At 70.9% G+C, this 57,671-nt stretch carries 46 protein-coding genes and 2 pseudogenes (1 of these 48 only partly in view); 37 read left to right on the forward strand and 11 right to left on the reverse strand.

Features of this window, described 5'->3' with window-relative positions:
- A protein-coding gene (locus ABD369_RS23845) for an ATP-dependent DNA helicase (protein ID WP_344638556.1) crosses the window boundary here: on the forward strand, positions 1–1,391 show its 3' portion. The gene continues 709 nt to the left of window position 1, outside the view; only the last 1,391 of its 2,100 coding nucleotides appear in the window; its start codon lies beyond the left edge, outside the window; its stop codon occupies positions 1,389–1,391.
- A 111-nt stretch (positions 1,392–1,502) separates the two neighbouring features.
- On the opposite strand, the gene lexA is transcribed toward ABD369_RS23845, so the two are convergent.
- Positions 1,503–2,303, reverse strand: a complete 801-nt coding sequence (gene lexA, locus ABD369_RS23850) for a transcriptional repressor LexA (protein WP_449806476.1) — start codon at positions 2,301–2,303, stop codon at positions 1,503–1,505.
- A 413-nt stretch (positions 2,304–2,716) separates the two neighbouring features.
- On the opposite strand from lexA, the gene nrdR reads away from it, so the two are divergent.
- From nrdR to ABD369_RS23905, 12 genes and pseudogenes are all read left to right on the forward strand, one after another.
- Positions 2,717–3,214, forward strand: coding sequence for a transcriptional regulator NrdR (nrdR, locus tag ABD369_RS23855; RefSeq protein ID WP_344638558.1), 498 nt, complete (start codon positions 2,717–2,719; stop codon positions 3,212–3,214).
- A gap of 181 nt (positions 3,215–3,395) precedes the next feature.
- On the forward strand, positions 3,396–6,266 hold the full coding sequence (locus ABD369_RS23860; RefSeq protein ID WP_344638559.1) for a vitamin B12-dependent ribonucleotide reductase: 2,871 nt from the start codon (positions 3,396–3,398) through the stop codon (positions 6,264–6,266).
- A gap of 141 nt (positions 6,267–6,407) precedes the next feature.
- Complete coding sequence (locus ABD369_RS41220; RefSeq protein WP_425557749.1) at positions 6,408–6,707, forward strand: Clp protease N-terminal domain-containing protein; 300 nt, start codon at positions 6,408–6,410, stop codon at positions 6,705–6,707.
- Between the two features lie 136 nt (positions 6,708–6,843).
- Entirely contained in the window at positions 6,844–8,667 is a 1,824-nt protein-coding gene (locus ABD369_RS23865; RefSeq protein WP_344638560.1) for an ATP-binding protein, read from the forward strand.
- A complete protein-coding gene (locus ABD369_RS23870; protein ID WP_344638561.1) occupies positions 8,664–9,089 on the forward strand; it encodes a roadblock/LC7 domain-containing protein in 426 nt (141 codons plus the stop codon). The genes ABD369_RS23865 and ABD369_RS23870 overlap by 4 nt, the downstream gene beginning before the upstream one ends.
- Positions 9,086–9,463 carry a DUF742 domain-containing protein gene (locus ABD369_RS23875; protein ID WP_344638562.1) on the forward strand — a complete coding sequence of 126 codons (378 nt, stop codon included), beginning with the start codon at positions 9,086–9,088 and terminating at the stop codon, positions 9,461–9,463. The genes ABD369_RS23870 and ABD369_RS23875 overlap by 4 nt, the downstream gene beginning before the upstream one ends.
- A pseudogene (locus ABD369_RS23880) lies at positions 9,444–10,118 on the forward strand (GTP-binding protein); the annotation flags it as partial. The gene ABD369_RS23875 and the pseudogene ABD369_RS23880, both read left to right, overlap by 20 nt.
- 143 nt (positions 10,119–10,261) lie before the next feature.
- Positions 10,262–11,509: a cytochrome P450 gene (locus ABD369_RS23885; protein WP_344638563.1), complete on the forward strand. Its 1,248-nt coding sequence runs from the start codon at positions 10,262–10,264 to the stop codon at positions 11,507–11,509.
- Between the two features lie 266 nt (positions 11,510–11,775).
- The gene (locus tag ABD369_RS23890; RefSeq protein WP_344638564.1) at positions 11,776–12,987 is read left to right on the forward strand and encodes a cytochrome P450 family protein; all 1,212 of its coding nucleotides are present in this window, start codon (positions 11,776–11,778) and stop codon (positions 12,985–12,987) included.
- A gap of 389 nt (positions 12,988–13,376) precedes the next feature.
- Complete coding sequence (locus tag ABD369_RS23895) at positions 13,377–14,756, forward strand: ABC transporter substrate-binding protein (RefSeq protein ID WP_344638565.1); 1,380 nt, start codon at positions 13,377–13,379, stop codon at positions 14,754–14,756.
- 362 nt (positions 14,757–15,118) lie between these two features.
- A complete protein-coding gene (locus ABD369_RS23900) occupies positions 15,119–16,120 on the forward strand; it encodes a carbohydrate ABC transporter permease (RefSeq protein ID WP_344638566.1) in 1,002 nt (333 codons plus the stop codon).
- A 167-nt stretch (positions 16,121–16,287) separates the two neighbouring features.
- A complete protein-coding gene (locus tag ABD369_RS23905) occupies positions 16,288–17,178 on the forward strand; it encodes a carbohydrate ABC transporter permease (protein WP_344638567.1) in 891 nt (296 codons plus the stop codon).
- A 111-nt stretch (positions 17,179–17,289) separates the two neighbouring features.
- Here the strand turns inward: ABD369_RS23905 and ABD369_RS23910 are convergent.
- A pseudogene (locus ABD369_RS23910) lies at positions 17,290–18,313 on the reverse strand (MFS transporter); the annotation flags it as partial.
- Positions 18,314–18,395: 82 nt separating this feature from the next.
- On the opposite strand from ABD369_RS23910, the gene ABD369_RS23915 reads away from it, so the two are divergent.
- From ABD369_RS23915 to ABD369_RS23925, 3 genes are all read left to right on the forward strand, one after another.
- A complete protein-coding gene (locus ABD369_RS23915; RefSeq protein ID WP_344638568.1) occupies positions 18,396–18,722 on the forward strand; it encodes a TetR-like C-terminal domain-containing protein in 327 nt (108 codons plus the stop codon).
- 131 nt (positions 18,723–18,853) lie between these two features.
- Positions 18,854–19,537, forward strand: coding sequence for a ribonuclease HII (locus ABD369_RS23920; protein WP_344638569.1), 684 nt, complete (start codon positions 18,854–18,856; stop codon positions 19,535–19,537).
- A 390-nt stretch (positions 19,538–19,927) separates the two neighbouring features.
- Positions 19,928–20,299, forward strand: coding sequence for a hypothetical protein (locus ABD369_RS23925; RefSeq protein WP_344638570.1), 372 nt, complete (start codon positions 19,928–19,930; stop codon positions 20,297–20,299).
- Between the two features lie 366 nt (positions 20,300–20,665).
- On the opposite strand, the gene ABD369_RS23930 is transcribed toward ABD369_RS23925, so the two are convergent.
- Both ABD369_RS23930 and ABD369_RS23935 read right to left on the reverse strand, forming a co-directional pair.
- On the reverse strand, positions 20,666–21,286 hold the full coding sequence (locus ABD369_RS23930) for a hypothetical protein (RefSeq protein WP_425557753.1): 621 nt from the start codon (positions 21,284–21,286) through the stop codon (positions 20,666–20,668).
- A 277-nt stretch (positions 21,287–21,563) separates the two neighbouring features.
- Positions 21,564–23,834, reverse strand: coding sequence for a RecQ family ATP-dependent DNA helicase (locus ABD369_RS23935; protein WP_344638571.1), 2,271 nt, complete (start codon positions 23,832–23,834; stop codon positions 21,564–21,566).
- Positions 23,835–24,054: 220 nt separating this feature from the next.
- Here ABD369_RS23935 and ABD369_RS23940 point away from each other — a divergent pair, with 220 nt between their 5' ends.
- Positions 24,055–25,788 (forward strand): DUF4192 domain-containing protein, encoded by a 1,734-nt coding sequence (locus ABD369_RS23940; RefSeq protein ID WP_344638572.1) that lies wholly within the window; start codon positions 24,055–24,057, stop codon positions 25,786–25,788.
- A 140-nt stretch (positions 25,789–25,928) separates the two neighbouring features.
- Here ABD369_RS23940 and ABD369_RS23945 read toward each other — a convergent pair whose 3' ends face one another.
- A complete protein-coding gene (locus tag ABD369_RS23945; RefSeq protein ID WP_344638573.1) occupies positions 25,929–27,242 on the reverse strand; it encodes an alpha/beta fold hydrolase in 1,314 nt (437 codons plus the stop codon).
- 1,169 nt (positions 27,243–28,411) lie between these two features.
- Here ABD369_RS23945 and ABD369_RS23950 point away from each other — a divergent pair.
- From ABD369_RS23950 to ABD369_RS23975, 6 genes are all read left to right on the forward strand, one after another.
- Entirely contained in the window at positions 28,412–30,499 is a 2,088-nt protein-coding gene (locus ABD369_RS23950) for an amylo-alpha-1,6-glucosidase (RefSeq protein WP_344638574.1), read from the forward strand.
- A gap of 296 nt (positions 30,500–30,795) precedes the next feature.
- Complete coding sequence (locus ABD369_RS23955; protein WP_344638575.1) at positions 30,796–31,539, forward strand: NUDIX hydrolase; 744 nt, start codon at positions 30,796–30,798, stop codon at positions 31,537–31,539.
- Between the two features lie 217 nt (positions 31,540–31,756).
- Positions 31,757–32,431 (forward strand): hypothetical protein, encoded by a 675-nt coding sequence (locus ABD369_RS23960; RefSeq protein WP_344638576.1) that lies wholly within the window; start codon positions 31,757–31,759, stop codon positions 32,429–32,431.
- A gap of 268 nt (positions 32,432–32,699) precedes the next feature.
- Positions 32,700–33,626 (forward strand): FadR/GntR family transcriptional regulator, encoded by a 927-nt coding sequence (locus tag ABD369_RS23965; protein WP_344638577.1) that lies wholly within the window; start codon positions 32,700–32,702, stop codon positions 33,624–33,626.
- A gap of 505 nt (positions 33,627–34,131) precedes the next feature.
- On the forward strand, positions 34,132–35,748 hold the full coding sequence (locus ABD369_RS23970) for an RNA polymerase sigma factor (protein WP_344638578.1): 1,617 nt from the start codon (positions 34,132–34,134) through the stop codon (positions 35,746–35,748).
- A 207-nt stretch (positions 35,749–35,955) separates the two neighbouring features.
- Positions 35,956–36,825, forward strand: coding sequence for a S1 family peptidase (locus tag ABD369_RS23975; RefSeq protein ID WP_425557754.1), 870 nt, complete (start codon positions 35,956–35,958; stop codon positions 36,823–36,825).
- 184 nt (positions 36,826–37,009) lie between these two features.
- Here the strand turns inward: ABD369_RS23975 and ABD369_RS23980 are convergent, their stop codons facing one another.
- A complete protein-coding gene (locus tag ABD369_RS23980) occupies positions 37,010–37,240 on the reverse strand; it encodes a DUF7455 domain-containing protein (protein ID WP_344638580.1) in 231 nt (76 codons plus the stop codon).
- Positions 37,241–37,759: 519 nt separating this feature from the next.
- Here ABD369_RS23980 and ABD369_RS23985 point away from each other — a divergent pair.
- From ABD369_RS23985 to ABD369_RS24010, 6 genes are all read left to right on the forward strand, one after another.
- Positions 37,760–39,871, forward strand: coding sequence for a DNA gyrase/topoisomerase IV subunit B (locus ABD369_RS23985; protein WP_344638581.1), 2,112 nt, complete (start codon positions 37,760–37,762; stop codon positions 39,869–39,871).
- 145 nt (positions 39,872–40,016) lie between these two features.
- Positions 40,017–40,496 carry a DUF1453 domain-containing protein gene (locus ABD369_RS23990; RefSeq protein WP_344638582.1) on the forward strand — a complete coding sequence of 160 codons (480 nt, stop codon included), beginning with the start codon at positions 40,017–40,019 and terminating at the stop codon, positions 40,494–40,496.
- Between the two features lie 91 nt (positions 40,497–40,587).
- The gene (locus tag ABD369_RS23995) at positions 40,588–41,685 is read left to right on the forward strand and encodes a sensor histidine kinase (RefSeq protein WP_344638619.1); all 1,098 of its coding nucleotides are present in this window, start codon (positions 40,588–40,590) and stop codon (positions 41,683–41,685) included.
- 12 nt (positions 41,686–41,697) lie between these two features.
- Positions 41,698–42,405: a response regulator gene (locus tag ABD369_RS24000; RefSeq protein ID WP_344638583.1), complete on the forward strand. Its 708-nt coding sequence runs from the start codon at positions 41,698–41,700 to the stop codon at positions 42,403–42,405.
- Positions 42,406–42,577: 172 nt separating this feature from the next.
- Positions 42,578–43,066 (forward strand): DUF485 domain-containing protein, encoded by a 489-nt coding sequence (locus ABD369_RS24005; RefSeq protein ID WP_344638584.1) that lies wholly within the window; start codon positions 42,578–42,580, stop codon positions 43,064–43,066.
- 134 nt (positions 43,067–43,200) lie between these two features.
- Positions 43,201–44,808: a solute symporter family protein gene (locus tag ABD369_RS24010; RefSeq protein WP_344638620.1), complete on the forward strand. Its 1,608-nt coding sequence runs from the start codon at positions 43,201–43,203 to the stop codon at positions 44,806–44,808.
- 61 nt (positions 44,809–44,869) lie between these two features.
- On the opposite strand, the gene ABD369_RS24015 is transcribed toward ABD369_RS24010, so the two are convergent.
- Together ABD369_RS24015 and ABD369_RS24020 are read right to left on the reverse strand one after the other, a co-directional pair.
- On the reverse strand, positions 44,870–45,277 hold the full coding sequence (locus ABD369_RS24015; RefSeq protein ID WP_344638585.1) for a hypothetical protein: 408 nt from the start codon (positions 45,275–45,277) through the stop codon (positions 44,870–44,872).
- A 228-nt stretch (positions 45,278–45,505) separates the two neighbouring features.
- Complete coding sequence (locus tag ABD369_RS24020; RefSeq protein ID WP_344638586.1) at positions 45,506–45,691, reverse strand: helix-turn-helix domain-containing protein; 186 nt, start codon at positions 45,689–45,691, stop codon at positions 45,506–45,508.
- A 118-nt stretch (positions 45,692–45,809) separates the two neighbouring features.
- Between ABD369_RS24020 and ABD369_RS24025 the strand changes: the two genes are divergently transcribed.
- Complete coding sequence (locus ABD369_RS24025) at positions 45,810–45,959, forward strand: hypothetical protein (RefSeq protein WP_344638587.1); 150 nt, start codon at positions 45,810–45,812, stop codon at positions 45,957–45,959.
- Positions 45,960–46,010: 51 nt separating this feature from the next.
- On the opposite strand, the gene ABD369_RS24030 is transcribed toward ABD369_RS24025, so the two are convergent.
- A complete protein-coding gene (locus tag ABD369_RS24030; RefSeq protein WP_344638588.1) occupies positions 46,011–46,910 on the reverse strand; it encodes a ferredoxin family protein in 900 nt (299 codons plus the stop codon).
- 152 nt (positions 46,911–47,062) lie between these two features.
- On the opposite strand from ABD369_RS24030, the gene ABD369_RS24035 reads away from it, so the two are divergent.
- The 4 genes from ABD369_RS24035 to ABD369_RS24050 are packed head-to-tail and all read left to right on the forward strand — an operon-like array spanning position 47,063 to position 49,990.
- Complete coding sequence (locus ABD369_RS24035; protein WP_344638589.1) at positions 47,063–47,359, forward strand: hypothetical protein; 297 nt, start codon at positions 47,063–47,065, stop codon at positions 47,357–47,359.
- The gene (locus ABD369_RS24040; protein ID WP_344638590.1) at positions 47,356–48,786 is read left to right on the forward strand and encodes a putative T7SS-secreted protein; all 1,431 of its coding nucleotides are present in this window, start codon (positions 47,356–47,358) and stop codon (positions 48,784–48,786) included. Before ABD369_RS24035 ends, ABD369_RS24040 begins: the two co-directional genes overlap by 4 nt.
- On the forward strand, positions 48,787–49,296 hold the full coding sequence (locus ABD369_RS24045) for a hypothetical protein (protein WP_344638591.1): 510 nt from the start codon (positions 48,787–48,789) through the stop codon (positions 49,294–49,296). It abuts the gene before it with no gap.
- Between the two features lie 10 nt (positions 49,297–49,306).
- Positions 49,307–49,990 carry a hypothetical protein gene (locus ABD369_RS24050; protein ID WP_344638592.1) on the forward strand — a complete coding sequence of 228 codons (684 nt, stop codon included), beginning with the start codon at positions 49,307–49,309 and terminating at the stop codon, positions 49,988–49,990.
- A gap of 81 nt (positions 49,991–50,071) precedes the next feature.
- Here the strand turns inward: ABD369_RS24050 and ABD369_RS24055 are convergent, their stop codons facing one another.
- A complete protein-coding gene (locus tag ABD369_RS24055) occupies positions 50,072–52,534 on the reverse strand; it encodes a DNA gyrase/topoisomerase IV subunit A (protein WP_344638593.1) in 2,463 nt (820 codons plus the stop codon).
- Between the two features lie 284 nt (positions 52,535–52,818).
- Between ABD369_RS24055 and ABD369_RS24060 the strand changes: the two genes are divergently transcribed.
- The 3 genes from ABD369_RS24060 to ABD369_RS24070 all read left to right on the forward strand — a co-directional run bounded on the left by ABD369_RS24060 (position 52,819) and on the right by ABD369_RS24070 (position 57,042).
- Positions 52,819–54,147 (forward strand): M16 family metallopeptidase, encoded by a 1,329-nt coding sequence (locus ABD369_RS24060; protein WP_344638594.1) that lies wholly within the window; start codon positions 52,819–52,821, stop codon positions 54,145–54,147.
- On the forward strand, positions 54,144–55,532 hold the full coding sequence (locus ABD369_RS24065) for a M16 family metallopeptidase (RefSeq protein WP_344638595.1): 1,389 nt from the start codon (positions 54,144–54,146) through the stop codon (positions 55,530–55,532). The genes ABD369_RS24060 and ABD369_RS24065 overlap by 4 nt, the downstream gene beginning before the upstream one ends.
- 316 nt (positions 55,533–55,848) lie before the next feature.
- On the forward strand, positions 55,849–57,042 hold the full coding sequence (locus tag ABD369_RS24070; RefSeq protein ID WP_344638596.1) for an RtcB family protein: 1,194 nt from the start codon (positions 55,849–55,851) through the stop codon (positions 57,040–57,042).
- 63 nt (positions 57,043–57,105) lie between these two features.
- Here ABD369_RS24070 and ABD369_RS24075 read toward each other — a convergent pair whose 3' ends face one another.
- Positions 57,106–57,651 (reverse strand): FHA domain-containing protein, encoded by a 546-nt coding sequence (locus ABD369_RS24075; protein ID WP_344638597.1) that lies wholly within the window; start codon positions 57,649–57,651, stop codon positions 57,106–57,108.
- Positions 57,652–57,671 lie beyond the last annotated feature (20 nt).

The raw sequence follows: 57,671 nt of genomic DNA on the forward strand, positions 1-57,671 counted from the left end.
TGGCGATCGACGCGATCGAGGGCGCGCCGGTGCTGCCCGAACACGCGATGCTGATCGTCGACGAGGCGCACGAGCTGGTGAACCGGGTGACCGGCGCGGCCACCGCCGAGCTGACGGTCGGCGCGGTCAACCGGGCGGTCAAGCGGGCAGCCAAGCTGGCCAACGAGAAGGCGGTGGACCAGCTCCAGGCCGCCGCCGAGAACTACCACGGCCTGATGGAGACCGCGCAGGCCGGCCGGGTCGAGGAACTGCCCGAGTACCTGGTCTACGCGGTCGCGGGGATCCGGGACGCCTGCCGCCAGATCATCACCTCGCTCGGCGAGACCAGGGACAAGGGGCTCACCGACGAGGACGCGGTCCGCAAGCAGGCGATGGCCTCGGCCGAGACGCTGCACGAGACGACCGAACGGCTGCTCGAGGGGTCCTCGTTCGACGTGGTCTGGATCGAGCGTAGCGACCGCTACGGCCTCGGGCCCGCCTCGCTGCGGGTGGCCCCGCTGAGTGTCTCCGGCCTGCTGCGGGAGAACCTCTACAAGGAGCGCTCGGTCGTGCTGACCTCCGCCACCCTCAAGCTGGGCGGCGACTTCAACGGCGTCGCCGCCTCCGTCGGCCTGCCGGCGGAGGGGCGGCTGCCGGACGCCCGCGGCGCGGACGAGCCCGAGCCGGAGCTCGGTGAGGACGCCCCGCCGTACTGGCGCGGCATCGACGTCGGCTCGCCGTTCTCGTACCGCAAGCAGGGCATCCTGTACGTCGCCAAGCACCTGCCGCAGCCCGGACGGGAGCCGGACCGGCCGGAGATGCTCGACGAGCTGGCCGAGCTGATCGGCGCGGCCGGCGGCCGGACGCTCGGCCTGTTCTCCTCGATGCGGGCCGCGCAGGCGGCCGCCGAGGCGCTGCGCGGCCGGCTCGACAACCGGATCCTGCTGCAGGGCGAGGACACCCTGGGCGAGCTGATCCGGGAGTTCGCGTCCGACCCGGAGACCTGCCTGTTCGGCACGCTCTCGCTCTGGCAGGGCGTCGACGTGCCGGGCTCCGCCTGCCAGCTGGTGGTGATGGACCGCATCCCGTTCCCGCGCCCGGACGACCCGCTGATGAGCGCCCGTCAGAAGGCGGTCGAGCAGGCCGGCGGCAACGGCTTCATGGCGGTGGCGGCCACCCACGCCGCGCTGCTGATGGCACAGGGCGCCGGGCGGCTGGTCCGGGCGGCCGACGACCGGGGTGTGGTTGCGGTGCTCGACTCACGGCTGGCCACGGCCCGCTACGGCGGCTTCTTCCGATCCTCGATGCCGGACTTCTGGTACACCACGGACCGCAACCAGGTCCGCCGCTCCCTGGCCGCCATCGACGCCTCGGCGTCGCCGATCCGGCCGGTCGCCAAGCGCGGCGCCTAGGACCTGTCCTGGCGACGGCACGTTTCAGCAGGGGCGGGGAGAGCCCGGTGCCTCCGGTGGCTCTTCCCGCCCCTGCTGAAAGGGCTTGCGCCGTGGTGCCGGCGGCGCCGTTCAGAGCCGGCGGAGGACTGCGACGACCTTGCCGAGGATGGTGGCGTTGTCCCCGGGGATGGGCTCGTACGCCGGGTTGTGCGGCATCAGCCAGATCCTGCCGTCCTCGCGCTTGAGCCGTTTGACCGTGGCCTCGCCGTCGATCATCGCGGCCACGATGTCCCCGTTCTCGGCGACCGGCTGGCGGCGTACCGTGACCCAGTCGCCGTCGCAGATGGCGGCCTCGATCATCGAGTCACCGCGCACGGTCAGCGCGAACAGCTCGCCGTCGCCGACGAGTTGACGGGGCAGCGGGAAGACGTCCTCGACCGTCTGCTCGGCCAGGATGGGCCCGCCGGCGGCGATCCGGCCGACCAGCGGGACGTACGAGGTGGAGGGCCGGCCGGCGGCCTCGGCGGTGTTGGGCCGGGCGACCTCGACGCCGCGGACCTCGTACGCCCGGGGGCGGTGCGGGTCGCGGCGGAGGAAGCCCTTGCGCTCCAGGGCCATCAGCTGGTGGGCGACGGAGGAGGTGCTGGAGAGGCCGACCGCCTGGCCGATCTCCCGCATGCTCGGCGGGTAGCCGCGCCGTTGGACGGAGTCCCGGATCACCTCGATGACCCGGCGCTGGCGCTCCGTCAGCCCGGCTTCGTCGGTGCGGATGCCGGGGGGACGGCCGGGGAGCGAGCGGGTGGGGGTCGCGACTCCGAGCGGGGAGTCCGGGGCGACGGCGTGTTCGATCGACTGGTCCGGGAGGCGGCCCGATCCGGTCGGACCGGCCAGCGTGGCACCGGCCAGGCGCTGGTCTTCGCTACGGCTCATGCTGACGTCCACGCTCTGCTGGTCCATGGTGCGCTCGGAACGCTCCTGCACCGGGATGGAGTTGCTCTTGGTATCGACGGTGTTCATGGCGGCCCCTCTTCTCGACAGGCGTTCTCCCTCTTGTCCAACTCAACTGGTGCACCTATCGAAAGGTTGCGCCAAACACACGTTCGAGTGAATTATTTCGAAGTGGGCTGACTCGATCAAGGCTTTGGGTGTACATCGATTAAATGTTCGATGGCGACAGTCTATTTCACTCCCTGTGAAGATCTCGACCCGCAGCGGCGTGGCGAGCGTCCAGACCTAGATCTTGTGGCTAGTGTCCTCGCCTGGGCCCACAAGTTGTGGTTCAGCCTCCTCTATCGCGTACAGTGGTCCAGGTCTGCTGTCACGCCTGGTTGGGAGTCCTCGGGATGCATTGCCCCTTCTGCCGGCACCCGGACAGCCGTGTTGTGGACAGCCGCGCCAGTGACGACGGGAGCTCGATCCGCCGTCGTCGCCAGTGCCCGGACTGCAGTCGCCGCTTCACCACGGTGGAGACGGCCACCCTGATGGTCATCAAGCGCAGCGGTGTCACCGAACCGTTCTCCCGGGAGAAGGTCATCTCCGGCGTCCGCAAGGCGTGCCAGGGCCGACCGGTCACCGAGGACGCGCTGGCCCAGCTCGGCCAGCGGGTCGAGGAGTGCGTCCGGGCCAGTGGCAGTGCCGAGCTCTCGACCCACGACGTGGGTCTGGCCATACTCGGCCCGCTCAAGGAACTGGACGTGGTCGCGTACCTGAGGTTCGCCTCGGTCTACCGCGCCTTCGACGATCTCGAAGACTTCGAGGCCGCCATCGCGGAGCTCCGCGCCGAGCGGCCCTTCACCGCGGACGGCGCCGAAGCCGTGCCGTCCCCCGCTGCCGCGCCCTAGTAGGGCCGGTCGGCACCAGTTGGCCCGTCGTGGCCGACGCGCGCCCGAAAACGGTGCGCAGAACAACACAAACCGTGCACAGGCTGCCGGCACCTCCGGCTGCCCGCACACCAGGAAAAGCGAGCCAGCGATGCCCGGAAGCATCGGGGCATCCGGGGCGTTTGCCCAGGAGGAGGAGAAAGTGACAGACACGACGAGCGGTTCCGCACGCGGGTCGAAGTCCGAGAAGGCGACCAAGGCGGCCGGCAAGGCCCCCAAGGGCGGCCTCCGGATCGAGCGCATCTACACCACCCCTGGCGTTCACCCCTACGACGAGGTCACCTGGGAGCGGCGTGACGTCGTCATGACCAACTGGCGTGACGGCTCGATCAACTTCGAGCAGCGGGGCGTCGAGTTCCCCGACTTCTGGTCGCTCAATGCCGTGAACATCGTCACGTCCAAGTACTTCCGCGGTGCCGTCGGCAGCCCGCAGCGCGAGTGGAGCCTCAAGCAGATCATCGACCGCGTGGTGCTCACCTACCGCGCCGCCGGTGAGAAGCACGGCTACTTCTCCACCTCCGAAGACGCCGAGATCTTCGAGCACGAGCTGACCCACGCCCTCCTCCACCAGGTGTTCAGCTTCAACTCGCCGGTCTGGTTCAACGTCGGCACCAAGCAGCCGCAGCAGGTCAGCGCCTGCTTCATCCTGTCCGTCGACGACTCCATGGAGTCGATCCTCGACTGGTACAAGGAAGAGGGCATGATCTTCAAGGGCGGCTCCGGCGCCGGCCTGAACCTCTCCCGCATCCGCTCCTCCAAGGAGCTGCTCTCCTCCGGCGGCAACGCCTCCGGTCCGGTCTCCTTCATGCGCGGCGCCGACGCCTCGGCCGGCACCATCAAGTCCGGTGGCGCCACCCGTCGGGCGGCCAAGATGGTCGTGCTCGACGTCGACCACCCGGACGTCGAGGCCTTCATCGAGACCAAGGTGAAGGAGGAGGAGAAGATCCGTGCCCTGCGCGACGCCGGTTTCGACATGGACCTCGGCGGCGACGACATCACCTCCGTGCAGTACCAGAACGCCAACAACTCCGTCCGTGTCTCGGACGAGTTCATGACGGCGGTCGAGAACGGCGACTCCTTCGGCCTGCGCGGCCGGCTGACCGGCGAGGTCATCGAGACCGTCGACGCCAAGAAGCTGTTCCGCAAGATGGCCGAGGCCGCCTGGGCCTGCGCCGACCCGGGCATCCAGTACGACTCGACCATCAACCACTGGCACACCTGCCCGGAGTCCGGCCGCATCAACGCGTCCAACCCCTGCTCCGAGTACATGCACCTGGACAACTCCAGCTGCAACCTGGCCTCGCTGAACCTGATGAAGTTCCTGCGCGAGGACGACTCCTTCGACGCCGCCACCTTCGCCAAGGTCGTCGAGCTGGTCATCACCGCGATGGACATCTCCATCTGCTTCGCCGACTTCCCGACCGAGAAGATCGGCGAGACCACCCGCGCCTTCCGCCAGCTCGGCATCGGCTACGCCAACCTCGGCGCCCTGCTGATGGCCACCGGCCACGCCTACGACTCCGAGGGCGGCCGCGCGCTGGCCGGTGCCATCACCTCGCTGATGACCGGTACCGCCTACCGCCGCGGTGCCGAACTCGCCGGTGTGGTGGGCCCGTACGACGGCTACGCCCGCAACGCCGCCCCGCACCAGCGGGTCATGCAGCAGCACGCGGACGCCAACTCCGCCGCCCGCGCCCACGACGACCTGGATGCCCCGGTCTGGGCCGCGGCCAGCGAGACCTGGCAGGACGTGCTGCGCCTCGGTGCGCAGAACGGTTTCCGCAACGCGCAGGCCTCGGTGCTCGCCCCGACGGGCACCATCGGCCTGATGATGGACTGCGACACCACCGGCGTCGAGCCCGACCTGGCCCTGGTCAAGTTCAAGAAGCTGGTCGGTGGCGGCTCGATGCAGATCGTCAACGGCACCGTCCCGCGCGCCCTGAAGCGCCTGGGCTACCAGGACGAGCAGGTCGAGGCGATCGTCGCCCACATCGCCGAGCACGGCAACGTGGTGGACGCCCCCGGCCTGAGGGCCGAGCACTACGAGGTGTTCGACTGCGCGATGGGCGAGCGCTCCATCTCGCCGATGGGCCACGTGCGGATGATGTCGGCGATCCAGCCGTGGATCTCCGGCGCCATCTCCAAGACGGTCAACATGCCGTCCACTGCGACCGTCGAGGACGTCGAGGAGATCTACTTCGAGGCGTGGAAGCTGGGCGTCAAGGCGCTCGCGATCTACCGCGAGAACTCGAAGGTCGGCCAGCCGCTCTCGGCCAAGAAGGCCAAGGAGGAGGAGAAGGCCGCAGAGCCCGCGGTCGAGAAGGTGGTCGAGTACCGCCCGGTGCGCAAGCGCCTCCCGAAGGGCCGCCCCGGCATCACCACCTCCTTCACGGTGGGCGGCGCCGAGGGCTACATGACCGCCAACTCCTACCCGGACGACGGCCTGGGCGAGGTCTTCCTGAAGATGTCCAAGCAGGGTTCGACCCTCGCGGGCATGATGGACGCCTTCTCCATCGCGGTCTCGGTCGGCATGCAGTACGGCGTCCCGCTGGAGACGTACGTCTCGAAGTTCACCAACATGCGCTTCGAGCCGGCCGGTCTGACCGACGACCCGGACGTGCGGATGGCGCAGTCCATCGTGGACTACATCTTCCGCCGCCTGGCGCTGGACTTCCTGCCCTTCGAGACCCGCTCCGCGCTCGGCATCCACTCCGTCGAGGAGCGCCAGCGTCACCTGGAGACCGGTTCCTACGAGCCGATCGATCCCGAGGACGTCGACGTGGAGGGCCTGGCCCAGTCCGCGCCGGTCGCGGCCAAGCCCGTCGTCCAGCAGCCGGTGGCCGAACATCCGAAGGCCCCCAAGGTCCAGGCTCACAACTCCACCGAGCTGCTGGAGATCCAGCAGGGCCTCAACGCGGATGCACCGCTCTGCTTCTCCTGCGGCACCAAGATGCGCCGGGCCGGAAGCTGCTACCTCTGCGAGGGCTGCGGCTCGACCAGCGGCTGCAGCTGATCACTTCCGGATCCGCTGAGCTGAACCCGTCCTGAGGGGCGGTTCCGAAGGCGGGGCGAGGACTTTCGAGTCCTCGCCCCGCCTTTTCGCATTCATCGGCAGGAGGTTCGTCGAGCAGGTCGGCGATGCGCGGGGGCTGGGGTGGTCCTGGCAGGAGATCGCGGCCTGCTATTGCTCGCGCTCCAGGGGGCCGGCCGGGCTGGCGGTGGCCGGAGCGAGGCCGGGCACATCCTGTTGGGGCTGCTGCGTGAGGGCGGTGGCGTCGCGGTTCTGGCGATCAGGGAGCGCGGACTGGATCCGGCCGCCGTGGAGCAGGGGGTCAACCGGGCGCTCTCGGCTCAGGCGGCCCCTGACACCCCGTCCCCCGGAGGCCAGTTGGGGCCAGCCGGTTTCCGATACGGAGCGCGAACGAGTGAGACGGTCTGTCAACTGGACAGTTGAGCAAATAGGGTGAATGGATATGATCTGTTGACTGCGTGTATTTGTCGACTGTTCGGAGCCTTCCCCCCGTCGGGCCCCGGACAGTGGCGCGCTGTCGTTCGGTCCGCACTGACGCCCGCCCCCGAGGATCAGGTTGATGAGAGCTCGCACGCGCCTCTACCGCGTGGCGCACCCGCACCCGAACGGCAGGACCGCGCTCTGGGCGGCGGCCGGGATCCTGGTGGGAGCGGCCACCGGGGCCGTCGCCATCGCGGTCGTCTCGGACGCCGAGCGGACCGCAGTCGCCGCGACCGTGGCGGGCGGCATGGTCCTGTGGTCGGCACTGGTCGTGGTGGCGTGCCGACAGGCCGAGCGCTTCCGCCGGATCCGCGAGGAACTCGCCACCGCCCGCTACGAGCTGACGGACATCCGCTCCCGGTCCACGGCGCTGCAGTCGGAGCTGGCCACCACCCGGGCCACCGTGACCGCACTGCGCACCAACCTCACCGCAGCGCAGAACGACGCCGAGTCCGTCCGGGCCGAACTCGCCGCAGCCGGCACCGCGCTCGCGGACGCCGAGGCGGCGACGGTGGAACTGCGCGAACGGAGCGAGGCCGAACTCGCGGCGCTGCGCGAGCGGATGGACGAGACGGCGGCCGAGCTGCGCGAGCGCACCGAAGCCGCTGAGCACGAGCGCGCCGAACTAGCCCGGCTCACCGACGAGGTGCTGCCCGAGGTGGTCGCCCGGCTGCGCTCCGGCAGCTCGGTGGACTCCGCACTGGCGCCGCACACCGCCGTCACCCACGCCGGGCTGCTGCGTACGGTGGCCGAGGAGGTCGGTCGCGGCGAACGCCAGCGGGCGGCGGCCCTCGCGGTGTGCGCCACGGCCGCCGGCCGGGTGCAGGCGCTGGCCACCAGCATGCACGCCGAGCTGCGCGAGATGCAGCACCAGCACGGCGAGGACGTCCTCGGCGACCTGCTCAGCCTGGACCACTCCACCGCCCAGGTCGGCCGGATGGCGGACAGCATCGCGGTGCTGACCGGCGCCCGCTCCGGGCGACGCTGGACCAAGCCGATCGGCGTCGAATCGATTCTGCGCGGTGCGCTCGGCCGGATCGGCGCCTACCAGCGGGTGCGGCTGCACTCCGCCAGCACCGCCGCGGTGGCCGGTTTCGCGGCCGAGGGCGTGATGCACGCGCTGGCCGAGCTGCTCGACAACGCCGCCAACTTCTCGGCTCCGCCGGCCGAGGTGCACGTCTACGTGGAGGAGGTCCACTCCGGCCTGGTGATCACCGTCGAGGACGGCGGTCTCGGGCTGAGCGAGAGCTGGCTGCGCCGCGCCGAGCAGGCCGTGTCGGCTGCTCCGCTGGACCTCACGCAGCTCTCCGCCGGTACTCGGCTCGGCCTCGCGGTGGTCGGTTCGCTGGCGCGCAAGCACGGCCTGTCGATCTCCTTCCGGCCGTCGGCCCGGGGCGGGACCGGCGTGGTCATGCTGATCCCCGAGCGACTGGTCACGCACCCGGGCCCCGCCGCAAGCCGGGCTCTGGCGGCCGCCCGTACCGGTGCGGAAGACGGGCCGCAGGGCCGGGCCGAGCACGGCCGCACCGAACGGCCGCGGGCCGAGCAGGTCCGGCCGGAGCGGATGCGCCCCGCGCTCGAACCGAGCCGTTCGCCCTCCGCCCTCATGTCGGGCACCCGCTCCGAGCAGGGGCGGTCCGAGGCGGCGGCCGGTACCGCGGCCACCGGCGACTCGGGGACGAGTGACGGCCGGCCCGCCACGGCCGGCAGCCTTCCGCAGCGCCGCCGGGGCCAGACCCTGGCGGCGGCCCAGCCGTCGGCCAAGCCGTCCGCGCCCGCGCTGTCGGCGCAGCCCGTACCAGCCGACTCGGCCGTCTCCGCGGCCCGGTTCGGCGCCTTCCGCAGGGCCCTCCAGCAGGGGCCCGACACCACCGACGCCCTCCCGAAGGATGACTCCCGATGAGCAGCAGCACCGACCGCGACCTCGACTGGCTGTTGGAGAACCTGCTGTCCGGTACGCCCGGCGCCCGGCACGCGCTGGTGCTCTCGGCCGACGGTCTCAAGCTCTGCCACACCTCGGGTCTCGGCATCGACCAGGCCGACCAGCTGGCGGCGATCGCCTCCGGGATGCAGAGCCTGGCCCACGGGGCGTCGATCGAGTTCGGTGACGGCACCGGCGGGGTCCGGCAGTCGATGACGGAGTTCCACGGCGGGATCCTGTGCATCGTGGCGGCCGGTGAGGGCGCGCACCTGGCCGTGGTCACGGACGACGACGCGGACGTCGGCGTGGTCGGCCACAACATGCACGGTCTGATCGAGCAGATCGGCACGCTGCTGAGCGCGCCGCCGCGGACGGACGTGACCGGGAACGAGGCCGCGGTGTGACCGGGCGGCCTGGACTTCCGGGCCTGCCGGGCCGTGACGAGGACCCGGACCGGCTCTACACCGTCACCCGGGGACGCAGCCGCCCGCCGGAGCACGCCTTCGACCTGGTCACGCTGATCGTCAGCGAGCAGGCGCCGGTTCCGGGCATGCAGTCCGAGCACGTCCGGATCCTGGAACTGTGCCGGACTCCCACGGCCGTGGTGGAGATCGCGGCCGAGCTCGCCCTGCCGGTGAGCATCGTCAAGATCCTGCTGGGGGATCTGTTGGAGACCCACCGGATCACCGCGCGGCACCCCCGGTTCGCGCCGACCAAGGCCCGGCTGCCCGACCTCGACACGCTGAAGCAGGTGCTGCATGGACTCCAACGGCTCTGACACCCACGGCAGGGAGCCGCGCGGTATCGCCCCGCTGCGCAGTACGGCGGAGAACGGTCTGAAGATCGTCGTGGTTGGTGGTTTCGGTGTCGGCAAGACCACCCTGGTCGGTTCGGTGAGCGAGATCCGTCCGCTCAACACCGAGGAGACGATGACCAAGGCGGGTGAGGGCATCGACGACCTGTCGGGGATCCAGAGCAAGCGCTCGACCACGGTCGCCTTCGACTTCGGCCGGATCACGCTGAACGACCGGAACGTGCTGTACCTGTTCGGGGCCCCGGGCCAGGAGCGCTTCTGGTTCCTCTGGGACCGCCTGTTCACCGGCGCCCTCGGCGCCGTGGTGCTGGTGGACACCCGGCGGATGGAGGACTCCTGGTACGCGATCGACCGGCTTGAGCACCACGGCACGCCGTTCATCGTGGCCCGCAACAACTTCACCGGGCCCGAGCACACGCTGCAGGAGGTCCGGGCGGCGCTCGACCTCCCCGACGAGGTGCCGCTGGTGGACTGCGACGCCCGGGACCGGGAGTCCAGCAAGCAGGTGCTGATCGAGCTCGTCCGCCATCTGTACCGCCTGGCGGGTGCCGAGGCCGAGCTGTCCGCTTCGTTCGCGCTGTCTGCTTCGTCCGAGCTATCCGCTTCGCCTGCGCTGTCCGCTTCGTCCGTGCTTTCGGCTGAGTCCGCGTTGCCGGCCGAGCCTGAGCCGGTGTCCGATCGGCCGGTGGGGCCGTTCGCCGGGACGCCTGCGGAGTTCCCCGCTGATCTGCCCGCCGAGTTCCGCCTAGAGGAGTGCACCCCGTGACCGAGCCCGCGATCACCCCGCCGCCGGGATGCCCGGCGCACGCGAACGCGGCCCCGCTGTACGGTCCCCGATTCCAGACCGACCCCGGGCAGCTCTACCAGGAGCTGCGCGAGACCCACGGCCCGGTCGCGCCGGTCGAGCTGGCGGGCGGCGTGCCGGCCTGGCTGGTGATCGGGTACCGCGAGCTGCAGCTGGTGACCAGCCAGCCCAAGGTCTTCGGACGGGACTCCACCCGCTGGAACATGTGGTCCAGGATCCCGGCGGACTGGCCTCTGAAGCCGATGATGGAGCCGGCGCCCTCGCTCCTCTACGTCGAGGGCGAGGAACACCAGCGCCGGAAGGCCGCGGTGACGGACGCGCTCGCGGGCGTGGACCCGTACGAGCTGAAGAAGCACTGCGAGGAGATCGCCGACGGGCTGATCGACGAGTTCGCGGGCCGGGGCGAGGCGGACCTGGTCGCGGAGTACGCGCACCGGCTGCCGCTGCTGGTGCTCTGCCGTCTCTTCGGGCTGGGTGAGGACGAGGCGCCGAGGCTGATCAGCAGCCTGCTCGCGATGCTGGACGGCGGTGCCGACGCGCTCGCGGCGGCGCAGCAGCTGCTGGACATCATGCTGCGGCTGGTGCGGGAGAAGCGTGAGCGTCCGGGCGCGGACGTCACCTCGTGGCTGCTGGCGCACGAGGCCGGGCTGAGCGACGAGGAGGTCATGCGCGACATGCGGGTGATTCTGATCGCCGGCCACCAGCCCAGCGCCTACTGGATCGCCAACGCGATGCGGTTGATGCTGACCGACGAGCGCTTCGCCGCCTCGCTCTCCGGTGGCCGACGGAGCATCAGCCAGGCACTGGCCGAGGCGCTCTGGGAGGACACCCCGACCCAGATCTTCGCGGGCCGCTGGGCGACCAGGGACACCCAGCTCGGCGGTCAGCGGATCGCGGCCGGGGACATGGTTCTGCTCGGCTTCGCCGGAGCCAACGCCGATCCGACCGTCCGGCAGGAGAACGGTGTCCCGGCGGAGGGCAACCGGGCGTACATGAGCTTCAGTTACGGTCCGCACAGCTGCCCTTTCCCGGCACAGGAGGCGGCTGAGGTGATCGCCGCGACGGCCATCGAGGTGTTGCTGGACCGGCTGCCGGACGTACAACTGGCAGCGGCCGAGAGCGCCCTGGTCTGGCGGCCCTCCGCCTGGGTACGGGCGCTGGTGGCACTGCCGGTGGCTTTCACCCCGGGGCACGCGCTCGGTTGAGCACGGCCGCCCGCCCGATGCTGTCCGGGGCGGCGTGCTCCGACCCGGGCTGCTGATACGGCCAGCCCGCATCGGGGCGTCCGAACCGGGTGCCTGATTCGGGCTGTCCGATTCCGGCGGCCTGATTCGGACCGCTGACCCGGTCAGCTCCGGGCGGGCCGTCCGATTCAGTCCGCCCGGGGTGGACCGCCTGGTTCGGTCCGTCCGAACCATCTCGTCCGATTCAGTCTGTCCACCCGAGGATCGCCTACCTGAGGAGAGAGCGGATGACCGCCCCGATAGTGATGGACCCGTTGGCCCGTGACAATGCGGCCGAAGGTGCGCTGCTGCGTGCGGCAGGGCCGGTGGTGCCCGTGGAGTTGATGGGGGTACGGGGTTGGGCGGTCACCCGGCACGCCGCCGCGCGTGATCTGCTGACGGATCAGCGGCTGGCGAAGAGTGCCGAGCACTGGGCGGCGTATCGGCGTGGGGAGGTTCCGAAGACCTGGCCGCTGATCGGGTTGGCGCTGCCCCGCCGGAGCATGGTGACCACGGACGGTGCGGAGCACCGTCGGCTGCGCGCGCTGGTCGCGCAGGCGTTCACGCCCCGCCGGGTGGAGCTGATGCGTCCGGCGGTGGAGAAGATCGCTGCCGAACTGCTCGACCGGCTGGCCGATCTGGGGCCGGTGGTCGACCTGAAGACCGCGTTCGCCTTTCCGCTGCCGATGACCGTGATCGGTTCCCTGCTCGGCGTGCCGGAGGCGGACCACGCCTATGTGCGCGAGCTGTACGAGCGCTTCTTCAGCAGCGTCAAGGACCCGGTTCAGGTTCAGCAGACGATCACCGCGCTCAATGCCTTCGTCGACGATCTGGTCGCCAAGCGCCGGGCGCAGCCGGGTGACGACCTGGCGAGCGCTCTGCTGGCGGCCGGCACCGAGGGCGCCCTGGAGGGCGGTGCGCTGAGCGACGAGGAGGCGGCGGCCACCCTGCGGGTGATCATCGCGGCCGGCCACGAGACCACGGTCAACCTGATCACCAACGCGGTGCGCGCCCTGCTCGCCCACCCCGACCAGCTGGCACTGGTCCGCTCGGGCGAGGTGGAGTGGACGGCGGTGGTCGAGGAGTCACTCCGCTGGACGCCACCGACCAGCAACTTCCTGTTCCGCTTCGCGACCGAGGACATCGCGTACGGGGACACGGTGATCCCCGAAGGGGATGCGGTGCTGGTCTCGTACAACGCGATCGGCCGGGATCCGGCGCAGCACGGTGTCACCGCCGAGATCTTCGACGTCACCCGGGACCCGGCCCGGCACCTCTCCTTCGGGCACGGGCCGCATGTCTGCCCGGGCGCGCAGCTGGCCCGGCTGGAGGCGTCGATCGCGCTCCCGGCCCTGTTCGAGCGTTTCCCCGGCCTGCAACTGGCAGTGGAGGAAAGCGAGTTGCGACCCACTCCGGCGATGGTCGTGAACAGCCTGCGGGAGCTGCCGGTCCGGTTGTGATCGGACGGTACGCGGTGGGGCCGGCCGGTGGCGGTCGCCGGCCGGTCCCCAGCACGGCCCGGTCACAAAGCGGGCACCGGCGGATGAAGGTCGAACGCACACCTTGGCGCCGGGTGACCAGTGGGTTAACGTCTTCAAGCCAGCCCAGGCCGGTCGGCCTTTTCCACGCGGCCTTCCGCCCGCTCCGCAGCCGATCTCGGATTCGGCCGGCCTCAGGTCCGCAGCTACCGGGCCTGCCGGCCTCAGGTCCGCCGTTCTCAGGTTCAGCGCAGTCAGGTCCAGTCGATCTCCGGTACAGCGCAGCGTAGTTCTCTCTCACCGCAGGCATCCAAAGCCCTGGCAAGGAGGACCGCCATGACCCTCGCCACGATCGCCACCACAGGCCGCCGATGATCCGGAACCCATGGCCGGCCCTGTCCGCCCGCCGCCGTTCACTCGCCGTACCGGCCGTCCTCGCGCTTGTGCTCGCCGCAGCCTGTTCCAACAGCACGTCCGGTTCGAAGGGCAGTAGCGGTGCGGTTCCGACCCTGACCGGCGGCTGCGCCAAGTACCAGGCGTACGCGGGGCATTCGGGAACCAAGGTGACGATGTACGCCTCGATCCTCAGCCCGGAGTCGGACTCGTTGGAGAAGTCCTGGGCCGAGTTCAGTACTTGTACGGGCATCAAGATCTCGTATGAGGGCTCCAACGACTTCGAGTCGCAGCTTCAGGTGCGCGTGACCGGCGGAAACGCTCCGGACTTCGCGATCATCCCGCAGCCCGGCCTGCTGGCCCAGATGGTGAAGAGCGGCAAAGTCGTGAAGCCGCCCGCCCAGACAGTGGCCAACGAGGACGGGTGGAATCCGGCCTGGAAGACCTATGGCTCGGTCGACGGCACCTTCTATGCGGCGCCGATGAGCGCCAACATGAAGTCGCTGGTCTGGTACTCGCCCAAGGCGTTCAAGGCAGCGGGTTACCAGGTACCGCAGACCTGGGCCGAGCTGATGGCACTCAGCGACAGGATTGCCAAGGCCGGTGGCGGGAAGCCGTGGTGCGGTGGCATCGGCTCCGGCACCGCGACCGGCTGGCCGGCCACCGACTGGTTGGAGGAGGTGGTGCTCGGTTCGTACGGCGGCGACGTCTACGACCAGTGGGTCAGCCACCAGGTGAAGTTCAGCGACCCGAAGATCATCACGGCTATGCAGACGGTGGCCGGCTGGATGCAGAACCCGGCCTGGGTGAACGGCGGGTTCGGTGACGTGAAGTCGATCGCCACCACCACGTTCCAGGATGCCGGGGCGCCGATCCTCACCAACAAGTGCTGGATGCTGCAGCAGGCTTCCTTCTACCAGGCGCAGTGGCCCAAGGGCACGAAGATCGGCCCGGACGGCGACATCTTCGCCTTCCGCCTTCCCGCGGTGAACCCGGCGGTGCCCAGCCCGGTCGAGGGCGGTGGCGAGTTCGTCACCGCGTTCTCCAACCGGCCCGAGGTGCAGGCGGTGCAGAACTACCTCTCCAGCTCGGACTGGGCGAGTAGTCGGGTGAAGGTCTCCACGGGCTGGGTCTCGGCCAACCAGGGTGTGGACAAGAGCCTCTACACCGACCCGGTCGACAAGCTCTCCGCTGAGGCACTGACCGACCCGGCTGCGACGTTCCGCTTCGATGCCTCCGACATGATGCCGCCAGCTGTCGGCGCCGCACAGGAGTGGAAGTCGCTGACCAAGTGGTTCGCCGAGGGACAGGCCATCCCGAAGGTGGCGGCTGACATCGATGCGGCCTGGCCGCAGTAGACAGTCGCCACGGGCGGCGCGGGGCCACCCGCCTGCGCCGCCCGTTTCGGACTCTGCCGTTGTTCCACTGGCCAGCTTCGGTGTGTCTTGCGCCTTCACACCCGCACGCTCGGACCCGCGTGCTCCGTATCCGTACGTCGTGCGGCGGCTGCGCTTCCTGGTGCCCCGTCTCCCGCTTGTGCGGCTTCCGTTCCTGCGACTCCCTGTTCTGCGCCGCGCGGTTGGGTGCCTCCTGGTTCTGCGCTACCCGGCTTTCTGCTCCTCGGTTCTCTGCTCTCCGGTTCTCTGCTCTCCGCTCCTGCGCTTTTCGCTCCTGCGCTTTTCGCTTCCGTGCGTCTGGGCTTCGAGGAAGGGAGTTCTCTATGCGCGCGGCCCTGCTGGCCGACTCTGCGTGGACCGACGTCACCGTCAAACTCGGGAACAGCATCGGCGCCATCGCCGCCTTCCTGGGTGTCTTGCTGGCGATCTTCTTCGCTGCTGGACGTGCGACGGGCCGGTTGGGGCGTCCACTGGCCGTCCTGGTCTTCCTGGGCCCGGCCGTCATTCTGCTGATCGTCGGTTTGGTCGCCCCGCTGGTCCGTACGATCTACCTCAGCTTCCGCAATGACGACTCCGCCCGTTTTGTGGGCGGGAGGAACTACGGCTGGGCGCTGACCACCGATTCCATCCACCAGGTGCTGCTCAATACGGCGCTCTGGCTGGTGATCGCGCCGCTGGCGGCCACCGCGCTGGGGCTGGTGCTGGCGTTGCTGATCGAGCGGATGAAACGGCAGGCGGTCTACAAGTCGCTGATCTTCATGCCGATGGCGGTCTCACTGGTCGGCGCCGGCATCATCTGGAAGTTCGTCTACGAGGCCCGTGACCCCTCCCAACCACAGATCGGTCTGCTCAGCCAACTGGCCATCAGTCTGGGCTGGTCGCATCCGCCGAACTGGATCCTCTCCCATCCGTTGAACAACTTCCTGTTGATGGCGGTGATGGTCTGGGTGCAGACCGGGTTCGCCATGGTGGTGCTGTCGGCCGCGATCAAGGCGATCCCGGACGAGGTCACCGAGGCGGCCAGGCTGGACGGGGCGCGCGGGCTGCAGCTGTTCTGGTTCGTCACGGTGCCGATGATCCGGACCACGGTGGTGGTGGTACTCACCACCGTCATGATCACCACACTGAAGGCATTCGACATCATCCGGACCATGACCGGCGGTAACTTCGGTACCCAGGTGCTGGCCAACGAGATGTACTCGCAATCGTTCGAGCAGTACAACCTCGGCCGAGGTAGCACCCTTGCGGTGGTCCTCTTCCTCGCTGTCCTTCCGCTGGTGGCCTACAACATCGTTCAGCTGCGCAAGGAGCGTGAGACCCGATGAGCGACCCGGCCGTGCCCGCCTCCGAACCCGCTCCGGAGACCCAGCCCGCTCCGGAGACGCGGCCCATCCCGGACGTGCGACCCACCCCCGGGGTACAGCCTGTGGCGAAGGCGCAGTCGACGTCGGGGAGGAAGGCGGCACAACCCGTGCGCCCCGGGGTGAAGGCTGTGCGTAAATCCTTCAGCAGCCCGCTCGCCTCGGTCTTCGTGGTCGCCGTGACGGTGCTCTGGACACTACCCACCTTCGGTCTGCTGGCCACCTCACTCCGCCCCAAGGAGGCGGTGTCGAGCAGTGGTTGGTGGGAGGTCTTCGTTCACCCCGACCTGATCCTCTCCAACTACCACACCGTGCTGTTCGAGGGCGGGTTCGGCGTCAGCGGTGGCATGATGCCCTATCTGGTCAACTCGCTGGCCATCAGCGTTCCGGCGACCGTGTTCCCGCTGGTGCTGTCCGCGATGGCCGCGTACGCGCTGGCCTGGGTGCGCTTCAAAGGAAGCGATGCCGTCTTCTTCGTGATCTTCGCGCTGCAGGTGGTGCCACTGCAGATGGCGCTGATCCCGTTGCTCCAACTCTTCTCCGGTGGTGCCCATCTGGGCAGCGTGACCATCCTTCCGGCTCTGGACATGGGAGGAACGTACGTACCGGTCTGGCTCGCGCACACCATGTTCGCGTTGCCGCTGGCCACCTTCCTGCTGCACAACTTCATCTCGCAGCTGCCTAGAGATCTGATGGAGGCGGCGGTGGTGGACGGGGCATCGCACTTCAAGATCTTCAAGTCGATCGTGCTGCCGCTCTGCACACCGGCCTTGGCCTCGTTCGCGATCTTCGAGTTCCTCTGGGTCTGGAACGACCTGCTGGTCGCGCTCACCTTCGCCGGCGGCACCCCCGAGGCCGCGCCGATGACCGTTCGGCTGGCTCAGCTCTCCGGGTCCTTCGGAGGCCGCTGGGAACTGCTGACGGCCGGGGCGTTCCTCTCGCTGATGGTTCCGCTGGTCGTCTTCTTCAGCTTGCAGCGCTACTTCGTCCGGGGGCTGCTGGCCGGATCGGTCAAGGGCTGAGCGGCTCGGGGTGCGGGCCGAGTCGGCCGGGTCCGCGCCCGGCGCCGTTGCACACCGGCTGGCTCTCCGGAGGTGGTGGGGTGGTCATCACGGCCCATCCCGCCACCCCCGGGCGCCGGTCAGTGCATCGCGGCCACTGCGCCTTCGTGCTGCCACCCCGGCCACCGCGAGGAGCATGACCGGGACGAAGATCAGGCTCATGCCGAAACCGAAGATCACTGAGGGGCCGAGTATGCCGTCGACATAGCTGCTGCCGGCGTTCATCTGAGTGAGCCAACTCAGACCGATGGTGACCAGCAGGGCGCCGCCGGCCATGAACAGCTTGGGCCCGTACTTCGCCTGCAGTGCGGAGGCGAGCTGAGCCGCGCTTGATTGCGACGCTGATGGGCAAGAAGGCCACGCCGGTCTTCAACGGGCTGTAGTCGAGGACCCGTTGGACGAAGATCGTGACGTAGAAGAAGATGCCGAACATGGCTGCCGACAGGCAGAGCATCATCACCAGGCCACCGGTCCGGTTCCGGTTGGCGAACAGGTGCAGCGGAGTGATCGGCCGTGAGGTGCGCCGCTCGATGATCAGGAATGTCGCCAGCAGGACAGCGCCGACCGCGAACGAAACCGTCGAGAGCGAGTCGCCCCAGCCGTCGGAGGCGGCCCGGATGAAACCGTAGACCAGGCCGACCAGGCCGAGCGTCGAGGTCAGCGCGCCGGGCAGGTCGAAGCGGCCCTCGTTCCGCTCCGATTCGCTGATGTACAGCGGTGCCGCGAGCGCGATGAGGACGGCGATCGGGACGTTCACGAAGAGAACCCAGCGCCAGTTGAGGTACTCGGTGAGCAGGCCGCCGGCCAGCAGTCCGATGGCCGCGCCGGAGCCCGCCACCGCCGAGAAGACCCCGAAGGCCCGGTTCCGCTCGGGCCCCTCCTCGAAGTTGGTGGCGATCAGCGCGAACGCGGTCGGCGAGCTGATCGCACCGCCGATGCCCTGCAGGGCCCGGGCGGCCAGCAGCATGCCGGAGTCCCGCGCGAGACCGCCGAGCAGTGAGGCCAGGCCGAAGACCAGCACGCCGGTGATGAAGACCTTGCGGCGTCCGAGGATGTCGCCGGCCCGACCGCCGAGCAGCAGAAGCCCGCCGAAGGTCCTGGACGCCCTCGGTTCCGCTCTGCCACCGCCCGCCGACATCCCGGATCTCGGGTCCGTGCGAGCCGAGCTGACGCAGCTCATGGAGTTCTTCAGTGCCGCATTGGACTCCCGGGCGGGAGCCGCGATGCGCGCCCTGATGGCCGAGTTGGAACATGAACAGGCCCGCACCTTCAAGGGCTTCATCGTGGAGCGGGTGCTGGAACCGGCCACCCTGCAGATCCTGCACCGGGGCGAAGTCCGCGGCGACGTCAGGCCGGGGGCCGCGACCAAGTTGGCGGCCGAGGTCGTCCCGGCCATGCTGCTCTACCGGGCCAAGCTCTGCGACGGGCAACTGGAGCCGGACTTCGGTGCGGCGATGGTCGACGAGGTGCTGTTGCCGATGGTGCGCCCGGTCCATCTCGGCTGAGCGTTGGCCGTGGCCGTGCGCTCTCCGCGCGGTTCCTTCGGGGCGCGGACGGGTCCAAACCGGCTGGGTTACGGGGTGAGCACCAGGACGTAGGCTGGGGAGGCGCCCAGGACACAGCCGAAGGACCTCCGATGCCCTACGATCCGCCGACCCACTCGGTCGAACGCTCCCTCCGTCGGGCCGGTGCCCGGTTGGTGGCAGGCCTCGATGAGGTCGGGCGCGGAGCCTGGGCAGGCCCGGTCACGGTCGGGGCGGCGGTGACCGGTCTGCGCAAGCCTCCGGAGGGTCTGACCGACTCCAAACTGCTCACCGAACGCCGCCGCACGGCACTCGCCCCGGTCCTCGCCGACTGGGTCACCGCCTATGCGCTCGGCCACGCCTCGCCGCAGGAGTGCGACGAGCTCGGCATGACCGCAGCCCTGCGCCTTGCCGCCGTGCGCGCGCTGGAGGCACTCCCGGTGCGGCCCGACGCGGTCATCCTCGACGGTAAGCACGACTACCTCGGCGGCCCCTGGCGGGTGCGCACCGTGATCAAGGGCGACCAGTCCTGCATCTGTGTCTCGGCCGCCTCCGTCCTCGCCAAGGTGCACCGGGACGGTCTGATGGCAGAACTCGGCGAGGCGTACCCGGCGTACGGCTTCGCGGAGAACGCGGGCTACCCGTCCCCGGTGCACCGGCTGGCGCTGGAGGAGTACGGGCCCACCGAACACCACCGGCTGTCCTGGGCCTACCTCGATGCGCTGCCCAAGTGGAGCCACCTGAAACGGGGGAGGGTGGCGGAGCCGCAGGACGAGCAGCTTTCGCTGGGATTCTGACGTCTTCTGACGAATCGTCCTCCTGTCTGCGCGGGTGGCCGGTCTCCTGGCGGGTGCCCGACAGGTGGGGCGCCCGTGCGCATCCGACCGGCGTTTGATAGATATCCGGGTATGCCTGTCTTCCCCGAGGAGCCGGAGATTCACGAGACCATTCCGGGCCCCGGCGTTCCCTTCCTCCGCGAGTCGGACGCACGCGCCCCCCGCAAGCCCGCTGTCGTGCCCGGGCCGCGGCCCGCGGCACCGCGCCCGGCCCCGCCGAGCGGCGGGCCCCGACCGACGCCGCCTCCGGCTCGCACGCCGATTCCCAAGCCGACGCCCGGTGTTCGCCGCCCCGCGCCCGCGGCCGGCCGCCCGGCCGGGCAGCCCGAGGTGCGCATGGTTCCGGCCGCCGTGGAGGATGTCATCGAGCGGGCGGACGAGACTGTGGACCTGCTGTTGGAGTCCGGATGCCGCCCCGGCGACATCCTGGTGCTGACGGTGGGTGAGCCGCACCCGTGGCAGCAGCACGAACTCTCCTTCGGCGCGGACCGGTACTGGGCCCAACTCGCCGAAACCGGAGACGTCTTCTATGCGGAGGCCGCCGCGACCAATCCGCTTCGGCGTGACGTGGTGGTACTGGTCGTCAACGCGGCCCGGTCCGCACGGGTCGATCAGCTGGCCCGGAAGGCGCTCGGCCACGCCGGGACGCTGCTGGTGGTCTGCGGTGAGCCCGAGTTGACGGCAGCGGTCTTCCCGGACGCGAACCGGCCGGTCCCGGTCTGAGCCGGCCTGCTCTGACACCGGTCCGCCCCTGCCGCACGAGTTCAGCTTGAAAGGCCCAACTCGTAACAGCACGGGCCAAGTGGCCGGTTCCGCCAGGCAGTCCCGCCCGGTACGGGCCGGTCAGGCTTGCGGTGGGCCGGAGCCGGCCCGGTCGGCCGATCCGGCTGGGCGGGGCGGCCTCCCACGTCGGTCTCCCCCTCGGGTCTGTGAGTCGGCATCTCCTCGCTGACGTCGGCTCACACCGGCCGCCTTACGGTGGCCCGGTACTCCGGGCCGTCCTGCCGGTGTCCTCGGTTCTGCCGAGTCCGTCCGGCCCGCGGTCCGGCACCTCACGACGGCCGCTCGAGGAAAACCCTCGACACGCACTCAGCGCGCGGCTGTGCGGCGGGCGGTCTTGAACGAGGTGACACCGGCCGGCCGCCAGGCCCATTCCGGGGCGGACTCCCGGGCGGAACGCGGCGTGAGTTCGCTGACGGTGTGCAGGGGGCCCTCGGCCCAGGAACCCGAGTGCGGTGTGCGGCCGTGACGGCCGTCGCCGAGCGACCGCCAGCCGGTCGGCGTCAGGGCGATGTACGAGCCGCACCGCAGACCGTGCAGTGTGGCCGCGTCGCGCAGCGCCCACATCCAGGAGCCGTCCTGCTCCGTCCAGTCGCCGGAACCCTCGCGGCAGTGCAGCAGGACTGCGGTTCGGGTGGGCCGCGCCAGCCGCAGATCGTGCGCGGTGATCTGTCGGAGGTGGGCAAGGATCGCGTTCCGGTGGTGCCAGCCGTCCTCGACATGCGGCCGTACGGCGAACGATGCGGAGGCCGTCGCACGGTGCCGGGCGTCCAGCACGGCCACCACGGTGGTGCCCGGCTGGGGCAGGTGCAACCGGTGCAGTTCGGTGACGAGCTCGCGTGGGGCGCGCAGCAACGGGATCCCGGAGTCGGTCCAGGTCTCCAGGTCGATGGACCGTTTCCGGGCGGAGGAAGACCGAGGTCGGTCGATGCGGCTGATCGCGATCCTCCTGACCCGCCCGCCGGGCGTACCGGTACCCGCGTACGCCGGAGGCCAGGTCCACTGGACCGCGAGCGGGGTACGGACCAATTCTCAGGTCAGACCGGTCCGACCGGCAACGACGACTAGAGGTATGCCGCCCGCATTCGGACGATCTGCCATACATATTCCGCAGCCGGACCTGAACCATTCGCCTGACGGGCCAACCGGTGGCCGGAGCCGGTGCGCGGCCGGCGGGCGAGCACCGTCAGGACGAGTGGGCGACCGGTCAGGCCTGGACCGCCAGCACGAGTGGCAACACTGCGCTCGCCCCAGCCTGTCGTAGCAGTCGTGCCGCCACCGTGACCGTCCAGCCGGAGTCGACCAGGTCGTCGATCAGCAGCACGGGACCGGGCGCGGCCGCCAGTGCCGAGGAGAGACCGACCGGTACCACCAGCGTGCCCGCGAGAGTGTTCAGTCGCTGGGCGCTGTTGCTGCGCGGACCGTGCGGCGGTCGGCCGGAGACGTACTCCAACCGGCCCAGCAGTGGTAGCCGTCCGATCGCGGCGAGCTCTGCAGCGAGACTCTCCACCAGCATCGGCCGGGTGGACGAGGCCATGGTGACGACCCCGACCGGCCGGGTGAGCCGGCTGCCGTCGGCTGTCTCCGGGCCGGCCCAGCCACCGGGGCCGCGCGCCCAGTCGGTGAGCACGCTGACCAGCGCGTCCCGTACCTCGGCCGGGACAGGACCGTCGGGGGTCTGCTCCGAGAGCAGCGTGCGCAGCCGGGTGCCCCAACCGATGTCCGAGAGCCGACCCAGGGCCCGGCCGGTCTCGGCCTGCTCGGTCGCCGGGATTCTCCCCTTGAGCCCCACGCCGAGCGCGTCCATCCCGGTGGGCCAGAGCCGACGCGGCTCGAAGGTGACGCCGGGACGTCCGAGCGCGGCCCTGGCCGCCGCCAGCGCCTCGGCGGAGACCTCCGAGGAGTGCCGTGCCCCCGCGCAGTTGTCGCAACGACCGCACGGCGACGCGGCCTCGTCGTCCAGCTGCCGCCGGAGGAACTCCATCCGGCACCCGGTCGTCGCCGCGTACTCGCGCATCGCCCGCTGCTCGGCCTCGCGGGACTCGGCGACCTTGGCGTAGCGCGCCGCGTCATAGGACCAGGCCGCGCCGGTGGCGGTCCAACCGCCACGCACCCGGCGGACCGCGCCGTCGACGTCGAGGACCTTGAGCATGGTCTCGAGCCGTGCCCGGCGGAGGTCGACCCGCGGCTCCAGAGCGGCAGTGGAGAGCGGCCGCCCGGCCTCGGCGAGGGCGTCGAGCGTCCGGCGGACCTGCTCTTCGGCCGGGAAGCCGAGCGAGGCGAAGTACCGCCAGATCGCCTCGTCCTCACGGCCGGGGAGCAGCAGCACCTCGGCCCGCGCCACGCCGCGCCCGGCCCGGCCGACCTGCTGGTAGTAGGCGATCGGCGAACTCGGTGAACCGAGATGCACCACGAAGCCGAGATCCGGCTTGTCGAAGCCCATGCCCAGCGCGGAGGTCGCGACCAGGGCCTTCACCCGGTTGGCCAGCAGATCCGCCTCTGCGGCGCGCCTTTCGGCGTCCTCGGTGCGTCCGGAGTACGAGGCGACCTGGTAGCCGCGGGCCCGCAGAAAGTCCGTGACCTCGTCTGCGGCGGCCACGGTGAGGGTGTAGATGATGCCGGAACCGGGCAGCTCGGCGAGGTGGTCGGCCAGCCAGCCGAGCCGGTGTGCGGGGTCGGGCAGCGACAGGACGCCGAGGCTGAGGCTCTCCCGGTCGAGCGGACCGCGCAGCACCAGCGCGCGGGTGTCGGCACCCGGCGTACCCACGGTGCTGGGGGCGGTCGCGTCATCCGGCCCCATGCCGGAGCGGGTCGCGCTCACCTCGGGCGCGCCCGTCCCCAACTGCTCGGCGACATCCGCGGTGACACGCGCGTTGGCGGTGGCCGTGGTGGCCAGCACCGGCACGCCGGGGGACAGCTCGGCGAGCATGGTCCGCAGCCGGCGGTAGTCGGGCCGGAAGTCGTGGCCCCAGTCGGAGATGCAGTGCGCCTCGTCCACCACCAGCAGACCGGTGGCGGCGGCGAGCTTGGGGAGCACCTGGTCGCGGAAGTCGGGGTTGTTCAGCCGCTCCGGGCTGACCAGCAGGACGTCCACCGCGCCGGCGGCGATCTCGGACTGGATCTCGTCCCACTCCTCGGGGTTGGCCGAGTTGATGGTCCGGGCATGGATCCCGGCCCGGCCGGCCGAGTCGACCTGATTGCGCATCAGGGCGAGCAGTGGAGAGACGATCACGGTCGGGCCCGCACCGCGGGCGCGCAGCAGGGCGGTGGCGATGAAGTAAACGGCCGACTTGCCCCAACCGGTGCGCTGGACCACCAGGGCGCGGCGATGGTCGATGACCAGGGCCTCGATAGCGAGCCACTGGTCCTCGCGCAGTGCGGCGCCGGGACCGGCCAGCTCGCGCAGCACGGCCTCCGCCCGGGCCCGGACGGCGGCGCGGTCGGGGGTGGTGTCTTGGGCTTCGATGGGTGCGTGCATGGCTCCATGGATACCGGGTGAGACGGACAAGCAGCGAATGCCGGGAATGGGCAGGGTTCTGAATATCAGAGGACAGTCCGCCAAGTTGGTGCCTTTTATCCGGAAATGTTGCCAATTTTAATTCACCCGAATGAGTGAGTTAGTGCTGTAACCCCCGGTTTGTCCACAGGTTGGAGCCGGCCCCGGCCACAGGGTGCCGAGCTGCGGCACGCTTCCCGGCATGAACGAGGACTTCACTTCCGCCGTGCCCTTCGGGCCCGTTCCGCGACGCCTCCCCACCCAGCTGCCCGTCCGGATGCGAGGGCCGGCCGACATGGCAGAAATGCTGCCCTACCTGCTGGGTTTCTTCCCCGACGACAGCATCGTCGCCGTGGGCCTGAGCGGCCCCCACCTCCAGCAGGGCGGGGTGATCAGGCTGGACATCCCCGACGACCCCGTCCGGTGGCAGTCGATGGGGACGGAGGCGGCACGGCTGCTGGTCGAGCTGTCCGAGCAGCGCGATCGCCGCCCCGAGCAGGTACTGCTCTACCTCTGCCGAGACCCCGCGAGCGGTGATGGCCGCAGCGTGGTCGCGGAGCTCAAGCCGCTGGCGCAGTACCTGGCCCAGGCGTTCGGTGACCTGGACGTCGTGGTGAAGGAGTCCCTGTGCGTCTCGGCCGGCCGCTGGTGGTCCTTCCTCTGCGCCGGGACGGGCTGCTGCGACCCCAGCGGCGTACCGGTTCGTCCGCCCGGGATGGTGAGCCCGGCCGCTGCGGCGGCCACCTTCGCCGGGCTGGCCCCCAGGGGCAGCCGGAAATCGATCGTCGCGGGTCTGGCGCCGATCGGACCGCCCGACGACGAGCCGCAGCGGGTGGCGATCGAGCGGGCGGGCCCCCAGCTGCTCCGCGAGATGACCGAGCCGGGCGGCCGCCAGGCCGCGGTGGCCCGCACGGTCGAGCTGCTCGACGAGAGCATGGCCGAGTTCCAGGCAGGTGCGCGCGAGATCGCCCCCGAGCGCGTGGCGAGGCTGCTGGTCGGCCTGCAGGACAAGATGGGCAGGGACCGCGCCGCCGAGTACGCGGAGTCGGAGGAACTCGGCTCCGCTCAGCGGCTCTGGCGCTTCCTCGCACAACGCTGCGTCCCGCCCTTCGAACACCTCGCGGCGGCGCCCCTGACGCTGCTCGCCTGGACGTCCTGGCTCGCGGACGACTCCGCGACGGCACGGGTCGTGCTGGCGAAGGCACTCGATCTCAACCCCGAGTACACGCTGGCACAACTGATCTACGAGTCGCTCAACGGCGGGTTGCTGCCGGACCAGCTGCTGGAGAGCGTGCGCCGGGAGCGGGCAGTCCGCCGCGACCCGGAGCTGCCGTCCAGGGCTCCCTCGCCCGCCGATCAGCCGCCTGCGCCGGACGTCGGGACCGGGCGGGTCACTGGAACCGGCTCGGTCGCCAGCACGGCGAAGCCTGAAACACCGGCGCCTGAAACGTCGATCGACGGGACACCCGCCGGTGGATCGCCGTCCGAAGAACCACCGGCCGCTGCCCCACCGGGCACAACACGGGCGGGTGATCGGCTGCCCGACGAACAGGTCACAACAGCGGTGCCCGACGAGGAGGCCGGAGGCACCGCGAAAGTCAGGGAGGGCACTCCGGTTGTCCCGGACCTGGACTGTGCGTTGCCGGCTGTTGCGAGCGGGGTGGCATCTTCCGGCGCCGACGAAGGTCGGGGGCCAGGCGAGGTCCGGGGTCCCGAGGCCGGCTACGGCCGGTCGGACCGGGCTGCCGATCGTGGAGACCCGAGCCGCCCCGGCCGAGGCGGCCTACGGAGTCAGGTTCGTCAGGCGGGCCGGCGGCTGTCGGGCAGGCTTCGACCGGAGAGGCCGGGGGCGGCGGCGACTCAGCGCGCTGCCGTCCAGCAGCACGGCGGTGCTTGCCGACGTCGCGCTCCCAAGTGGAACAGGAAGCCGGCATGAGCGAGTGCTCGCCCCGGGCGACCTCGCCCGCCCGGGCCGGAGGCGTGGCCACTGCGAAGTGGCCACCGCCCCGGCGCCGATGGGGCCGTGTGCCGTCGACCGAGCGGATCACCCGCCTCAGCCGCTGGCTCACGGATCGGCTACAGCTCGCCGCGCGCCATCCTGATCAGCCGGTCCAGCACCGCTCCGCCGCTCACCCGCAGACCGTCGTGCTCCCATTCGTTGGTCACCCAGGTGCGCAGCCCCCGGACAGCCTGTGCCGTCTCCAGGGAGTCGGCGGTGTCCACGTACATGTCGTCGTGGAAGACCACCGCGAAGACCGGCACCTGGTTGCCGGCCAGCCGCACCGGGTCGTACAGATCGGGCCAGTTGCCACGCTCGGCGAGGAACTGCGCCGTCTCACGCAGCGGTTGGAGCGCCGGGTCGGTCTCGAACAGCGCCGGGAAGATCATCTCGCCGGTGAACAGCACCGGCCGGCCCTCCGCCAGCGCCTGCTCGGCGTCGAACTCCGGGAACTCCTTGCGGACACTTTCCGCCGCCCACTCCGTCCCGGCCGGGTCCACCGAACGCTGGCCGTAGATCGACTCGTGCAGCACGGCGTACAGAGGCCCATGAGCGAAGGACAGCTGCGCCTGGACACCGGCGAGGAAGGTGTCCGACAACTCCGGCCCGTCCAGGCCTTCGACCCAGGCCTCTTCGAGCAGGTAGTGCAGCGTGTGCGAGCCGGTCCCGAATCCGAGCAGCATGCCGAGCCCCTGGAACGCCTCGACGGTCAGCAAGCCACCGTCCGGAAGCCGGGCCGCTGCCTGGACCAGGTGCGCGGCGATCCGCCGAACGCGTTCCACATCCTGCGGGTAGCGCGCGTAGTGCGCCTCGTTCTTCCTCGCCACACGCGGGTAGGCGGCGCGGTACACGTCCTCCGCCGAGCTGCGCAGCCCCGCCAGTCCGCCGGTCACGAACGCCTCGCGAAGGCCCTCCGGGGCCAGCGACAGGTAGGTGAGCGTGCAGAAACCGCCGAAGCTCTGGCCGAGCACGGTCCAGCGGCCGTCCTCGCCGAGCAGCCGACGGCGGATCACTTCGGCGTCCCGGACGATCGAGTCGGCTCGGAAGTGGGCGAGGAAGTCCGCCTGTTGCTCGGGGGTTCCGCGCCGAGCGAGCGTCTGCCGGTTCGCCGGAGTGGAGCGTCCGGTACCGCGCTGGTCGAGCAGGAGCACCCGGTAGTCGTCCAGGGCCCGGGCCAGCCAGCTGTCCCGGCCCAGCGGGCGTGCGGCCTTGCCGCCGGGGCCACCCTGGAGGAACAGCAGCCACGGCAGCTCGTCCGATTCCCGTCCGGCGGCTACCACTTCACGGGCGTACACCTCGATCTGCTCACCGTCGGGCAACTGGTGGTCCAACGGCAGCTGGAAGACGTGGTCGGTCGTGACGATCCCGGGCAGTCGGCTGGTGGTGGACATGCAATTCCTCGGTATGAGCTGGTCATGGGCGCGGCACGGCGGATACCAACGCGGATTCCGGTGAGGGGCCCGCCGCCCACGCACCGTACCGTGCTGCCGTACCGGGACCCGGTGCGGCGGCCGGCACCGAGGCAACCGGTCTCGGGGAACGGCTCCGTCCTCCGGATGCACGACCGCCGGGAACGGCCGTCGGAACCCAGCGTGCGAATCAGGGCCACAACCCGGCTCGGAGTCGAACGGACTTGCCGCTCGAGAAGATTGATCGAACCTTCCCTCGATTGGAGCCGGCTCGGAGCGACACCGGCGGTCCAGCAACAGGGTGTTGGTAGAGCGGTTGTCATTGCTCCGGCGTGACCTGGGGGAGGTGAGCCGCGTTCATCCTGCGGGGTGTCGCCCTGCGGGGTGTTGCCACCGATCGGACTGGTGCCGAGTGCTCGGGAGGCGGAGGTGTACGGGACTGGCCGTCTCGTACCCGTCCTGGGGTGGGTCGTGTCGGTGCTCGCGGAGCCCGGCCCAGGCCGGGACGGGTGAGGAGCGGGTAGGCCGGTTCCTGGGTCTGACCGGCCCGCCGGAGCCCGCCCGCCGCGCAAGGCCGGACAGGCGACGTGAGTGGGTGCCGTCGGGGGAGGCACCGAGTGCAGGGCGAAGAGCCCAGTCGTCGGCGGGTGTCCGCCCGTGACGGCGGTAGACATCAGATCGCGATCGAGCACGCTCGCGGCCGACCGGTACGGCCAGCCGTCGGTCGGCCGAGGGAGGAGAGCCAGGTGACCGCCATCAGGCCGCCAGAGGCAGTGCCACAGACGGCGCCGCCGACCGCACCACCATCCGCATTGTCAGCTCGGGCCGTTCCCCGCTCAGAAGCGGCGCCGGTTTCCGCGGCAGCGGTGCCGACGTCAGCCGCACCGCCGATGCCACCCGAACCGCTGCCGGCTGTCGCGTCGTTCGAGGAATCGCGATTCGGATTGCTGCCGACCCGACCAGGCATGGCTATCGCCACCGCCCTTACCGCCGCTCCCGGGGCCGCCCCGGCTGAGGCCCCGGCACGTCCAGCGGTGCCTCCCGATCGGCCGGTCAGGGGCCTGGCGCGCCCGGCGCACCAGGCACGTCCCCAGCAGACGCCCCTGCACACCGCTGCCCACGCCGGAGTTCTGTGCGTCAACGCCCCGGCAATGGCCGTCTCCGGGACCGATGGCCAGCTCCGCGGCCAGAGCCTCCACGGCTTCTACCGCTCGGGGATCCGAGTACTGGCCCGAATGGAACTCCGGCTGGGCGGACTCGAGCCGCTGCCCCTCCAGGGGGCCCTGACATCGGCGGCCGAGGCGCGCTTCGTCGGTGCGGTCCGCATCCCCGGGGATCCTGACCCGGATCCTGCGCTGACCGTCGAGCGGCTCCGCCACGCCGACGGTGTGGAGACCATCACCGTACGGAACACGGGAGGCCGTCCGGCCCGCCTTCCGCTGGAGATCGCCCTTGGGACGGACCTGGGGTCGCTGGCCGACATCGCCGCCGGGCGGCGGCTGGCCGACCTCCAGGGCCAGGTCCAGTCAGCCGGGCTGCGGTGGGTCAGGCCGGGACGCAGCACCACCGTCGCAGCACGTCCGTCCCCGCACGCCGTCCTTGCCGGCGCCGGGGTGCTGCGTTGGGACTTGGAACTGAAACCCGGCGCCCGCTGGTCGGTCGAACTGCAGGCCGAGGCCGAGTCCTCGGTGGCGGCCTTCCGCCCCCCGACCGGTCGTGCCCAGGGCGTGCCACTGCCCTGGTCGGAGCCAGGGGTGCGGTGCGACGACCCCCGGGTGGAACTGCTCGTCCCACGTTCCCTGGACGCACTCGGCGGTCTGCTGCTGGCCGATGCCGACCGGCCGACGGACCTCTACACAGCGTCCGGGGTGCCGTGGCGGTTCGGTCTGACCGCGGCCGACGCGATCTGGGCAGCCAGGCTGATGCTGCCCCTCGGCACACGTCTGGCAGCCGGGACACTGCGTGCCCTGGCGCGGCGTCAGCACCACAGATCCAACAACCCGGGTGGTCGAGCAGCCTCCGGCATCACCGCAGGCTCGACGTCCACGGTGGCAGTGCCGGCCGCGTCGACCGTGACCGGGGCAGAAGGTGCGGCGGGTATCGGGCCAGGGCCGTGGGCCGGGCCGGAGGGTCTCCTCCCGGGCGGGCTGAGACACGGTGGCCCAGAACTTCCGCCGTCCTGCACGGCCACCGAGGCCACACTGCTCTTCGTGACCCTGTTGGCCGAGGCCTGGCGCTGGGGGTTGCCCGAGCAGGAGGTCGCCGAGCTCCTCCCGGCTGCCGAACGTGCTCTCGCCGCCTTGCGCGCCAATGTCAGCGACGAATCGGGGGCCTTCCTGTCCGACGGACCGGGCAGTTTCGTGACGGACCTCGGACGTTCTCCCGAGGAGCGGGCCGCCCGTCCACTGCCGCCGCGCTGTGAGGTGCAGGCACAGGCCTACCGGTGCGCGCTGCAGGGGGCCGAGCTGCTCGACGCCTTCGGCCGTCCCGGCGGTGCGGAGTGGCGGGCGTGGGCGATCAGCCTGCGCGAACGCTTCCGAGAACAGTTCTGGATCGATGACCTGTCAGGCGGTCGTCCAGCAGCGGCACTCGTGGGCCCGGGGCATCCGGTGTCCGCGGTCGCGGCCTCTTTCGTGCACCTCCTCGACTGCGGGCTGTCGGCCGATGGCGCGTATCACGAAAGCCTGCTCGACCGAGAACAGACCCGGGCGCTCGCACAGCGTCTGGTCGCCCCCGAGTTCGACTGCGGTTGGGGCCTGCGCACCCTGAGTGCGAAGTCCCCGCGTTTCAACCCGCTCGGGCACCGCAGCGGCGCGGTCCGGGTGCACGAGACCGCGCTCGCCGTCGCGGGGCTGGCCGAGGCCGGGTTCGAACGGGAGGCCGGGGTACTGCTGGAGGGCCTGTTGAGCGCGTCCGTGCAGTTCGAGGGCCGGCTGCCCGAGATGTACGCCGGCGAACAGCGGACGACGGGCTGCCCGCCGGTGCCGCACCCCGCCGCCTGCCGCCCGGCGGCGGTCTCAGCAGCCGCATCGGTCCACCTGGTGCTGACGCACGCCGGAGTACGTCCCGATGTCCCAGCAGGCCGGGTGGTGGTGCGCCCTGCCAGCACGGCTCCGCTGGGCGAGCTGGAGCTCACCGGACTGCGCGTGGCGGGGGAGCCGTTTTCGGTCAGGATCAGCCGGATCGGTGTCGCCGTGGTGGAGGAGGCACCGCCGGCACTTCAGCTGGGTACGCGCTGAGCCGCGTGTCCATGGTCCGACACGATGCCGGATGGACAGGCCGGTGCGGAGGGGAGACCGGGAGAAGGAGGACAGAGACGAGGCGGGACGGTGACGGCGGAGGCGGAGATCACGGAGGAAGCGGGTGACTCGATGCTGGAGCGGCGCGAGTCCGCACAGGAGGAACCGGTGCGGCGATCGACACGGACAGCCTGTCGACGGGCAGGAGCAGCGCGATGGTGTAGTCCGACAGATCAGCCCCGTCTGTCCCGCACAACCCTGTGTTTATCGTCAGAAAGACGACTATGATCGTCGCCATGTCGCGTTATGACCGGTCGGCCTTCCCCCCGTTCGCTGTCACGGTCGACTTGGTGGTGCTGACGGTGCGCGAGCACGCGCTGTGTGCACTGCTGGTACGTCGTGGTGAGCCTCCGTTCCAGGGGTACTGGGCGCTGCCCGGGGGCTTCGTCCGTCCGGACGAGGGCCTGGCTGAGGCGGCCTCCCGGGAGCTGGCCGAGGAGACCGGCCTGCGCGCGCACTCCACTCCGGGGCACGGTGCGGCCGGTGCTCACCTGGAGCAGCTGGCGACCTACGGTCACCCTCAGCGCGACCCCCGGATGCGAGTGGTCAGCGTGGCGCACCTGGCGCTGGCGCCCGACCTGCCCACCCCGCGCCCCGGCGGAGATGCTCGCAGTGCCCGCTGGGCGCCGGTCGCCGAGCTGCTCGGGCCGGGCCAGACCGAGGGGGTCCCCCTGGCTTTCGACCACGGCGAGATCCTCGCCGACGGTGTGGAGCGGGCCCGGTCCAAGATCGAGTACTCCTCGCTCGCCACCGCGTTCTGCCCGCCGGAGTTCACCGTCGGCGAGCTGCGCCAGGTCTACGAGGCGGTCTGGGGCGTGGCCCTGGACCCGCGCAACTTCCATCGCAAGGTCACCGGCACCCCGGGATTCCTGGTGCCCTCCGGCAGCACGACGACCCGCCAGGGCGGCCGCCCGGCACAGCTCTTCAAGGCGGGCGGAGCGACCGACCTCAACCCGCCGATGCTTCGTCCCGAGTCCTGACAGGTCGGCCGGCGGCCAAAGCTGGACGAGAGTGAACTGATCACCTTGCGGATCTGTCGCCTGATTGAGTGAGCTGCGCGGCCGTGCCGTGCATGATTCATCCGCAATGTCCGAACAATCTCGTGGTGCGGCCTAGTGTGCTGGCGCGGGTACGCCCCCGGGGACCATCCGTGGTGCCCGCAGACCCAGTCGACCTAAGGCATGGGAGCAGGCAGCGATGATTCAGATCACCGGACTGACCAAGGTCTACCGCCGGGATCGCCCGCCGGCTCTGCTGGACCTGACCTTCGACGCCCGCCGGGACACCGACCGCCGCTTCGTCCTCGGTACGGTCCTGCTCGGCGACGCCGCCGTCGCCGCGGTGCTGGCCCACCAACTGCCTGCGGGCGCCCTCTCGGTGCCGGCCGCAGTCCGGTCGGTGACCGCGGTCGTCCCGCTGCTGCCGCTCCCGATCGCCGCACTCGGAGCGGGCGCACTGGGAGGCGCTCTCGTCACCGGGGACGTCCCGAGGCTGGCGGCCGCGGGCACGATCCTCGCGGTGTACGGGGTGCTGATGGTGCTGGCCGGCTGGGCCGGGCTGCTCGCGACCCCGCTGGTGCGCAGTGCGGCCGCGGGGCTGCTCATCCTCTGTGCGCTCCCCGCACTGTTGGAGCCGGCGCTCGTGCCGGTGCTCCGTCAGCCGGGTCAGCCGCTGCCCGACCAGATCCGTGAGCTGCTGCCGTTCCAGTACGGGCTGGACTGGCTGGGGGCCGCTACCGAGGGGGCAGCCGCGGCGCCCGGTCCGGCGCCGGCCCCCGCACTGCAGCCGCTGTTCCCGGCCGTCTTGCTCGCCTCTGCGGTGGCCTTCGTGGGCGTCTGCCTTCTGGTGCAGGGCCGGCGGCGCGCCTTCTGACTGAACGTCGGCGCCTTCCGCCGGCCGCCGCCGAGGGCGTCGGTACGACGGGCCCGGGCCCGTCCCGGGACAGCGCGCCGCGATGTGATCCGGACCGGCATGGCGCGGCACAGCCCACGGTGACCTGGTCGGACAGGGGGCGTGCAGCGGGTCGGGCGGCCGCCCTGGGGTGGCGACCCGTCACGGCAGTCGAAGAGGAGAGATCGAAAAGAGCGGTTTCTGCCTGATAAGAAGTCAATTATCCGGTCAGGGGCGATCACCCTTTCGTGTGCTTTTCACGAGAATTCTCAAGCCGACACCACCGATCGCCGACAAAGGACGTGTGAGTACCCTTGCGCACCCCACCATGACCGCAGCTCGTTCGGCAGACCCAGTCGGCGCCGGCGAGCTTGACCGCTTCTCGTACGCCGATCGGCCCACTCCGCCCCCGCCACGCTGGGAGGGCGCGGAGGCCGACCTCGGCAGGGTCGGCCGGAAGACCACCAGCAGCCGCGGCCGCGGTCTGCATGGCCAGTTGGTCCAGCAGCTCGGCCAGATGATCGTCTCGGGCGACCTCGGGGCAGACCGCCCGCTGGTCCCCGAGGAGATCGGCCAGCGGTTCGAGGTATCCCGCACCGTCGTCCGCGAGTCGCTGCGGGTGCTGGAGGCCAAGGGCCTGGTCAGCGCCCGGCCGAACGTCGGCACCCGGGTCCGCCCGGTCAGCGACTGGAACCTGCTCGACCCCGACATCATCGAGTGGCGGGCCTTCGGCCCGCAGCGGGACGAGCAGCGCCGCGAGCTGTTCGAGCTCCGCTGGGCGATCGAGCCGCTCGCCGCCCGCCTCGCCGCCGGACACGGCCGGGAGGACGTCCAGCAGCGGCTGGTGGAGCTCACCGAGGTGATGGGCCACACCGCGGCCCAGGGCGACCTGGTCAGCTTCGGCCGGGCCGACACCGAGCTGCACGCACTGGTCCTGCAGCTGGCGGGCAACCGGATGCTGGAGCACCTCTCCGGGATCGTGGCCTGCGCCCTGCAGGTCTCCGGCGGCTCGGCGACCACCTGCGAGCGGCCCTCCGATGCCTCGGTCAGCCTGCACGCCCGGCTGGTCGACGCGCTCGGCACCGGCGACGGCACCGCTGCCGAGGCGGCGGTCCGGGCGCTGCTCACCGTCCATCCGGAGATCGAGCCCTCGGTGCCGGGTCCGCGCGAGCACTGATCCGGCCCGGCTTGAACCGGGCTCCGGACCGGGCACATCCCGGAGAAGCCCGGGGGCCCGTCCGGAGGAGACCGGGCGCCCGTCCGGAGAGGACCGGGTGGCTCCCGGACGCGAGATCGGGCACCGCCCGGAGACAATGGCATCACGGCCCTTCGGCCGAACCGACCGAGCTCCGCGACCGCCGCAGTCCCCGGACCGCCGCGGTCGCGCGGCCGTCCGGGCCGGCCGGGAGGGCCGTCTTTGCGCCGACGCACCGGTGTGACCGGCGCCACGACGGCCATGCGTAACACTTGAGGGGCGGCAGCGATGTGTACGGAGCGGAAGCAGCTCCGGAATACCAGCCCAGTGTCAGAATGCTGTGTTGGTCTGCGGCGCTGCTGCCGTCCTACAGACCCAGTCCTGGGGCTCCGAGCCGGTCGGAATCGACACCGCGCGTCATCGCGTGTCACTTCCCGCTCCTCGGGTGGCCAGGTACGGGGTTCGAGTCCACTCATCGTCCGAGAGGTTGTTCGTGTCGGCCAGCACATCCCGTTCGCTTCCCCCCGAGATCGCCGAGTCCGCGGCTCTGCTCGCGCTCATCGAGCGGGGCAAGGCCCAGGGGCAGATCGCCGGTGACGACGTGCGCCAGGCGTTCGAGGCAGACCAGATCCCGGTCACCAAGTGGAAGAACGTCATGCGCAGCCTCAACCAGGTGCTGATTGAGGAAGGGGTGGACCTGATGGTCAGCGCTGCTGAACCCGCCGGGTCCAAGCGCAAGAGCGTTGCCGCCAAGAGCACCACCAAGCGCACCGCGACCAAGGCCGTCACCACTCGGACCCCGACCGCCCCCACCCGGCCCCCGGTACGGATCGCTCCCGCGGCGACCCCGGCGGCCCCGGCCGTTGCCGCGGTGGTCTCCACCACCGAGGTCACGGTGGTGGAGAGCGTCGAGACCGCCGAGCTGAAGGCCGTGGCCAAGAAGGTCGCTGCCCCCGCGAAGAAGGCCGCCGCGAAGAAGACCGCCGCGCCCGCCAAGAAGACCGCCGCCAAGAAGACCGCCGCCAAGGCGGCCAAGGGTGACGAGGAGCTGCTCGGTGACGAGGAGCTGCTCGACGATGTCGCACTGCCCGGCGACAAGGCCGAGGGCGACGCTCCGGAGGAGGAGTCGGAGGGCTTCGTCCTCTCCGACGACGACGAGGACGACGCGCCGGCCCAGCAGGTCGCCGTCGCCGGTGCCACCGCCGACCCGGTCAAGGACTACCTGAAGCAGATCGGTAAGGTCCCGCTGCTCAACGCCGAGCAGGAGGTCGAGCTCGCCAAGCGCATCGAGGCCGGTCTGTTCGCCGAGGACAAGCTCAGCGCGGCCGACAAGCTCGCCCCGAAGCTCAAGCGCGAGCTGGAGATCATCGCCGAGGACGGCCGTCGCGCCAAGAACCACCTGCTGGAGGCCAACCTCCGCCTGGTGGTGTCGCTGGCCAAGCGCTACACCGGCCGCGGCATGCTCTTCCTGGACCTGATCCAGGAGGGCAACCTGGGTCTGATCCGTGCGGTCGAGAAGTTCGACTACACCAAGGGCTACAAGTTCTCCACCTACGCCACCTGGTGGATCCGCCAGGCGATCACCCGCGCGATGGCCGACCAGGCCCGCACCATCCGCATCCCGGTGCACATGGTCGAGGTCATCAACAAGCTGGCCCGCGTCCAGCGCCAGATGCTCCAGGACCTGGGCCGCGAGCCCACCCCGGAGGAGCTGGCCAAGGAGCTCGACATGACCCCGGAGAAGGTCATCGAGGTCCAGAAGTACGGCCGCGAGCCCATCTCGCTGCACACCCCGCTGGGTGAGGACGGCGACAGTGAGTTCGGTGACCTGATCGAGGACTCCGAGGCGGTCGTCCCGGCCGACGCGGTCAGCTTCACCCTGCTCCAGGAGCAGCTGCACTCGGTGCTCGACACCCTGAGCGAGCGCGAGGCCGGCGTGGTCTCGATGCGCTTCGGCCTCACCGACGGCCAGCCGAAGACGTTGGACGAGATCGGCAAGGTCTACGGGGTCACCCGTGAGCGCATCCGCCAGATCGAGTCGAAGACCATGTCGAAGCTGCGGCACCCGTCGCGTTCGCAGGTGCTTCGCGACTACCTGGACTGATTCCCGGACCGCCCCCGAAGGGCCCGGAGCCTTGCGCTCCGGGCCCTTCGGCCTGTCCGGACACCGACGGCGTAGGGGTGCGCGTCATCCAGCCCTGCGCCGGATCGCTCGTGCGGGTGGTGCGGCGACGGGCGTCGGAACTTTGCGTAGTCGATCACATACGCTGTGCCGGTTGTCCGCTGCCGAACCTGTCTGGAGAAACCGGTGCTGCCCACCCTGGACGTCCATCCGGCCACACTGCCGCCTCGCAGGCGCCGCCGCCGGGTGGTGACGCTGGCGCTACTCGCCGCCCTGCCGGCCTCGCTGATTGCAATGACCGTCGCCGCCGCGCCCGCCGAGGCACAGCGACGCGTGGTGGGCGGCGGGATGGTCACCACCGCCACCCATCCCTGGATGGTGGCGGTGGCCAGCCGCAGGGAGTTCGGCAACTCCCGGTCCGGGCAGTTCTGCGGCGGCACCCTGGTGGCGCCGACCAAGGTGGTGACGGCCGCGCACTGCTTCTACGACGAGCACACCGGCCGGCGGGTGGACCGGCCGGGGTTGCGGGTGGTCGCAGGCAGGGACGACCTCACTCGGCGTACCGGTAGGGAGATCGAGGTCCGCGAGGTGCTTGTCCACCCCGGCTACTCGTACGCGACCAACATGCAGGATGTGGCGGTGCTCACGCTCGCCGAGGCCCAGCCGGCGTCCGCCGCGCTCGACTACGTGGCGCCCGGCGAGACGGAGCCGTACGCGCCGAGCACTCGGGCGCAGGTCTACGGCTGGGGTGACACCAGGGGAGACGGTAGTTACTCCAACACCCTGCACGGCGTCGATGTGCCGATCGTCCCGGACGAGGTCTGCGCACGCGCGTATCCGGGCGGCCCGGAAGGGGCGTTCGACGCCAGGGGAATGGTCTGCGCGGGGGAGGAGCGCGGCGGCAAGGACGCCTGCCAGGGCGACAGTGGCGGTCCGCTGTTGGTGGGTGGCCGGCTTGCCGGGCTGGTTTCCTGGGGCACCGGTTGCGCCGACCCCAATCACCCCGGCGTCTACACCCGGCTGGCGGCGGTGTCCGACTGGCTGCACTCGGTGATCTGACGACCGCTCTCCGTACTCCCGTACTGACCTTGGGTGTTGCGGTGGGCACGCTCCGACAGCGTGTCAGTTCGGTCGTGGGGGCGGGGGCGGGAAACGCCGCAGCCGGACGGCAAACCCCTTGCGGGGCCTGCCGTCCGGCTGGTGTCGGCCTGGCTCGACTCAGCTCGCCGGGCGAGCGTCGAGGTCAGCGCTCGTCGTCGGAGGCCGAGGCGGAGGTCGTCGAGAGGCGACCCGTCTCGTCCTGTATTTCGACGGCGATCTTCTTGAGCTCGGGCTCGAACTTCCGGCCGTGGTGGGCGCAGAAGAGCAGCTCCCCGCCGCTTGCGAGTACGACGCGCAGGTAGGCCTGGGCGCCGCAGCGGTCGCAGCGGTCAGCCGCGGTGAGCGGGCTCGCAGGTGTCAGAACAGTAGTCACGTCGCCTCTTCTCTAGCTCGACGAGCTGTCGTACCAGGGTGAACATCCAACCAGGTCGAAATCGTTCCCGCTCGTGGCTTTTCTTCTCTGAGGATTCTGCTGTGTTGTTGCTGAGGACGTGCCCAGGGCTTCGGTGGTTCATGCGTACCGATTCCCAGGATCCGCCCCGGCCCTCGAACGCCCTGACGAAGCGGGATCGGGGTCCGCGTAGCATAATCCTCAGCTGGGTTGGAGCATAAGCCCCGTCCCCGGCACCGGTAGCCTGCATCACAGCAGTTCCGCCGCCTGTCGTTGGCGTCTCGGTGCGCCAGGACCCTTGGTGGCAGGTGGAGATGGCGCTCCCGGGTACCGGGCTCCGGCGCGGGTCTTGTTCGCGCAGCGCGTACAAGCTGCGCGGGCCGAGCCGTCTGTGTCTCAGGCATTGGGAACACTGTGCGAGTCGGCCTGTGGACCGGGCCGGAAGTCAGTCGAGCGTCGGACGGAAGTCGGACGGGTCAGAACTTCGATGAGGAGCACCGCGTGAGCGCTGAAAAAACCGTGCCGTCCGGCTTGTTGGCCGGAGACGACGGTTCCAATTACACCGCTCGGCACCTGCTCGTCCTGGAGGGCCTGGAGGCTGTCCGCAAGCGTCCGGGCATGTACATCGGGTCGACCGACAGTCGCGGTCTGATGCACTGCCTGTGGGAGATCATCGACAACTCGGTGGACGAGGCGCTCGGTGGTTTCTGTGACCGGATCGAGGTGCTGCTGCACGAGGACGGCTCGGTCGAGGTGCGCGACAACGGCCGTGGCATCCCGGTCGACATCGAGCCGAAGACCGGGCTGTCGGGTGTCGAGGTCGTGATGACCAAGCTGCACGCCGGCGGCAAGTTCGGCGGCGGCTCCTACGCCGCCTCCGGTGGTCTGCACGGTGTCGGCGCCTCTGTGGTCAACGCGCTCTCCGCGCGCCTGGACGTCGAGGTGGACCGCGGCGGGCACACCCACGCGATCAGCTTCCGGCGCGGCACCCCCGGCATCTTCACCGAGCTCAGCCCGGACGCGCCGTTCGAGGCGACCAGCGGGCTCACCAAGAAGGGCAAGGCGCCCAGGGGCCGCACCGGTACCCGGATCCGCTACTGGGCCGACCGGCAGATCTTCCTCAAGGACGCCCGACTCTCCCTGGAGAGCCTGCACAACCGGGCCCGCCAGACCGCCTTCCTGGTCCCGGGCCTGACGATCGTGGTCCGTGACGAGCGGCTGACGGAGAGCGACAAGGTCGAGGAGACCACCTTCCGTTTCGACGGCGGCATCGGCGAGTTCACCGAGTTCCTGGCTCCCGACCGGGCGATCTGCGACGTGCTGCGGCTGCACGGCGAGGGCAGCTTCAAGGAGACCGTCCCGGTCCTGGACGAGCGCGGGCACATGACCCCGACCGAGGTCACCCGTCACCTCGGGGTGGACATCGCGCTGCGCTGGGGCGCCGGTTACGACTACACCCTGCGCTCCTTCGTCAACATCATCGCCACCCCCAAGGGCGGCACCCACGTCACCGGCTTCGAGCGCTCGCTGGCCAAGACCGTCAACGAGGTGCTGCGGGCAACCAAGTTGCTGCGCGTGGCCGAGGACGACATCACCAAGGACGACGCCACCGAGGGCCTCACCGCGGTGGTCACCGTCCGGCTCGCCGAGCCGCAGTTCGAGGGCCAGACCAAGGAGGTGCTCGGCACCTCGGCGGCCAACCGGATCGTGGCCGCGGTAGTGGCCAAGGAGCTCAAGGCGTTCCTGAGCTCCGCCAAGAAGGAGCAGAAGGTCCAGGCACGGGCCGTGCTGGACAAGGTGGTCGCCGCCGCCCGTACCCGGGTCGCCGCGCGCCAGCACAAGGAGGCGCAGCGCCGGAAGACCGCGCTGGAGACCTCCTCGCTGCCCGCCAAGCTGGCCGACTGCCGCAGCGACGACGTCGACCGCAGCGAACTGTTCATCGTGGAGGGCGATTCGGCGCTCGGCACCGCCAAGCTGGCCCGCAACTCGGAGTTCCAGGCGCTGCTGCCGATCCGCGGCAAGATCCTGAACGTGCAGAAGGCGTCCGTGAGCGACATGCTCAAGAACGCCGAGTGCGCCTCGATCATCCAGGTGATAGGGGCGGGTTCGGGCCGTACCTTCGACATCGACCAGGCCCGCTACGGCAAGGTCATCTTCATGGCCGACGCCGATGTCGACGGTTCGCACATCCGCACCCTGCTGCTGACGCTCTTCCACCGCTACATGCGCCCGATGGTCGAGCAGGGCCGGGTCTTCGCCGCCGTCCCGCCGCTGCACCGGATCGAGCTCACCAACCCCAAGCGCGGTCAGGAGAAGTACCACTACACCTACTCCGACGCCGAACTGCGCAGCACCCTGCTGGAGTTCCAGCGCAAGGGGCAGCGCTGGAAGGACCCGGTGCAGCGGTACAAGGGCCTCGGTGAGATGGACGCCGACCAGCTGGCCGAGACCACCATGGACCCGCGCCACCGCACCCTGCGCCGGATCAACCTCGGCGACCTGGAGCAGGCCGAGAAGATCTTCGACCTGCTGATGGGCAACGAGGTCGCGCCGCGCCGGGAGTTCATCGTGGACTCGGCCGCCACCCTGGACCGCTCGCGCATCGACGCCTGACGGTCGCCGGTTGGAAGGGGCCCTCCACCTACGGGTGGAGGGCCCCTCGCCCTTCCGGATCAACCCTGGCTCCGAGGTCTCGACGGCCCGCGCTCCGTAGCGTCGGTGGTGTCAAGGAAGCACCCCCGTCCGGTCGGAGAAAGCGATGCCCGCCCTCACCAACGTCCTGATCGCGATCGCGGTGGCCGCACTGATGGTCGGCCGTCAGCTGCGTGCCCGCAAGATCGACACCGAGCGCCGGTTCTGGATCCTCCCGGTGGTCCTGGCCGGGCTCGGGCTGCGCGATCCCGCGCTGATCGACTCCACCCACCGGGCCGAATCCGTCGGACTCCTGGCCACCTCGATCGTCGCGGTGCTCGCGGTGGGTTCGGCGTGGGGCTGGACCGTCCGGCTCTGGCAGGAGAGCGACGGCAGCGTGTGGGCCAAGGGAACCATGGCCACCGTCGCGGTCTGGGGTGTCATGATCGCCATTCGGGTCGGTCTCTACGGCCTCGGCTCGGCACTCCACGTGCACCAGAGCAGCAACGCCCTGCTGCTCAGCGTCGGGGCGCTGCTGCTGGTTCGCGGCCTGGTACTCAACTGGCGGGCCCGTAGCCTGGAACGGCCCTGCGGTGCCGGTGTTTGATCCGGCCGTCCCAGTAACGAGAGGACCGTCCGTGCCGCTGGAGGAGTGGACCCGCTGGCCGCCCCGGGAGGGGCTGCGCCGCGAGGAGAGCATGCCCCGGCGGATCATCGCGTGGGCCACCAGGGCCGTGGTGTTCACGGTGATGATCTGGGGCACCTTCTCACGCGGCCGCTTCGGGTTCTGGACGGCCGCCGCGGTGGTGGCGGAGATCGTGGCGGCCGCGGTCCTCGCCACCGCCCTGCACCGGTGCAGCCGCGACCAGCGGTTCTGGCCCACCATGGCGGCCACGGCCGGGCTGCTCGTGGTGGGCGCGCTGGCCGAGTGGCAACACGCCGTGCCGCTCTCGGACATCATCTGGCTCGGCCTCGGGGTGACCGTGCTGGTTCGGCTGCCGCGTGGGCCGGCCGTGCTGGCGGCGGCAATCTCCTTCGGTACGTACGCCGCGGTGAGCTGGGCGAGCTGGCTGTCCACCGTCTCCACCGTCGGCGGCCTGGCGCTGCTCGGATGCCTGCTGAGGCTGGACGCCGAGTCCCGGGCTACCGCGCACCGGCTGCTGGTCCAGGAACGGGCAGCGCACAAGGCCGAGGCGGAGAACGCGGCGCTGGCCGAACGGGCCAGGATCGCCCGGGAGATCCACGACGTACTGGCGCACAGCCTCTCCGCACAGCTGGTCCACCTGGAGGCGGCCCGGTTGATGCTGGACACCGGGGCGGAGCGCGAGCAGGTCAGGGAGCGGGTGGTGGCGGCCCGGCGGATGGCGCAGGACGGCCTGACCGAGACCCGGCAGGCGCTCTCCGCGCTGCGCGGCGAGTTCACACCGGTGGGGGAGTACCTGGTGGAGCTGACGGGGCAGGAGGGCGCGGAGCTCATCGTGCGCGGCACGGCCAGGCCACTGGCCGCCGAGGCCGGGCTGGCGGTGCGGCGCACCGCCCAGGAGGCGCTCACCAACGTTCGCAAGCACGCGCCCGGCAGCCGCGTCACGGTCCGGCTCGGCTACCTGGAGGGCCGTGTGGAGCTGGAGGTGCGCAACACCCGTCCGCCGCGCGGTGCGGGCTCGGGAGAGCTCGCTGCCAGCGGAAGTGGGTACGGTCTGCTGGGGATGCGTGAACGCGCGGAGCTGCTCGGCGGCGAGTTGCTGGCGGGCCCGGAGGACGGAGGCTGGCGCGTGCTGCTGCGGGTGCCGGCGTGAATGAGGTGGGGCATGAGTGAGCGGCCGACCAGGGTGGTGGTCGCCGATGACCAAACGGTGGTACGCGAGGGGATCGTGATGCTGCTGGGGCTCCTGCCGAACATTGAGGTGGTCGGTGCGGCGGCCGACGGCGAGGAGGCCGTCCGGCTGGTGGCCGAGCAGGAGCCGGACGTGGTCCTGATGGACCTGCGGATGCCGCGCTGCGACGGGGTCGAGGCCACCCGCCGGATCCGGGCCGAGCATCCGAACACCGAGGTCGTGGTGCTCACCACCTACGCCGACGACGACTCGCTCTTCCCCGCCCTGCAGGCCGGTGCCCGCGGGTACCTGACCAAGGACGCCGGCGCCGAGGAGATCGCCCGGGCCGTCGCGGACGTCTGCTCCGGCGCGGCGGGACTCTCCCCCCAGGTGCAGCTGCGGCTGCTGGAGCGGCTGTCGCAGCCTCCAGCGCCACCGGCGCTGGGGCAGGACGGGCCGGCTCCGGGGGCGCCGAAGCCGGCGGCCCGGCCCGAGCTGCCCGACGGGCTCACCGTCCGGGAGGCCGAGGTGCTGGCGCTGATCGCCGACGGGCTGTCCAACGCGGAGATCGCGCGGGAGCTCTTCGTCAGCCAGGCGACGGTGAAGACGCACATCAACAACCTCTTCGCCAAGACCGCCGTCCGGGACCGCGCGCAGGCGGTGGCGTACGCGTTCACCCATGGGATTAGGCGCAGTTTGTGAGCTGACGTTTCGCTCACCTGATCAGGTGAACGTATCCGCAATCGGCCATAAGGGTGTGCGCAAGGGCTCCATCATGGTCCGGTCAGCGGGCGTGCGGAACCGCATACTCCGCCACCTGCACCAGCACACCGACGCCCCACCCCCCTCGTGGCGTCCAGGTCCAGGAGCAGCATTGGCACAGCAGGAGAGGTACGACTGGTGGGCGGCGCGGCCCATCAGGCGCAAGGCGGTCCTCGGGTCGCCGGCGGTACGCCTCGCACCGAGGCGGTCGGCGGTGAGGCCGGCCGTCGAGTCGGCGGTGGAGGCCTCACCGGCGCCCGGGCCGGCCGGGACGGCTCCGGCGACCGACGCCGCCGAGGTCTACCGGGCGGTGCAGGCCAGCGCGCCGTTCCAGGAGATCCGGCGCGGCTACCGCGGCTTCGTGTTCCCGGCTACCGCGGCCTTCCTGCTCTGGTACCTGCTCTACCTGGCCGCGCAGGCCGTCGCCCCGGGGCTGATGCGCAGCCAGGTGGCCGGCCCGGTGAACGTCGCGTGGCTGCTGGGCCTGTTGCAGTTCGCCTCCACCTTCCTGCTCGCCTGGCTCTACGCCAGGCACGCCCGTGACAAGCGGGACCGAGCCGCGCTCGGCCTCCGCTGGGACACCCAGGACCAGCTGCGATGACCCCGGCCCCGAACCCCCGCCTGGCGCCCACGGCGACCGCCCAGCCGGAAGCCTCGTACCTCGCCCCGCACCCGGCACCGCTCACCACCACACCGCCGCAGCCGGCCTCCGCCCCCACGCACACCGGGAGCGGGATGCTGACCGGCGGCGCGCACCACGACCTGGCCGTCGTCCTGTTCGCGGTCATCGTCCTGGTCACCCTCGGCATCACGCTCTGGGCCGGGCGTCGTGGTCAGGCCGCCGAGGACTTCTACACCGGCGGGCGCGGCTTCACCTCGCTGCAGAACGGCTTCGCCCTCTCCGGGGACTACCTCTCAGCCGCCTCCTTCCTCGGCGTCACCGGCCTGATCGCGCTGTACGGCTACGACGGCGTGCTCTACAGCATCGGCTTCCTGGTCGCCTGGCTGGTGGTGCTGATGCTGGTCGCCGAACTGGTTCGAAACGCCGGGCGGTACACCCTGGCCGACGTGCTGGCCCTGCGGATGCGCCAACGCCCGGTGCGGGCCGCCGCGGGCACGGCCGGCGTGGTCGTCACCCTCCTCTACCTGATCGCGCAGATGGTGGGCGCGGGCAGTCTGGTCGCCCTGTTGCTCGGTACCGACAGCGGCCTCGCCAAGACGCTGACCATCATCGGGGTCGGCGCACTGATGATCATTTATGTCACGGTCGGCGGGATGCGGGCCACCACCTGGATCCAGATCGTCAAGGCCGGGCTGCTGCTGACCGGCGCGGCGCTGCTCACCGTGCTGGTGCTGGTCCGCTTCCACGGTGACCCGTCGGCGCTGATGCGGGCCGCCGCCCGGAACAGCGGCGTCGGCCGGGCCTACCTGGAGCCGGGGCTCAAGTACGGCGCCAGCGCCGTCAGCCGGCTGGACCTCTTCAGCCTCGGCCTCGCCCTGGTGCTGGGCACGGCCGGTCTGCCGCACATCCTGTCCCGCTTCTACACGGTGCCCACGGCCCGGGCGGCCCGTCGCTCCACGATGTGGGCGATCGGCCTGATCGGCGGCTTCTATCTGATGGCCATCGTGCTCGGCCTCGGCGCCACCGCGGTGATCGGCGCGAAGACCGTACGGGCCGCCAACCCCGCCGGGAACACCGCGGTCCCGCTGCTCGCGCTGGATCTGGGCGGCGGTATGGGCAGTACCGGTGGCGTGGTGCTGTTCGCGCTGATCTCGGCGGTGGCCTTCGCCACCATCCTGGCCGTGGTCGCCGGGCTGACCCTGGCCTCCTCCGCGGCCTTCGCCCACGACCTCTACGCGAGGGCCTGGCGGCGCCCCGGCGGCCGGGAGGTGACGGAGCGCCAGGAGGTGATGGCGGCCCGGGTGGCGGCGGTGGCCATCGGGGCGACGGCGATCGTGCTCAGCCTCTTCGCCCAGCAGTTGAACGTGGCCTTCCTGGTCGGACTCGCCTTCGCGGCGGCCGCCTCGGCCAATCTGCCGACGCTGCTCTACACCCTGTTCTGGCGCCGCTTCACCACCCGCGGTGTGGTCTGGTCGGTGTACGGGGGGCTGGTCCCCGCCGTCCTGCTGGTGGTGTTCTCGCCGGTGGTGTCCGGGACACCGGCGGCGCTCTTCCCCGGGGTGGACTTCCACTGGTTCCCGTTGGAGAACCCCGGTCTGGTCTCCATTCCGATGGGTTTCCTGGCGGGCTGGATCGGTACCGTCACCTCTTCCGAGGTCGCGGACGCCGACCGGTACGCCGAGCTGGAGGTCCGGTCGCTGACGGGCGCCGGCGCGGCTTAGGGCCTGTCCGGTCGCCGGGGGTGTGGGGAGCCGAGCCGCGGCTCCCCACACCCCCGAGGCATCAGCGGGTACAGGTGGTGATCTGCTCCTCGGCGCTCACCGCCGGGCCACCGGTCGCACAGACCATCGTTCGGTACTCGGTGACCACCGAGGGCGTGGACAGCTGTATCGTCCCGCTGCGGATCATGGTGGTGGAGACGACGGTCTCCCAGGGACTGCCCCAGGCGCGCTGGATCTTCACCTCCACCCGGAGCATGGTCAGCTGGTCGTCGGCGGCGTAGACCCTGGCCGAGCCGACGATTCCGGAGCCGCTGCCGCTCGCCTGCTGCCAGGCGCAGGGGCGGTTCAGGGCAGCGAGGCATGCGGGGGTCACGGCCTCCGGGGTAGCCGGGGCGGCGAGCGAGGGTCCTGCCGCGGCTGCCAGGATCGCCGCCGTGCCGACCACCAGACCTGCGATACGCGAGATCATGGCACTGTTCTCCTTTGAATCAGAGCCGGATGTGCTTGCTCTGCCGACTATTTCATCCGCGTAACGCGCTAGTCACTATGGGTAACGTCACGTTTCGTGATCGGTCATAGTGAGAAGAGTTACCAGTTTCGGAAATTCCTGTCAGGTTCGCGTAGAGCGCGGGTGTTGAAACGATCGGCTTTGAACGGTCGACGGCGTGTACCGGCGGGCGGCGGAGGGGGTGACGGGTCAGTCGCGGGACGACAGCAGGTAGCGGTGCTCGGGGCACCCGGTGTCGCCGTAACGCGGACTCAACCGGCTGTCGCGCTCCAGCTGTTTGAGGTGGCGCTGGGCGGCGGAGCGGCCCAGCCCGGAGCGGTCGGCGACCTCCTGGGCGGAGAGCGGACGGCCGGCCCGTCTGAGGACGCCGAGCACCAGGTCGGTGGTGGGCGCCGAGTGACTTCGACCGTGCCGCCGGTGAGCGCGTCGAGTGCGTTGTCGACCAGGTTGCCCAGCACGTTAGTGCGCCGAGGCGATCAAGGCCCCCCTGTCGATGTTCACCGCTGACGGGGTGATGCCGCCCGACGGGCCGAAGGCCGTCCTCGCCGTGCTCGGCGCCTTCCACTCGGACGTCAAGGGCAAGGAGGGGTCGATCGACCCGAGCAGGACCTACAGCACCGAGTTCGTCAGTAGGGCCGGCTGAGCCAGTGGTCGGCCGGCGGCCCGTCCCCCGCCCATGGCGGATGACGGGCCGTCACCGCTGCGGCGGTATCTCCCGCAGTGAGACCACGTCCATCCGGGACGGGGTGCCCGGGGCCTTCCCGCAGCTCTCCGGGCGGGCCGGCTCGCTCGCCCGCTCCGCGACCTCGGCCAGCCAGCGGCGACCGTCGCTGTGCCGCACCTCGATCGCGTCTCCCGCCCGGCCGACCGCGAGGGCGTCGGCCGAGGTCTCACCGGTCAGCAGCCGTACCGCGTGCTCCGCCGCCTGGCCGGGGCGGTCCCAGTACGAGCGGCCCCGCGACCACTCGGGAAGCATGTGCCCCGCGGCCGTCGCCGCGAGCACCTCCTTGGCCGCCGTTCCGGTCAGCCGCCCATAGGCGTAGCCGTACGGCAGGACCAGCATGGTGGGGGAGAAGCGGTGACCGCCCAGGTGGGTGATCTCCCAGACCTCGCTGTGCCCGGCCGCCGCGAGCTCGGCCGCCAGCGGACGGCCCAGCAGCGCGCAGCAGCGGTCCCGGCGGCCGTTGGTGCACACCAGCGCGATCGGGCCGCCCACGTGGGCCTCGCCGAAGCCGCCGTGCTCGCCGGCGCCGAGGGCCGCGAAGTCCAGTTCCAGCAGCTCCGCCGGATCCTCCACGGCGGCCCGGCGCACCCAGGCGCGGCCGGGGGCGGTGTGCGCCACGATCGCCTCGTGCCGGACGGCGGGCAGGCAGTCCGCGTGCCGTCCGGGGTGGCGGATCAGCGCGATCCGGACACCCGTACCCGCGCAGGCCGCGTCCAGGGCCCGGCCGACCTCGGCGTCCAGATGGCTCTCGGTGAGTGCCTTGGCGCCCCACGGCCCGGACTGCTCGATCAGCAGCCAGGTGGCGGCGGTCGCGGCGGTGGCGGCCAGCGGCTCGGTCAGTTCGCGCGACAGCGTCGTACAGGTGATCACCCGGGCAACCCTACCCGCGGGTGGTGTGGGCCACGAGGGTGACGGAGAAGCGGGAGCGGTGCCGGCGAGTGTTTCGGACAGTCGTCCGATCCCGGCGTCGCAACGCTATGCTGACCGGCATTACCAAAACTTGACTGTTCCTTGGGGGAGTCTTGGGCTCATACTTCTCGGTCGAGATCGGCGATCTCGACAGACTGCTCGCGGATCTGCACCGGAGTCAGGACGAGTTGCGGACCGCGCTCAACGCGATGCGGGACACCGGCCCGAAGGCCACCGGCAGCAAGACCCTCGACCATGCCTGCGGCGAGTTCCACGACGGCTGGGACGACGCGATCAAGAAGATCGCCGACGCCACCCGGCAGGTCGAGGAGGGCCTCACCATCACCAAGCGGGGCTACGCGGAGACCGAGCAGGTACTGCGCGGCGCCTTCAGTGGAGGCGCGGCATGAGCGAGACCGCGCAGTTCCCCGCCCTCGGCTTCGACCCGGCGCCCGGCAGTCCGGCGAGCGTCGACGCCCTGGTCGGCAGGCTGACCACCGCGGCGGGCGCCCTGGAGAGCGCCCAGCAGTCCCTCTCCTCGCTCAACAGGGCCGGCGGCTCCTGGCAGGGCGACGCCGCCCAGGCCTTCGCCGGAAAGGTCACCGAACTTCCCGGGCTGCTCAGGGACAGCGACGACGCGGTGCGGACCGCGGCTCGGCAACTCCAGTCCTGGCGCGACCAGCTCACCTCCTACCAGGACACCGCCCGGCGCTACGAGGCCGAGGCGCAGGCGGCCAAGCAGCGCCGCGAACAGTGCGAGAAGACCGAGCAGCAGGCCCGGATCCGCTACGACAGCGCGGCCGACTCCCCGGCCTTCGCGTTGGCCGGCCGGTACTTCGCCGACGAGGCCCAGCTCCGCGACGCCCAGGCCGGGATCGACAGCGCCCAGCGGGAGTTGAACCAGGCGGGCAGTGAACTCGACGACGCCAGAAGGGCGTTGGGGGACGCCCAGGACGCCTTCGAGGCGATAGTCAAGCATGCCGGGGAACTCAGGGAGGACCACCAGGACTCTGCCGCCAAGGTGGCCAAGGCACTGCGCACGGCCAACCAGAGCGCCCCCGAGACCAGCCTCTGGGACAAGGTCAAGGACTCCCTCGAGCGGGCCGGGCACGCCATCAAGGAGTGGGCCACCAAGCACGCCGACCTGCTGAAGAGGATCGGCGACTGGCTCTCGATCGCCTCCACCGTGCTCGGCGTCGCCGCACTCGTCACGGCCTGGTGCCCGCCGCTCGCGGGTGCCCTCGTCCTGGCGGGTGGCGTGCTCTCGGCCGGTGCACTGGCCACCCACGGCCTGGCCAAGCTGGGCGGCGCCGACGTCGGCGCGATGGACCTGATCGGCGACGGGCTGGGCATCCTGCCCGCCGGCAAGTTCTTCGGTACCGCCCTCAAGGGCGGTACCAAGGTCACCGCCAAGCTGGTGCCCAAGGTGGTCAACGGCGCGCGCTCCTCCACCGGGATGGTCCGCGAGGTCGGCAAGAGCCAGCTCGTCCGGCACATCGGCGACGCCACCCGCGGCAGCGCCGTCCGGACCACCCAGGCCGCGGAGCGGGGCGCCGACCTGGTCACCGAGTTCAAGGCGCTGCCCGGCCTCGGCAACCGGATGAAGCTCGCCTGGGAGACCCACGTCGGGGTCACCGCGGGCGAGACCCTGGTCGAGGGCTTCAAGACCAGCAAGCTGGCCCAACTCCCGGTGCTGCGCGACATACCGTCGCTCAAGGCGGCGATCCGCGCCGACGGATCGCTCGACCCGATGTCCTGGTGGTCGCGCGGCCCGCTCGTCGTCCCGCAGCTGCCGGGCATCGTCACCGACGTCCGCGACGCCGTGAAGGGGGAGTAGATGTACGGCCACGCCGCTGTGCCCCTGCCGCCCTCGGCCGGGCCGAGGTCCAGGCTGGGCCTGCTCCTCTGGCTCCCGGTCCAGGTCGTCTGGGTGCCGGTCGACACCCTGCTCCGGCTGCTGGTGATGCCCTTCCTGGAACTGAGCTCGTTCCTCACCGACGGCGAACGGCCCGACGCCGAGTCGCTCAGATTCGCCCTCCGCCCGCTGACCCGCTGGGTCGGACCGGTACGCCTGGTCCGGGAGTGGGGCACGGACCCGGCCCGCCGGGACGCGCACATGAACCGGCTCTGCTCCGCGGCGCTACGGGCGTACGGGCCGAACGGCCTGCGCCGGTGGTCCACCTGGCGGTACGGCGTGCTGGGGGACGCCGTGGTGATCTCGCCGAAGGACTACCGGGGCCTGACCGCCGAGCGGATCCACGCGATCGCGGCCTCCCGCGGCCTGCGAGCCCGGTCCGCCGGACCGTCGGGGGTCAGCCTGACCCCCACCGGATGGGTTTCGAAGTAGGAGGCAGGCCATGACCGACACCAGAGGCGAGACGGGACCCGGGCCGCAGCGCGGCTTCGACTTCGACGTCCCGGTGCACTTCCACGACCTGGGCATGCACCTCACCGACGAGCAGCGCTGGGCGCATCTCTCCGAGGTGGCCGCCGAGATCTGGTCCGGCGGCACCGGGTACCAGCGGAAGACCGTCCAGCGGCTGTACGCCGACCTGGCCGGTGCCGCTGCCGCCGACGGCGCGAGCTACGCCGGGATCTGCATGTTCGCCACCGAGGACGACCGGGTCAGCAGTGCGTCGCTGATCGTGCGCAGCGAGACCATCGAACCCGCGGACGTGGAGACCGTCGCCTCCGTGCTGCACGAGACGCTCTCGCTCAACCCCGACTGCGACGTCTACCGCACCGAGGTCGAGGCGGGACCCGCGATCGTGCGGTTCACCGGTATCCAGTGGACACCGCCCCCGGCCGCCGAGGGCGCACCACGGCCCGCCGCGATACCCATGGCGCAGATCGACGTCCACCTGCCGCTGCCCGAGGTCTCCTCGCTGCTGGTGATGTCGCTGACCACGCCCTCGCTCCCGGACCTGCCGCACTACGTCGCCCTGCTCTGTGAACTCGCCGAGAGCGTCCGACTCCTGGACGACGAGCCGGACCGGCAGCCCACCGGGAGCGAAGCCAGGATCCAGGCCGCCTTCGGATGAGACGCAGGGAGGCGGAAGCTCGGTGAAGGCGGCCGCGCGAGACATCGGTGATGATCTCGCGCGGCCCCGGCACTGCTCCGACTACCTGGCCGGGCCGGCCACCGCGACGATCGGCTTCGACACCGGCGTACCCGAACCGTCGCGGCGCGGGTCGCGCTCCGGCAGGTCCACCGGAGCCCCGCCGGCCGCCGAGGCCAGCGCCGGAGCCGGACCCGCCCAGGCGAAGGCCAGCGCACTCTCGCCACGAAGGAAGCGCTGGCAGCGCACCCCGCCCGTCGCCCGGCCCTTGCGCGGGTACTGCTCGAACGGCGTCACCTTCCAGCTGGACTGCACCTCGCCCGCCAGCGTCCCCGGGGAGCCCGCGACCGAGACCACCACCGCGTCCGCGGCCGGGTCCACCGCCGTGAACGAGATGACCCGCGCCCCGTCCGAGAGCTTGATGCCGGCCATGCCGCCCGCCGGGCGGCCCTGCGGACGCACCTGGCCCGCCGGGTAGCGCAGCAACTGCGCGTCCGAGGCGATGAAGACCAAGTCCTCCTCGCCGGTGCGCAGCTCCACCGCGCCGACCAGCTCGTCACCCTCCCTGAGGGCGATCACCTCGAACTCGTCCTTGTTCGCGGGCCATTCGGGCACCACCCGCTTCACCACGCCCTGCACCGTGCCCAGCGCGAGCCCCGGCGAGGACTCGTCCAGCGTGGTCAGCGCCAGCGCCCGCTCGCCCTCGTCGAGCCGCAGGAACTCGCCCACCGCGGCGCCGCCGGACAGCGACAGCGAGGGCGCCGGCGGCAGCGCCGGCAGGTCGATCACCGGCAGCCGCAGCACCCGGCCGAGTGACGTCACCACACCCACGTCGCCCCGCGCCGTGGCCGGCACCGCTGAGACGATCACGTCGTGCTTCGAGCGCTTCCCCACGGGCTCCGCCAAGTCCAGCGGCTCACTGTCCATCGTCCGCGCCAGCAGGCCGGTGGCGGACAGCAGCACCCGGCACGGGTCGTCCGCCACCTCCAGCGGCACCGACAGCGCCGCACTCGGCACCGCCCCCGCCTCCAGCAGCACCGTGCGCCGCTCGGTGCCGAACTGCTTGGCCACCGCACCCAGTTCGCCCGACACCACGCCGCGCAGCTTGGTGTCCGACTCCAGGATCTCGGTCAGCTCGGCGATCTCGGTGTTCAGCTTGCGCTGCTCGTCCTCCAGCTCCACCCGGTCGAACCGGGTCAGTCGGCGCAGCGGAGTGTCCAGGATGTACGAAGTCTGAGTCTCCGACAGCGAGAAACGCTCGATCAGCCGCTCCTTCGCCTGCGCCGCGTTGTCGCTGTTGCGGATGATCGCGATGACCTCGTCGATGTCGACCAGCGCCACCAGCAGGCCCTCGACCAGGTGCAGCCGCTCCTGCCGCTTGCCGCGCCGGAACTCGCTGCGCCGGCGGACCACCTCGAAGCGGTGGTCGACGTAGACCTCGAGCAGCTCCTTCAGACCGAGCGTCAGCGGCTGGCCGTCGACCAGGGCGACGTTGTTGATGCCGAAGGTCTCCTCCATCGGCGTCAACTTGTAGAGCTGCTCCAGCAGCGCCTCCGGGACGAAACCGTTCTTCACCTCGATCACCAGGCGGAGACCGTGCTCACGGTCCGTCAGGTCCTTGACATCCGCGATGCCCTGGAGCTTCTTCGAGCCCACCAGGTCCTTGATCTTGGCGATCACCTTCTCCGGGCCCACCGTGTACGGCAGTTCGGTGACCACGATCCCCTTGCGGCGCGCGGTGACGTTCTCGATCGAGGCCGTCGCGCGGATCTTGAAGGTGCCGCGGCCCGAGGCGTACGCGTCCCGGATGCCCGAGAGCCCCACGATCCGCCCGCCCGTCGGCAGGTCCGGACCCGGGATGAAACGCATCAGCGTCTCCAGGTCCGCGTTCGGGTGCTTGATCAGGTGCCGGGCGGCGGCCACCACCTCGGAGAGGTTGTGCGGCGGCATGTTGGTCGCCATGCCCACCGCGATCCCCGAGGCGCCGTTCACCAGCAGGTTCGGGAAGGCCGCGGGCAGCACCAGCGGCTCCTGCTCGCTGCCGTCGTAGTTCGGCCCGAAGTCGACGGTGTCCTCGTGGATCGACTCCACCATCGCCATCGACGCCGCCGTCAGCCGCGACTCGGTGTACCGCATCGCGGCCGGCGGGTCGTCGTTGCCCAGCGAACCGAAGTTCCCGTGGCCGTCGATCAGCGGCAGCCGCATCGAGAACGGCTGCGCCATGCGCACCACGGAGTCGTAGATCGACGCGTCACCGTGCGGGTGCAGCCGGCCCATCACCTCGCCGACCACACGGGCGCACTTCACATGCGCCCGGTCGGGACGCAGGCCCATCTCGTTGGCCTGGTACAGGATTCGGCGGTGCACCGGCTTCATGCCGTCGCGGGCGTCCGGCAGGGCACGCGAGTAGATGACCGAGTAGGCGTACTCCAGGAAGGAACCCTGCATCTCGTCGACCACATCGACGTCGAGGATCCGCTCCTCGAAATCTCCGGGCGGCGGGGTGGGCGAACTACGGCGGGCCATCGCGGCGGGGCTCCCTTGTGTCTGGTTGTCGGCTGCTCGGTCGGCTGCGTGGATCCTGTGATAACTGACTCAAACCGTACGAGGGCACGGCGCCCCCCATTGTGGACCCTCCCGCTGACAGCAACTGTCAAGGGCTACCCGCAGCCCTTCCCCCGGCCGCACTTCCGCCCCTGGCGAACGCCCCGAGAACACGGACACATCCCCGCCCTTCGCGCGTTGGACCACAATGGGGACACGGTACGTACCCCCCGACCAGCAGTCGAAGACGGGAAGGACCCCAACGCATGGCCAACCCGGCCCCCGCCGCATCCCAAGGCCTCGCCATCACCGAACACCGCCTGGCCAACGGCCTGCGCGTCGTGCTCTCCGAGGACCACCTCACCCCCGTCACCGCCGTCTGTCTCTGGTACGACGTGGGCTCCCGCCACGAGGTCAAGGGCCGCACCGGCCTCGCCCACCTCTTCGAGCACCTGATGTTCCAGGGCTCCGCCAACGTCTCCAACAACGGCCACTTTGAACTGGTCCAGGGCGCCGGCGGCTCCCTCAACGGCACCACCAGCTTCGAGCGCACCAACTACTTCGAGACCATGCCAGCCCACCAGCTGGAGCTCGCCCTCTGGCTGGAGGCCGACCGCATGGGCTCCCTGCTCGCCGCGCTCGACGAGACCTCCATGGAGAACCAGCGCGACGTCGTCAAGAACGAGCGCCGCCAGCGCTATGACAACGTCCCGTACGGCACCGCCTTCGAGAAGCTCACCGCGCTCTCCTACCCGGACGGTCACCCGTACCACCACACCCCCATCGGCTCGATGGCCGACCTGGACGCCGCCACCCTCGAGGACGCGCGCGAGTTCTTCCGCACCTACTACGCGCCCAACAACGCCGTCCTCGCCATCGTCGGCGACCTCGACCCCGAGCAGACCATCGCCTGGGTCGAGAAGTACTTCGGCACCATCCCGGCCCACAGCGGCAAGCAGCCCCCGCGTGACGGCAGCCTCCCCGAGACCATCGGCCGCGAGATCCGCGAGACCGTCGAGGAGGACGTGCCCTCCCGCGCGCTGATGGCCTCCTACCGGCTCCCGCACGACGGCACCCGTGAGGCCGACGCCGCCGATCTCGCCCTCACCATCCTGGGCTCCGGCGAGTCCAGCCGGCTCTACAACCGCCTGGTGCGCCGTGACCGCACGGCCGTTGCCGCCGGGTTCGGCATGCTCCGCCTCGCCGGTGCACCCTCGCTCGGCTGGCTCGACGTCAAGACCTCGGGCGACGCCACCATCCAGCAGATCGAGACCGCCGTCGACGAGGAGCTCACCCGCTTCGCCGCCGAGGGCCCCACCGCCGAGGAACTCGAGCGCGCCCAGGCCCAGATCGAGCGCGAATGGCTCGACCGGCTCACCACCGTCGCCGGCCGCGCCGACGAACTCTGCCGCTACGCCGTCCTGTTCGGCGACCCCAAGCTGCTGAACGCCGCGCTCGCCAAGGTCCTCGACGTCACCGCCGAGGAGGTCAGGGCCGTCGCCGCCGCCCGGCTGCGGCCCGACAACCGGGCCGTCCTGGTCTACGAGCCGACCACCACCGCCGACAACGACCAGAACGAGGAGGCGGCGGAATGACCGACCACACCCCGACCATGACCTTCCACCCCCAGCCCACCCCCGGCACCCCGACCCCGTGGGCCTTCCCGGCACCCGAGCGCGCCGCCCTCGGCAACGGGCTCACCGTGCTGCACTGCCACCGCCCGGGCCAGCAGTTGGTCGCCGTCGAAGTCCTCCTCGACGCCCCGCTCGCCGTCGAACCGGCCGGCCTCGACGGCATCGCGGGCATCCTCGCCCGCGCCTTCAGCGAGGGCACCGACACGCTCGACGCCGAGCAGTTCGCCGGCGAGCTCGAACGCGCCGGCGCCACCCTCGACGCCCACGCCGACCACCCCGGCATCCGGGTCTCCCTGGAGGTCCCCGCCTCCCGGCTGGAGCGCGGCCTCACCCTGCTCGCCGACGCGCTGCGCGCCCCTGCCCTCCCCGAGGACGAGATCGACCGCCTGGTCGCCAACCGCCTCGACGAGATCGTCCACGAGCTGGCCAACCCCGCCCGCCGGGCCGCAAAGGCCTTCTACGCCACGCTCTTCGACGAGACCGACCGGCTCTCCCGCCCGCGCAGCGGCACCGCCGAGACCGTCAAGAACGTCACCCGGGCCGCCGTCCACGCCTTCTACCAGGCCCACATCCGGCCCGCCACCAGCACCGTGGTGGTCGTCGGCGACCTCTCCGGCACCGACCTGCTGCCGCTGCTCGAGAGCACCCTCGGCGCCTGGACGGGCAGCACCGCCGAGCGCAGCGTGCACGCCCCGGTCACCGCCGACGACACCGGCCGCGTCGTGATCGTCGACCGGCCCGGCTCGGTGCAGACCCAGCTGCTCATCGGCCGCATCGGACCCGACCGCCACGACTCCCGCTGGGCCGCCCAGATCCTCGGCACCTACTGCCTGGGGGGCACCCTGACCTCTCGCCTCGACAAGGTCCTGCGCGAGGAGAAGGGCTACACCTACGGCGTCCGCGCCTTCGCCCAGCCGCTGCGCTCCGCCGCCGACGGCAGCGGCCGTGCCCTGCTCGCCATCAGCGGCTCGGTGGACACCGCGTCCACCGCCCCCGCGCTGGCGGACACCTGGACCATCCTGCGCACCCTGGCCGCCGAGGGTCTCACCGACAGCGAGCGCGACGAGGCCGTCCAGTACCTGGTCGGGGTCGCCCCGCTCAAGTACGAGACCGCGGCCTCCGTCGCCGTGACCCTCGCCGACCAGGTCGAGCAGGGCCTGCCCGACGACCACCAGGCCGAGATCTACCGGCAGCTCGCGGCCCTCCCGACCGCCGCCGCCACCGAGGCCGTCGTCGCCGCCTTCCCGCCCGACCGCCTGGTCGCCGTCCTGGTCGGCGACGCCGCCGCCATCGCCGACCAGGTCAGGGAACTCGGCATCGGCGAGGTCACCGTCCTCACCTCCTGACCGCTGCCCGCCGGTGGGCCCGATGGAGCATCAGCTCCGCCGGGCCCACTCGCGTTTATCCGCTTGCGCCCTCCCCGGCCGGCGTGGATAGATATCCACCGCAGCACGGAACACCCGGCACGGCAGGAGAGGAGGCGATCACCATGCGGGTCGAGCCCACCATGTACCGGCGCTCCCCACGATCGCGCTATCTCCGCCGCCGCCCTGCCTGAGCGCCGACGCTCTCTTCGGACTTCCCCGAGCCACGCCGGAAGCTTCGCGTGGCACCACACCACACCCAGGCTCGAACCAACCGACCTTTGGAGGTCGTGCAACCATGTCGTACACCGAGGTACCCGGCATCCGTGTCCCGATCCGGATGTGGACCGACCCGGCCACCGTCGAGGGCCAGGCCCTGCAGCAGCTGCGCAACATCAGCTCCCTGCCCTGGCTGCACGGCCTCGCCGTGATGCCCGACGTCCACCTCGGGAAGGGCGCCACCGTCGGCTCCGTCATCGCCATGAAGGGCGCGGTCTGCCCGGCGGCGGTCGGAGTGGACATCGGCTGCGGAATGAGCGCCGTCAAGACCTCGCTGACCACCGAGGACCTGCCGGACGACCTGTCGCGGCTGCGCTCCAGGATCGAGCAGATGATCCCGGTGGGCCGGGGCATGCACTCCGACCCGGTCGACCCGCGCAAGCTGCACGGTCTGGCGACCGCCGGGTGGGACGACTTCTGGCAGCGCTTCGACGGCATCGCGTCCGAGGTGCGGTGGAAGCGGGAGCGGGCCGCGCAGCAGATGGGAACGCTCGGCTCGGGCAACCATTTCATCGAGTTCTGCCTGGACGAGACCGGGACCGTCTGGCTGATGCTGCACTCCGGATCGCGCAACATCGGCAAGGAGCTGGCGGAGCACCACATGGGTGTCGCCCGTTCGCTTCCGCACAACCAGGGCCTGGTCGACCGCGACCTCGCGGTCTTCATCGCGGACACTCCGCAGATGCGGGCCTACCGCGAGGACCTGTTCTGGGCGCAGGAGTACGCCAAGAACAACCGGGCGATCATGATGGCGCTCTTCCAGGACGTCGTCCGCCGCGAGTTCCCGAAGGCGAAGGTCGCCTTCGACGAGGTGATCAGCTGCCACCACAACTACGTGGCGGAGGAGCGCTACGACGGAGCCGACCTGCTGGTGACCCGCAAGGGCGCGATCAGGGCGGGCTCCGGTGATCTGGGGATCATCCCGGGCTCGATGGGCACCGGTTCGTACATCGTCCGCGGTCTCGGCAACGAGGCGGCCTTCAACTCGGCGTCGCACGGCGCGGGCCGGAAGATGAGCCGCACCGCCGCGAAGAAGCGCTTCACCACACAGGACCTCGTGGAGCAGACCAAGGGCGTGGAGTGCCGCAAGGACGCCGGGGTCGTCGACGAGATCCCCGGCGCCTACAAGCCGATCGAGCGGGTGATGGCTCAGCAGAAGGACCTGGTCGAGGTGGTCGCACACCTCAAGCAGGTGGTCTGCGTCAAGGGCTGAACCGTGGGGCCGGGGTGCGCCGGGGCGCACCCCGGCCCCACTCGTGCGGGCCCCCGGTGCCGCTCACCCCGCCGCCAGGCGGAAGCTGACGGTGCCGAAGGTGACCAGATCACCGGGGCGGACCCGGACGGCGCCGATGATGCGCAGGCCGTTGACGTGGGTGCCGTTGGTGGAGCCCAGGTCGTGGAGGGTCCAACCACCGTCGTGGTGGCGGAGTTCGGCGTGCTGACGGGAGACCGAGCTGTCGGTGAGGCGGAGGTCGGAGCCGGGGATGCGGCCTATCCGGACGGGCTGGTCGCCGGGGGCGGGGAGGCAGAGACCGGGGGCCTGCTCGGTCCGCCAGGCGCCGCGGAGGCGGGCGCGGAAGGCGGAGAGCCCGCCGACGGCGCGCAGCAGCAGACCGGGCAGCCTGCCGCCCTGGGGCAGGTCGCTGAGGACGGCGTCGAGTTCGGCCCGACTGCGGGCGTTCAGGACGAGTTCGAGCCGGCCCAGGAAGGTGTCGTGGGACAGCCGGCCGCTGCCGACGCCATCACGCAGGACGGAGACCGCATGGTCCCGCTCGGCCTCGGTCGGCCGGGGGACCTGGGTGCGGATCTCTGGAAGTGCCATGTGGAAATTGTCGGTTGTCG

Origin of the sequence: Kitasatospora cystarginea, assembly GCF_039533515.1 — a bacterium.
In the GTDB taxonomy this organism is placed as follows: Bacteria; Actinomycetota; Actinomycetes; order Streptomycetales; family Streptomycetaceae; genus Kitasatospora; species Kitasatospora cystarginea.

What these genes read in the sequence shown, in the direction of transcription:
- lexA (WP_449806476.1), bottom strand. Translation starts at nt 2,303, where the DNA reads ATGAGCCGTAGCGAAGACCAGCGCCTGGCCGGTGCCACGCTGGCCGGT.
- nrdR (WP_344638558.1), top strand. Translation starts at nt 2,717, where the DNA reads ATGCATTGCCCCTTCTGCCGGCACCCGGACAGCCGTGTTGTGGACAGC.
- ABD369_RS23865 (WP_344638560.1), top strand. Translation starts at nt 6,844, where the DNA reads ATGAGAGCTCGCACGCGCCTCTACCGCGTGGCGCACCCGCACCCGAAC.
- ABD369_RS23870 (WP_344638561.1), top strand. Translation starts at nt 8,664, where the DNA reads ATGAGCAGCAGCACCGACCGCGACCTCGACTGGCTGTTGGAGAACCTG.
- ABD369_RS23890 (WP_344638564.1), top strand. Translation starts at nt 11,776, where the DNA reads ATGACCGCCCCGATAGTGATGGACCCGTTGGCCCGTGACAATGCGGCC.
- ABD369_RS23895 (WP_344638565.1), top strand. Translation starts at nt 13,377, where the DNA reads ATGATCCGGAACCCATGGCCGGCCCTGTCCGCCCGCCGCCGTTCACTC.
- ABD369_RS23900 (WP_344638566.1), top strand. Translation starts at nt 15,119, where the DNA reads ATGCGCGCGGCCCTGCTGGCCGACTCTGCGTGGACCGACGTCACCGTC.
- ABD369_RS23915 (WP_344638568.1), top strand. Translation starts at nt 18,396, where the DNA reads ATGGAGTTCTTCAGTGCCGCATTGGACTCCCGGGCGGGAGCCGCGATG.
- ABD369_RS23920 (WP_344638569.1), top strand. Translation starts at nt 18,854, where the DNA reads ATGCCCTACGATCCGCCGACCCACTCGGTCGAACGCTCCCTCCGTCGG.
- ABD369_RS23935 (WP_344638571.1), bottom strand. Translation starts at nt 23,834, where the DNA reads ATGCACGCACCCATCGAAGCCCAAGACACCACCCCCGACCGCGCCGCC.
- ABD369_RS23940 (WP_344638572.1), top strand. Translation starts at nt 24,055, where the DNA reads ATGAACGAGGACTTCACTTCCGCCGTGCCCTTCGGGCCCGTTCCGCGA.
- ABD369_RS23945 (WP_344638573.1), bottom strand. Translation starts at nt 27,242, where the DNA reads ATGTCCACCACCAGCCGACTGCCCGGGATCGTCACGACCGACCACGTC.
- ABD369_RS23950 (WP_344638574.1), top strand. Translation starts at nt 28,412, where the DNA reads ATGGCCGTCTCCGGGACCGATGGCCAGCTCCGCGGCCAGAGCCTCCAC.
- ABD369_RS23955 (WP_344638575.1), top strand. Translation starts at nt 30,796, where the DNA reads ATGTCGCGTTATGACCGGTCGGCCTTCCCCCCGTTCGCTGTCACGGTC.
- ABD369_RS23960 (WP_344638576.1), top strand. Translation starts at nt 31,757, where the DNA reads ATGATTCAGATCACCGGACTGACCAAGGTCTACCGCCGGGATCGCCCG.
- ABD369_RS23990 (WP_344638582.1), top strand. Translation starts at nt 40,017, where the DNA reads ATGCCCGCCCTCACCAACGTCCTGATCGCGATCGCGGTGGCCGCACTG.
- ABD369_RS23995 (WP_344638619.1), top strand. Translation starts at nt 40,588, where the DNA reads ATGCCCCGGCGGATCATCGCGTGGGCCACCAGGGCCGTGGTGTTCACG.
- ABD369_RS24000 (WP_344638583.1), top strand. Translation starts at nt 41,698, where the DNA reads ATGAGTGAGCGGCCGACCAGGGTGGTGGTCGCCGATGACCAAACGGTG.
- ABD369_RS24010 (WP_344638620.1), top strand. Translation starts at nt 43,201, where the DNA reads ATGCTGACCGGCGGCGCGCACCACGACCTGGCCGTCGTCCTGTTCGCG.
- ABD369_RS24015 (WP_344638585.1), bottom strand. Translation starts at nt 45,277, where the DNA reads ATGATCTCGCGTATCGCAGGTCTGGTGGTCGGCACGGCGGCGATCCTG.
- ABD369_RS24025 (WP_344638587.1), top strand. Translation starts at nt 45,810, where the DNA reads ATGTTCACCGCTGACGGGGTGATGCCGCCCGACGGGCCGAAGGCCGTC.
- ABD369_RS24040 (WP_344638590.1), top strand. Translation starts at nt 47,356, where the DNA reads ATGAGCGAGACCGCGCAGTTCCCCGCCCTCGGCTTCGACCCGGCGCCC.
- ABD369_RS24045 (WP_344638591.1), top strand. Translation starts at nt 48,787, where the DNA reads ATGTACGGCCACGCCGCTGTGCCCCTGCCGCCCTCGGCCGGGCCGAGG.
- ABD369_RS24050 (WP_344638592.1), top strand. Translation starts at nt 49,307, where the DNA reads ATGACCGACACCAGAGGCGAGACGGGACCCGGGCCGCAGCGCGGCTTC.
- ABD369_RS24055 (WP_344638593.1), bottom strand. Translation starts at nt 52,534, where the DNA reads ATGGCCCGCCGTAGTTCGCCCACCCCGCCGCCCGGAGATTTCGAGGAG.
- ABD369_RS24060 (WP_344638594.1), top strand. Translation starts at nt 52,819, where the DNA reads ATGGCCAACCCGGCCCCCGCCGCATCCCAAGGCCTCGCCATCACCGAA.
- ABD369_RS24065 (WP_344638595.1), top strand. Translation starts at nt 54,144, where the DNA reads ATGACCGACCACACCCCGACCATGACCTTCCACCCCCAGCCCACCCCC.
- ABD369_RS24070 (WP_344638596.1), top strand. Translation starts at nt 55,849, where the DNA reads ATGTCGTACACCGAGGTACCCGGCATCCGTGTCCCGATCCGGATGTGG.
- ABD369_RS24075 (WP_344638597.1), bottom strand. Translation starts at nt 57,651, where the DNA reads ATGGCACTTCCAGAGATCCGCACCCAGGTCCCCCGGCCGACCGAGGCC.